The sequence below is a fragment of the Acidovorax soli genome (assembly GCF_014207955.1).
GTDB classification, from domain to species: Bacteria; Pseudomonadota; Gammaproteobacteria; order Burkholderiales; family Burkholderiaceae_C; genus Acidovorax; species Acidovorax soli_A.
Genome location: NZ_JACHLK010000020.1, coordinates 1 through 56,519 on the forward strand (window position 1 = coordinate 1; position 56,519 = coordinate 56,519).

At 67.1% G+C, this 56,519-nt stretch carries 50 protein-coding genes and 3 tRNA genes (1 of these 53 running past the window's edge); 27 read left to right on the forward strand and 26 right to left on the reverse strand.

Features of this window, described 5'->3' with window-relative positions; all coding sequences use genetic code 11:
- The 4 genes from HNP48_RS30800 to HNP48_RS30815 all read right to left on the reverse strand — a co-directional run.
- A partial coding sequence (locus HNP48_RS30800) for a GTP-binding protein (protein ID WP_005434227.1) occupies positions 1 to 92 on the reverse strand: 92 nt, incomplete at its 3' end.
- A gap of 80 nt (positions 93 to 172) precedes the next feature.
- Positions 173 to 247 (reverse strand) — tRNA-Thr (locus HNP48_RS30805).
- Between the two features lie 63 nt (positions 248 to 310).
- Positions 311 to 384: transfer RNA gene (locus HNP48_RS30810), tRNA-Gly, on the reverse strand.
- 73 nt (positions 385 to 457) lie between these two features.
- Positions 458 to 543, reverse strand: a tRNA-Tyr gene (locus tag HNP48_RS30815).
- A 500-nt stretch (positions 544 to 1,043) separates the two neighbouring features.
- On the opposite strand from HNP48_RS30815, the gene HNP48_RS30820 reads away from it, so the two are divergent.
- From HNP48_RS30820 to HNP48_RS30835, 4 genes are all read left to right on the forward strand, one after another.
- Positions 1,044 to 1,670: a nuclear transport factor 2 family protein gene (locus HNP48_RS30820; RefSeq protein WP_184864604.1), complete on the forward strand. Its 627-nt coding sequence runs from the start codon at positions 1,044 to 1,046 to the stop codon at positions 1,668 to 1,670.
- 5 nt (positions 1,671 to 1,675) lie between these two features.
- Positions 1,676 to 2,674 (forward strand): tripartite tricarboxylate transporter substrate binding protein, encoded by a 999-nt coding sequence (locus HNP48_RS30825; protein ID WP_184864606.1) that lies wholly within the window; start codon positions 1,676 to 1,678, stop codon positions 2,672 to 2,674.
- 70 nt (positions 2,675 to 2,744) lie between these two features.
- On the forward strand, positions 2,745 to 4,079 hold the full coding sequence (locus HNP48_RS30830) for an amidohydrolase family protein (RefSeq protein ID WP_184864615.1): 1,335 nt from the start codon (positions 2,745 to 2,747) through the stop codon (positions 4,077 to 4,079).
- Positions 4,080 to 4,128: 49 nt separating this feature from the next.
- Positions 4,129 to 4,623 (forward strand): RidA family protein, encoded by a 495-nt coding sequence (locus tag HNP48_RS30835; RefSeq protein ID WP_184864617.1) that lies wholly within the window; start codon positions 4,129 to 4,131, stop codon positions 4,621 to 4,623.
- 29 nt (positions 4,624 to 4,652) lie between these two features.
- Here the strand turns inward: HNP48_RS30835 and HNP48_RS30840 are convergent, their stop codons facing one another.
- Positions 4,653 to 5,555, reverse strand: coding sequence for a LysR family transcriptional regulator (locus tag HNP48_RS30840; protein ID WP_184864619.1), 903 nt, complete (start codon positions 5,553 to 5,555; stop codon positions 4,653 to 4,655).
- A gap of 77 nt (positions 5,556 to 5,632) precedes the next feature.
- On the opposite strand from HNP48_RS30840, the gene HNP48_RS30845 reads away from it, so the two are divergent.
- The 7 genes from HNP48_RS30845 to HNP48_RS30875 are packed head-to-tail and all read left to right on the forward strand — an operon-like array spanning position 5,633 to position 11,789.
- Positions 5,633 to 6,676: a porin gene (locus HNP48_RS30845; protein WP_184864621.1), complete on the forward strand. Its 1,044-nt coding sequence runs from the start codon at positions 5,633 to 5,635 to the stop codon at positions 6,674 to 6,676.
- A gap of 21 nt (positions 6,677 to 6,697) precedes the next feature.
- Positions 6,698 to 7,783 carry an amidohydrolase family protein gene (locus tag HNP48_RS30850; RefSeq protein ID WP_184864623.1) on the forward strand — a complete coding sequence of 362 codons (1,086 nt, stop codon included), beginning with the start codon at positions 6,698 to 6,700 and terminating at the stop codon, positions 7,781 to 7,783.
- Positions 7,780 to 8,694 (forward strand): dioxygenase, encoded by a 915-nt coding sequence (locus tag HNP48_RS30855; protein WP_184864625.1) that lies wholly within the window; start codon positions 7,780 to 7,782, stop codon positions 8,692 to 8,694. The genes HNP48_RS30850 and HNP48_RS30855 overlap by 4 nt, the downstream gene beginning before the upstream one ends.
- Before the next feature lie 11 nt (positions 8,695 to 8,705).
- Positions 8,706 to 9,485 carry an SDR family NAD(P)-dependent oxidoreductase gene (locus HNP48_RS30860; RefSeq protein ID WP_184864627.1) on the forward strand — a complete coding sequence of 260 codons (780 nt, stop codon included), beginning with the start codon at positions 8,706 to 8,708 and terminating at the stop codon, positions 9,483 to 9,485.
- Positions 9,486 to 9,493: 8 nt separating this feature from the next.
- The gene (locus HNP48_RS30865) at positions 9,494 to 10,387 is read left to right on the forward strand and encodes a 3-keto-5-aminohexanoate cleavage protein (RefSeq protein ID WP_184864629.1); all 894 of its coding nucleotides are present in this window, start codon (positions 9,494 to 9,496) and stop codon (positions 10,385 to 10,387) included.
- Positions 10,388 to 10,425: 38 nt separating this feature from the next.
- Positions 10,426 to 11,421, forward strand: coding sequence for a zinc-binding alcohol dehydrogenase family protein (locus HNP48_RS30870; protein ID WP_184864631.1), 996 nt, complete (start codon positions 10,426 to 10,428; stop codon positions 11,419 to 11,421).
- A 14-nt stretch (positions 11,422 to 11,435) separates the two neighbouring features.
- Entirely contained in the window at positions 11,436 to 11,789 is a 354-nt protein-coding gene (locus HNP48_RS30875) for a cupin domain-containing protein (RefSeq protein WP_184864633.1), read from the forward strand.
- Positions 11,790 to 11,838: 49 nt separating this feature from the next.
- Here HNP48_RS30875 and HNP48_RS30880 read toward each other — a convergent pair whose 3' ends face one another.
- The 15 genes from HNP48_RS30880 to HNP48_RS30950 all read right to left on the reverse strand — a co-directional run bounded on the left by HNP48_RS30880 (position 11,839) and on the right by HNP48_RS30950 (position 30,289).
- Positions 11,839 to 13,278, reverse strand: a complete 1,440-nt coding sequence (locus HNP48_RS30880; protein ID WP_184864635.1) for an aldehyde dehydrogenase family protein — start codon at positions 13,276 to 13,278, stop codon at positions 11,839 to 11,841.
- Between the two features lie 147 nt (positions 13,279 to 13,425).
- Positions 13,426 to 15,042, reverse strand: coding sequence for a methyl-accepting chemotaxis protein (locus tag HNP48_RS30885; protein ID WP_260420441.1), 1,617 nt, complete (start codon positions 15,040 to 15,042; stop codon positions 13,426 to 13,428).
- Between the two features lie 80 nt (positions 15,043 to 15,122).
- A complete protein-coding gene (locus tag HNP48_RS30890; protein WP_184864639.1) occupies positions 15,123 to 16,094 on the reverse strand; it encodes a tripartite tricarboxylate transporter substrate binding protein in 972 nt (323 codons plus the stop codon).
- A gap of 147 nt (positions 16,095 to 16,241) precedes the next feature.
- A complete protein-coding gene (locus HNP48_RS30895) occupies positions 16,242 to 18,155 on the reverse strand; it encodes a PD40 domain-containing protein (protein WP_184864641.1) in 1,914 nt (637 codons plus the stop codon).
- A gap of 52 nt (positions 18,156 to 18,207) precedes the next feature.
- Positions 18,208 to 19,365: a lactonase family protein gene (locus HNP48_RS30900; RefSeq protein WP_184864643.1), complete on the reverse strand. Its 1,158-nt coding sequence runs from the start codon at positions 19,363 to 19,365 to the stop codon at positions 18,208 to 18,210.
- A 329-nt stretch (positions 19,366 to 19,694) separates the two neighbouring features.
- On the reverse strand, positions 19,695 to 20,618 hold the full coding sequence (locus tag HNP48_RS30905; RefSeq protein ID WP_184864646.1) for a helix-turn-helix domain-containing protein: 924 nt from the start codon (positions 20,616 to 20,618) through the stop codon (positions 19,695 to 19,697).
- 231 nt (positions 20,619 to 20,849) lie between these two features.
- The gene (locus tag HNP48_RS30910; protein WP_184864648.1) at positions 20,850 to 21,986 is read right to left on the reverse strand and encodes an ABC transporter substrate-binding protein; all 1,137 of its coding nucleotides are present in this window, start codon (positions 21,984 to 21,986) and stop codon (positions 20,850 to 20,852) included.
- A 64-nt stretch (positions 21,987 to 22,050) separates the two neighbouring features.
- Positions 22,051 to 22,944 carry a phosphate ABC transporter substrate-binding protein gene (locus tag HNP48_RS30915; RefSeq protein ID WP_184864650.1) on the reverse strand — a complete coding sequence of 298 codons (894 nt, stop codon included), beginning with the start codon at positions 22,942 to 22,944 and terminating at the stop codon, positions 22,051 to 22,053.
- 26 nt (positions 22,945 to 22,970) lie between these two features.
- Entirely contained in the window at positions 22,971 to 24,515 is a 1,545-nt protein-coding gene (locus HNP48_RS30920; protein ID WP_184864652.1) for an acetolactate synthase large subunit, read from the reverse strand.
- Positions 24,516 to 24,519: 4 nt separating this feature from the next.
- Positions 24,520 to 25,377, reverse strand: coding sequence for an HpcH/HpaI aldolase/citrate lyase family protein (locus HNP48_RS30925; RefSeq protein WP_184864653.1), 858 nt, complete (start codon positions 25,375 to 25,377; stop codon positions 24,520 to 24,522).
- Positions 25,374 to 26,381: a protocatechuate 3,4-dioxygenase gene (locus tag HNP48_RS30930; protein WP_184864655.1), complete on the reverse strand. Its 1,008-nt coding sequence runs from the start codon at positions 26,379 to 26,381 to the stop codon at positions 25,374 to 25,376. Before HNP48_RS30930 ends, HNP48_RS30925 begins: the two co-directional genes overlap by 4 nt.
- A 39-nt stretch (positions 26,382 to 26,420) precedes the next feature.
- The gene (locus tag HNP48_RS30935) at positions 26,421 to 27,401 is read right to left on the reverse strand and encodes a tripartite tricarboxylate transporter substrate binding protein (RefSeq protein WP_184864657.1); all 981 of its coding nucleotides are present in this window, start codon (positions 27,399 to 27,401) and stop codon (positions 26,421 to 26,423) included.
- 20 nt (positions 27,402 to 27,421) lie between these two features.
- Complete coding sequence (locus HNP48_RS30940; RefSeq protein WP_184864659.1) at positions 27,422 to 28,267, reverse strand: amidohydrolase; 846 nt, start codon at positions 28,265 to 28,267, stop codon at positions 27,422 to 27,424.
- A 14-nt stretch (positions 28,268 to 28,281) separates the two neighbouring features.
- A complete protein-coding gene (locus HNP48_RS30945; protein WP_184864660.1) occupies positions 28,282 to 29,307 on the reverse strand; it encodes an amidohydrolase family protein in 1,026 nt (341 codons plus the stop codon).
- 13 nt (positions 29,308 to 29,320) lie between these two features.
- Positions 29,321 to 30,289 carry an ABC transporter substrate-binding protein gene (locus tag HNP48_RS30950; protein ID WP_184864662.1) on the reverse strand — a complete coding sequence of 323 codons (969 nt, stop codon included), beginning with the start codon at positions 30,287 to 30,289 and terminating at the stop codon, positions 29,321 to 29,323.
- Between the two features lie 214 nt (positions 30,290 to 30,503).
- On the opposite strand from HNP48_RS30950, the gene HNP48_RS30955 reads away from it, so the two are divergent.
- The gene (locus HNP48_RS30955; protein WP_184864664.1) at positions 30,504 to 31,793 is read left to right on the forward strand and encodes an MFS transporter; all 1,290 of its coding nucleotides are present in this window, start codon (positions 30,504 to 30,506) and stop codon (positions 31,791 to 31,793) included.
- 288 nt (positions 31,794 to 32,081) lie between these two features.
- Here HNP48_RS30955 and HNP48_RS30960 read toward each other — a convergent pair whose 3' ends face one another.
- From HNP48_RS30960 to HNP48_RS30980, 5 genes are all read right to left on the reverse strand, one after another.
- Positions 32,082 to 34,478, reverse strand: a complete 2,397-nt coding sequence (locus HNP48_RS30960) for an RND family transporter (RefSeq protein WP_184864666.1) — start codon at positions 34,476 to 34,478, stop codon at positions 32,082 to 32,084.
- Positions 34,475 to 35,635: a photosystem II stability/assembly factor-like protein gene (locus tag HNP48_RS35735; protein WP_311773876.1), complete on the reverse strand. Its 1,161-nt coding sequence runs from the start codon at positions 35,633 to 35,635 to the stop codon at positions 34,475 to 34,477. The genes HNP48_RS30960 and HNP48_RS35735 overlap by 4 nt, the downstream gene beginning before the upstream one ends.
- Before the next feature lie 128 nt (positions 35,636 to 35,763).
- Positions 35,764 to 37,119, reverse strand: coding sequence for a DUF1329 domain-containing protein (locus HNP48_RS30970; RefSeq protein ID WP_184864668.1), 1,356 nt, complete (start codon positions 37,117 to 37,119; stop codon positions 35,764 to 35,766).
- Between the two features lie 38 nt (positions 37,120 to 37,157).
- On the reverse strand, positions 37,158 to 38,828 hold the full coding sequence (locus HNP48_RS30975) for a DUF1302 family protein (protein ID WP_184864670.1): 1,671 nt from the start codon (positions 38,826 to 38,828) through the stop codon (positions 37,158 to 37,160).
- Positions 38,829 to 39,134: 306 nt separating this feature from the next.
- A complete protein-coding gene (locus tag HNP48_RS30980; RefSeq protein ID WP_184864672.1) occupies positions 39,135 to 40,040 on the reverse strand; it encodes a LysR family transcriptional regulator in 906 nt (301 codons plus the stop codon).
- Positions 40,041 to 40,212: 172 nt separating this feature from the next.
- Here HNP48_RS30980 and HNP48_RS30985 point away from each other — a divergent pair, with 172 nt between their 5' ends.
- The 6 genes from HNP48_RS30985 (at position 40,213) to HNP48_RS31010 (ending at position 47,500) form a co-directional block, all read left to right on the forward strand.
- Positions 40,213 to 40,752, forward strand: coding sequence for a TRAP transporter small permease (locus HNP48_RS30985; RefSeq protein WP_311773877.1), 540 nt, complete (start codon positions 40,213 to 40,215; stop codon positions 40,750 to 40,752).
- Complete coding sequence (locus HNP48_RS30990; RefSeq protein ID WP_184864674.1) at positions 40,749 to 42,071, forward strand: TRAP transporter large permease; 1,323 nt, start codon at positions 40,749 to 40,751, stop codon at positions 42,069 to 42,071. The genes HNP48_RS30985 and HNP48_RS30990 overlap by 4 nt, the downstream gene beginning before the upstream one ends.
- 112 nt (positions 42,072 to 42,183) lie before the next feature.
- On the forward strand, positions 42,184 to 43,233 hold the full coding sequence (locus HNP48_RS30995) for a TRAP transporter substrate-binding protein (RefSeq protein ID WP_184864676.1): 1,050 nt from the start codon (positions 42,184 to 42,186) through the stop codon (positions 43,231 to 43,233).
- Between the two features lie 60 nt (positions 43,234 to 43,293).
- The gene (locus HNP48_RS31000; protein ID WP_184864678.1) at positions 43,294 to 44,994 is read left to right on the forward strand and encodes a subtype B tannase; all 1,701 of its coding nucleotides are present in this window, start codon (positions 43,294 to 43,296) and stop codon (positions 44,992 to 44,994) included.
- A gap of 47 nt (positions 44,995 to 45,041) precedes the next feature.
- Complete coding sequence (locus tag HNP48_RS31005) at positions 45,042 to 46,346, forward strand: gallate dioxygenase (protein WP_184864680.1); 1,305 nt, start codon at positions 45,042 to 45,044, stop codon at positions 46,344 to 46,346.
- 53 nt (positions 46,347 to 46,399) lie between these two features.
- Positions 46,400 to 47,500: a porin gene (locus HNP48_RS31010; protein WP_184864682.1), complete on the forward strand. Its 1,101-nt coding sequence runs from the start codon at positions 46,400 to 46,402 to the stop codon at positions 47,498 to 47,500.
- A 116-nt stretch (positions 47,501 to 47,616) separates the two neighbouring features.
- On the opposite strand, the gene HNP48_RS31015 is transcribed toward HNP48_RS31010, so the two are convergent.
- Positions 47,617 to 48,267, reverse strand: a complete 651-nt coding sequence (locus HNP48_RS31015) for a GntR family transcriptional regulator (protein ID WP_184864684.1) — start codon at positions 48,265 to 48,267, stop codon at positions 47,617 to 47,619.
- A 167-nt stretch (positions 48,268 to 48,434) separates the two neighbouring features.
- Between HNP48_RS31015 and HNP48_RS31020 the strand changes: the two genes are divergently transcribed.
- The 9 genes from HNP48_RS31020 to HNP48_RS31060 all read left to right on the forward strand — a co-directional run.
- On the forward strand, positions 48,435 to 48,974 hold the full coding sequence (locus HNP48_RS31020; protein ID WP_184864686.1) for a TRAP transporter small permease: 540 nt from the start codon (positions 48,435 to 48,437) through the stop codon (positions 48,972 to 48,974).
- 32 nt (positions 48,975 to 49,006) lie between these two features.
- Positions 49,007 to 50,296: a TRAP transporter large permease gene (locus tag HNP48_RS31025; RefSeq protein ID WP_184864689.1), complete on the forward strand. Its 1,290-nt coding sequence runs from the start codon at positions 49,007 to 49,009 to the stop codon at positions 50,294 to 50,296.
- Between the two features lie 60 nt (positions 50,297 to 50,356).
- Positions 50,357 to 51,361 (forward strand): DctP family TRAP transporter solute-binding subunit, encoded by a 1,005-nt coding sequence (locus tag HNP48_RS31030; protein ID WP_184864691.1) that lies wholly within the window; start codon positions 50,357 to 50,359, stop codon positions 51,359 to 51,361.
- A complete protein-coding gene (locus tag HNP48_RS31035) occupies positions 51,361 to 52,347 on the forward strand; it encodes a C-terminal binding protein (RefSeq protein ID WP_260420442.1) in 987 nt (328 codons plus the stop codon). Before HNP48_RS31030 ends, HNP48_RS31035 begins: the two co-directional genes overlap by 1 nt.
- Before the next feature lie 67 nt (positions 52,348 to 52,414).
- Positions 52,415 to 53,062, forward strand: coding sequence for an RraA family protein (locus tag HNP48_RS31040; protein WP_184864693.1), 648 nt, complete (start codon positions 52,415 to 52,417; stop codon positions 53,060 to 53,062).
- Complete coding sequence (locus HNP48_RS31045) at positions 53,049 to 54,023, forward strand: sugar kinase (protein ID WP_184864695.1); 975 nt, start codon at positions 53,049 to 53,051, stop codon at positions 54,021 to 54,023. Before HNP48_RS31040 ends, HNP48_RS31045 begins: the two co-directional genes overlap by 14 nt.
- A gap of 39 nt (positions 54,024 to 54,062) precedes the next feature.
- A complete protein-coding gene (locus HNP48_RS31050) occupies positions 54,063 to 55,280 on the forward strand; it encodes a major royal jelly family protein (protein ID WP_260420443.1) in 1,218 nt (405 codons plus the stop codon).
- Between the two features lie 5 nt (positions 55,281 to 55,285).
- Entirely contained in the window at positions 55,286 to 56,032 is a 747-nt protein-coding gene (locus tag HNP48_RS31055; protein WP_184864697.1) for an SDR family NAD(P)-dependent oxidoreductase, read from the forward strand.
- 40 nt (positions 56,033 to 56,072) lie between these two features.
- A protein-coding gene (locus HNP48_RS31060) for a 2,4'-dihydroxyacetophenone dioxygenase family protein (RefSeq protein ID WP_184864699.1) crosses the window boundary here: on the forward strand, positions 56,073 to 56,519 show its 5' portion. 54 nt of this gene lie beyond the right edge of the window; the window shows 447 of its 501 coding nt (coding positions 1–447); its start codon is at positions 56,073 to 56,075; its stop codon lies off the right edge, out of view.

A 56,519-nucleotide genomic window follows, 5' to 3' on the forward strand; every position in this document is an offset into this window, starting at 1 on the left:
GCCGCCGTCAGCGTCGTCTTGCCGTGGTCCACGTGGCCGATCGTACCCACGTTCACGTGGGGCTTGGTACGTTCGAACTTACCTTTTGCCATTTTTCCGACTCCGAAAAAAATCTACAAACTACACAACGAAATTTCGGCGCACCCGAACGGATTTCGGGTGCGCCTGAAGGTGGTGCCCATGGCGGGAATCGGACCCGCGACCTCTCCCTTACCAAGGGAGTGCTCTACCACTGAGCCACATGGGCAATTGAAACCGCTTGCGCGACCTCAAAAAAACTTCTCTCTCAACCTGCCAGCAAACCGAACCATGGAGCGGGAGACGGGAATCGAACCCGCGTCATTAGCTTGGAAGGCTAGGGTTCTACCATTGAACTACTCCCGCACTGCCAACTCAACTGGCCCTGCGACCCCAGCCCTGCACGAGCCCGCCGCAACCTGCTTTCATCTTTTTTCACTGGTGGAGGGGACTGGATTCGAACCAGTGTAGGCGTAAGCCAACAGATTTACAGTCTGCCCCCTTTAGCCACTCGGGCACCCCTCCGGAGAGCCTCGAATTATAGCACTGAATTTTTACGATCCGCCGAAGCACACATCAAAAAAATTCCAGCACCACTCTTCGCCCCAGGCTTTGCGCGACACCGCTTGCGACAGCACCAGCGTTTTTGCCTGAGACCGCGATTCTATGCCAGCCGAAGGTGTCCTGGCACGACTGTCGGGCTCTTGGTGGGGAAATAAACGACATTGCCCGCCCGTCCCGGTGCCTGGCACGCCAAAGCCCAAGGCATCTGGCCCGCCTTTCCGGGTTCCGGGCCATGCCCATGGAATGCATGCTGCTACTGAACCGCGGCCTCCAGTGCCCGCCCCTTCTTCGACGGTCCGCCACCGCACGGCACAGGCTCCGCTTATCTATTTCAAAAGCTCATGAATCCATTGAATTTAATCGTTGGAAAGATGGCGGTGAACGCATTGAAATACGGTCCATGCCGGGTGCCATCCACCTGGACCAGGCTTGCACGACCACCCCCTATGGAGAGACCGCCCATGGACAGACCACGCCCACCTTCACGCCGCATGCTGCTGGCATCCCTGGCCACCGTGCTGGCCCTGAGCCTGGCAGTGCCGCTGCAGGCCCAGGCCCAGAGCGCCGCCGCCGCCGAGATCGACAAGCTGCTGGCCAAGCAGGCCATCACGGAGCTGATCTACAAGTACCCGCGCGCCCTGGACCGGGGTGACCGCGAGATGCTGATGTCGCTGGCCCACCCGGGCGCCAAGATGCGCTTCGGCACCCGCGACTTTCCCCACTGGGAGGCCTATGTGGACTGGCTCATCAAGGCCCACGATGAGATGGCGGGCAACAACCACCGCATCTCCAACATCCTGATCGAAGTCAACGGCGACCGTGCCGTGAGCGAATGCACGGGCACCGCCACCCTGCTGGTCCCCAAGGAGGGCAACCCCAATCTCTATGAAGAGCGCTGGATGCACTCGCGCTACCTGGACACCTGGTCGCGCCGCAACGGCAAATGGGCGCTGGACGGGCGCCACACGGTGAGCGACTACCGCCGCGTGCTGGATGTGCCTGCCGATCTGGTCAAGTCGCGCTACCAGGTCATCGGCCACACCGGTCGCAGCGACCCCTCCTACCGCCATTTCGAGAGCATCAAGTGAAGACGATGAGCCCCGCGCTGAAGAACCCCACCCGCCGACGCTTGCTGAGCGCACTGGGCCTGGGCATGGCCAGCCCCATGGCCTGGGCCCAAAGCCCAGTCTGGCCACCGCGCACCGTCAAGATCGTGGTGCCCTATGCACCGGGCGGGGGTGTGGACCTGGTGGCCCGCATGCTGGCAGAGCGCCTGCACCGGCAGTGGGGCCAGCCGGTGGTGGTGGACAACAAGCCCGGCGCCTCCACGCTGATCGGTGCGACGGCCGTCGCCAAGGCGGCGCCCGACGGCCTGGCGCTGCTCTTGACCAGCGAAGCCACCATCACCAGCAATCCCTTCCTGTTCGACAAACTGCCCTACGACCCGGTGCGCGAGCTGGCGCCCATCAGCCAGCTCGTGAGCCTGCCGCAAATGGTCATCGCCCACCCCTCGGTCCCGGCGAACACCATGGCCGAACTGATGGCATTGCTCAAATCGCGCAGCCATGCGCTGAGCTATGCCTCCTATGGCTCCGGCAGCCTGCCGCACCTGCTTTTCGAATCGCTGCGCGCCAAGCATGGCGGCAACCTCGTGCATGTGCCCTACCGGGGGATATCGCCCGCCGTGTCTGCGGTGCACGCGGGCGAAACCCAGCTCACGCTGGCCGGCGTATCGGGGGCCCTGGCACTGCTGCGCGCCGGCAAGCTCAAGGCCCTGGCCGTGGGTCGGCCGACCCGGCTGACCGAGATGCCCGATGTGCCCACCCTGCGGGAGCTGGGACTGGCCGACATCGACCCGGGGGAATCCTGGTTCGGCCTGTTCACCACCGGGGGCACGCCGGCCCCGGTCGTGCAGAAGATCCACCACGATGTCGCGGCCATCGGCAACGATCCGGCGTTCCGTGAGGCCGCGCTGCTCTCGCGTGGCTTTGAACCGGTGTTCTCGGCCCCTGCGGGGTTTGCCCGCTTCATCGAGGCCGACATGCGCCAGAAGGCGCAGCTGATACGCATCTCGGGCGCCAAGGCCGAGTAGCGCCCACCGCCCCCTCCCCCCTTTTTCCTTCAGCGACTGATGCACCCGTGCGTGGTGCAGGAGATTCTTCGTGCCTTCGAAACCTTCGCCCGACCGTTCCGGCCTCGACCAGGAGCTTGTCATCCGTGGCGGCCACCTGCTCACCATGGACCCCGCCCTGGGCGATTTGCCCTGCGCCGACGTGCATGTCCGTGGCGGTGCCATCGTGGCGGTCGGCCCCCAACTGCCCGCGCAGGGCGTGCCCGAGCTGGACGCGCGGGACATGGTCGTGCTCCCCGGCTTCGTGGACACCCATTGGCACCTGTGGAACAGCGCCCTGCGCGCCCTGGTGCGCGGCGACGACCCCGTGCACGGCTACTTTCCCGTCACCCTGGGGGCCGGGCCGTTGTTCACCCCCGAAGACAGTTACCGCTCCGTGCGCCTGGGGCTGGCCGAGGGCCTGCTCTCCGGCATCACCACGGTCCACAACTGGGCCCACAACACCCGCTCGCCCGAACACGCCGACGCGGAATTGAGCGCCATGGCCGACATGGGCGTGCGCGGCCGTTTTGCCTATGGCTGGGGGCAAGAGCAGCCGCTCGCCCAGCCCATGGACCTCTCTGGCCTGGAAGGCCTGCAGCAACGGGACCTGCCTTCGCACCTGCTCACGCTTGGCGCGGCAGTACGCACACCGGTGTCCAACCCGCGCGGCGCAGTGCCCATCGGCGTGGTCAGCGAAGAGTGTGCCCGCATCCGCGCCCTGGGTCTGCCGCTGACCATGCACGCCCGCCCCGGCGTGGTGTCGGTGCTCGCGGAGCACGGCCTGCTCGGCCCCGACCTGCAGCTGGTCCATCCCCAGGGCATGTCGCCGCAGGACTGCGCCCTGCTCGCGGCGGCGGGTACCACCATGACCTGCTCGCCCACCATCGAGATGCTCTACGCCCAGGCCACCCGCGGCGTGATCCAGTTCCACGAAATGGAAGAAGCCGGCGTGCACCAGAGCCTGTCGGTGGACAGCTCCGGCGCCTCCGCCAACGCGGACTTCTTCGCCTGCATGCGGGCGCTCCTGTGGTCGCACAAGCAGCGCTTCGGCAGCCGTGTGCCCCTCACTGCCCAGCGCCTGCTGCGCCTGGCCACGCTGGACGGTGCGCGCGACCTCGGACTCGACCACCTGGTCGGATCCCTCACGCCTGGCAAGCGCGCCGACATCCAGATCGTGCGTGCCACCGACCCCAACCTGGCCCCGGTGTTCGACCCCGCACACGCGCTCGTGTATTCGGCGCAGCCTGGCAACGTGGACACGGTGCTGGTCGACGGCCGGGTGCTGCTGCGCCGCAGCCAGCCCACCCGCTGGGACAGCGCCGACATCGTGCGCGAGGCCACCGAGTCCATGCGCGCGCTGGCACGCCGCCACCCCCTGCCCTGACACCGACTTTTTCACCCCCGGGGGCCCGCCCCCACCCAAGGAGAGCACGATGCAACACCGATCCCCCCGCGCACTGGCCGCCATGGCCCTGGCCAGCCTGCTCCTGTCGCCCGCGATGGCGGCCGACCACCTGGAGCATGGCGAAAGGACCCAGGGCCGGTCCTACTCGCCCGCCGTGGTCACCGAAGGCGGGCGCGTCATCTGGCTGGCGGGCGAGACCACCACCACCGACCTGAACGGCAAGGACATCAAGGGCGACTTCGAAGCCCAGGCGCGCACCGTCTTTGCGCTGCTGGAGCAGACCCTGAAGCGCGCCGGTGGAGGGCTGCAGGACATCGTGAGCATGACGGTCTACCTGACCGATGCACGCAACGGGGCGACCTTCTCCAAGGTGCGCACCGAGATGTTCCCTGACCGGAAATTCCCTGCCAGCGCCCAGATCACGGTGTCTAACCTCGCGGTGCCAGGCATGCAGATCGAGATCCAGGCCGTGGCAGTCATCGGCGACCAGTGCGGCAAGGCCAAGCCATGCATCGCGCGTTGACACCCCGGCCCGGCAGAGGCTGCCAGCGCTCAGGCCTGCAACTGCTTACAGCAGTCTTCCAGGCAGCTGCGAAAGGCACTGGCGCTGGGCGACAGCGAGCGCGAGGCGCGCCAGACCAGCTCGACATTGCGGTGGATCACCGGCTCGTTCAGTTCGCGAAAGCGCGCCCGGTTCGAGCGCACCAGGGCCCCCACGTAGGCAGGTACCACGGTGGCCCCCAGGCCGGCCTCCACCATGCCCACCGCCGTGCCCAGGTGGCCGACCTCGAAGCGCAACGCCGTGGTCTCGCCCCCGTGGGGCACCAGCGGATCGACCAGGGCGCGAAAACCCCCGGCCGGCCCCAGGCCGATCATGGGTTGGCCCTCCAGATCGGCCCAGACCATGCGCCGGCGGCGCTGTGCGAGCGGCCAGGCCGCCGGCAGCAGCACACCCAGGCTATGGCGCAGCAGGATCGCGCGCTCCATCGCGACATCCATCTGCGGAAACACGCCGAAGCCGATGTCGGCGTCGCCGCTGTCCACCGCCCGCACGAGCTGCTCGGTGGACAGGTCGGCAATGCGCACCGACACGGCGGGGTGCGAAACCTGGAACTGCGCAATCACCCCGGGCAGGAAATGGGCCGCCAGGAAGGGCGTGGTCGCCACCGTCACGCGGCCCCGGCGCTTGTGCAGCAGGTCCTGGGTGTTCGCCACCGCGTGCTCCACGTCCGCCAGGATGCGCTCGGCGCTCTCGAACAGCTCGCGGCCCGCGTCGGTCAGCGCGATCTGGCGCGTCGTGCGGTCCACCAGCGGCAGGCCCAGTTGCGACTCCAGTTCGCGCACCAGCAGGCTGGTGGCCGACTGCGTCAGGTGCAGCTTGCGCGCCCCGGCCGTGAAGCCCTCGCTTTTGATCACTTCCACAAAGGCACGCAGCTGCCGCAAGGTGATGTTCATCTGAATTTCATATCAATGCCAGGCATTCATTCTATTTACCCCTCGGCACCCACCACCCCCTCCACGGAAGCGCTCCCATGAAAAAAACCTGCTTCGCCCTGTCCTTCCTGGGCCTTGCCATCGGCAGCAGCGGCGGTGTCGCCGCGCAAACCCAGGTCACGCTGTTCGGCGTGGTCGACCTGGGCGTCGCCCATGTCTCGCACGGCCATTCCCGCCTGACCGCGCTGAGCTACAGCGGCAACAGCCATGCCCGCCTGGGCTTTCGCGGCACCGAAGACCTGGGCGGCGGCCTGTCGGCCGGCTTCTGGCTGGAAAGCGCGCTGGCCCCGGACACCGGAGGGACCGGACTGAATTTCCAGCGCCGCTCCACCGTCAGCCTGAGCGGCAACTTCGGCGAACTGCGCCTGGGCCGCGACATGGCGGCGACCAACCTCAACCCCTCCTGGTTCGACCCGTTCGGGGGCACCGGCATCGGCCAGCCCACGGTCTACAGCATGCTGGGCGCACCGATCCGCGTGAGCAACGCGCTGGCCTACTTGCTGCCCAGGCAGCTGGGCGGCTGGTACGGCCAGGTGCAGTACGCCTTTGGCGAAGAGCCGTCCAACAGTGCCAACCGCAGCAACAACAACTACGAAGGCGCACGCCTGGGCTTCGCCGACGAGGCCCTGAACGTCGCGGCGGCCGTGGGCCGGCGCCACAGCGGCACGGCCACTGCGGCGGCCCAGATCAAGGCCGCCAACGTGGCGGCGTCCTACCGCATCGGCCCCGCCACGCCCATGGCTTTCTGGGCGCGCGAAGAAGACAGCCGCGGGGCGCGCATCGATGCCTGGCTGATCGGCGCGTCGCTGCGCCATGGGGTCGGGGAATGGCGCGCCGCCTACAGCCACTACGACCGCCAGAACAGTGGCGACGACTGGAGCAAGCTGGCCCTGGGCTACGTGCACCACCTGTCCAAGCGGACGGCGCTCTACGGAACCTACGCGCACATCCGCAACCGCGGGGCCTCGGCCCAACTGGTCAGCGGCACGGGCGTGGCCGACTGGCCCAACACCCCGCCATTGCCGGCCCAGGCCGGTGCCCGCTCGCAGGGCGTCGAGTTCGGCATTCGCCACAACTTCTGAAACCGCACAGGAGGTTTGCACATGGACCATTCGTCCCCTTCCCCAGCCGGTAGCCCGTCCCGCGCGCCCTCGCGCCGCGGCTTTCTCGGCATGTTCGGCTCGCTCGGCACCCTGGGTGCCATCGGCGCAAGCACCTTCGTGCCGGAGGGCCGTCCGCTCGCCCAGACCCTGGCCGCCAAGGCCTCGCGCATCGACTTCCACCACCATTTCTTCTCGCCCGCATGGGTGCGGCTGGTGGAGCGCCAGCACCAGAAGCAGCCCGTGCTCGGCTTCGAGCAGTTCAAGACCTGGACGGTGGAGAAAGACCTGGAAGCCATGGACCGCGGCAGCGTGGAGAAGGCCTTTCTCTCGATCACGCAGCCCGGCGTCTGGTTCGGCGACGTAGCCGAAACGCGCGCGGCCGCCCGCGAGCTCAACGAGTACGCCGCGCGCATGAAGGCCGACCACCCCGGCCGCTACGGCCACTTCGCCGTGCTGCCCCTGCCCGATGTGGAGGGCAGCCTGCGCGAAATCGCCCATGCCTTCGACGTGCTCCAGGCCGATGGCGTGGGCCTGCTCTCCAGCTACGATGACAAGTGGCTGGGCGATCCCTCCTTCGCGCCGGTGTGGGCCGAGCTCAACCGCCGCAAGGCGGTGGTCTACATCCATGCCACCGCGCCCAACTGCTGCGCCTGGAACTTCCAGCCAGGCATCCTGCCCACCTTCGTGGAGCTGGGCTCGGACCTGGCACGAGCCATGGTGAGCCTGATCCACGGCGGCACGGCCAAGGCCACGCCCGATGTGCGCTACATCTGGTCGCACGGCGGCGGCAGCATCTGGGCGCAGCGCTTCCTGGTCGGCGAGACGGCCGAATCGCTGGCGCGCGTGGCCCCCCCCGATTCGCGCCTGCACCACCTGCGCCGCTTCTACTACGACACGGCCGCGGCAGCGGATGCGGTGCACATGGGCATCCTGAAGATGGTCGTGCCGACTTCGCAGATCGTCTTCGGCTCCGACTTCCCGTGGGTCGAGCCAGCCCGCATCGTCGAAGGGCTGGAGAAGGCCGGCCTGAGCGCCAGCGAGCTGCAGGCCATCTACCGCGACAACGCCAAGGCGGTGCTGCGATGACAGCGGGCGCTTCCACCGTGGAGCTGCTGGAGGCCCCACGCGGCCTCTCGGCCACCGACCCGGCGCAACTGCTGGCTGCCGTGCTGCGCGCCAATGCCGGCACGCGGGATGCGCGGCTGAAAAAGATCCTGGAAGCCCTCATCCGCCACGCCCATGCCTTTGCGCTGGAGGTGGACTTGACCTCTGCCGAGCTGGACCTGGGCATGGACTTTCTGGTCCGCGTGGGCCAGGCCAGCGGACCGCACAAGAACGAGGGCATCCTGCTGGCCGACATCCTGGGCCTGGCCACGCTGGCCCAGCTGCGCGGGGCGCGCGAGGCCCTGGCCCGGGGCGGCACCGAGCCGGCACTGGTCGGCCCGTTCTGGCGCGCCCGGCAGCCGGTGCGCGCCAGCGGCGAGAGCATTGCCACGGCCGACACCCCCGGCGCTCCGCTGCACGTGCGCGGCCGCGTGTGCTCGCTCGACGGCGCCCCCTTGGCCAACGCACGGGTGGAGACCTGGCAGGCCTCGCCCCAGGGCCTGTACGAGAACCAGGACCCCGAACAGGAGGAGATGAACCTGCGCGGCGTGTTCCTGACCGACGCCCAGGGCCGTTTCGACTTCCACAGCGTTCGCCCCGCGGGCTACCCCGTGCCGGTGGACGGCCCCTGCGGCGAACTGCTGGCCGCGCAGGGACGGGCCATCATGCGCCCGGCCCACCTGCATTTCATCGTGGTGGCCGACGGCCACAAGGTGCTGGCCACGCAGTACTTCGACATCGACGACCCGAACGCCCACGCGGACGTGGTGTTCGGCGCCGTGGGCTCGCTGCTGCGCCGCTTCGAACCCGATGGCCAGGGCGGCTTCTCCCTGGACATCGAGCTGCGGCTCGAACCCGGGGCCACGCAGTTGCCCCATTGCCCCCTCCCTTGACCTGAACCTCCATGCAAGACAACGACAACCGAAGTTTCGCGCCGCGCGAGCGGCTCGACGGCGACATCGCCGTCATCACCGGTGGCACCGGCGCCATCGGGCTGGCCACGGCCCGGCGCATGGCCGCACTCGGCGCCCGGGTGGTGCTGCTGCAGCGCAGCGCCCCCGAGGCAGCCGCGCCCGCGCTGGCGCAATTGCCCGGCAGCGGGCACCGCGCCCTGCAGGCCAGCGTGACCGACAGCGCCGCCCTGCGCGCCGCCGCGCAGGCGGTGGAACGGGAAATGGGCGCGGCCACGGTGCTGGTGAACAGCGCCGGCTTCACCCGCCCGGTGCCCGCGGCCGACCTGGAGGGCCTGGACGACGCGCTGATCGACGACATCTTCGCCACCAACTGGCGTGGCAGCTTCGCGGCCATCCGCGCCTTCGCGCCGCAGATGAAGGCAGCGGGCGACACGGTCGTGGTCAACGTCTCGTCCATCGCGGCCTTCACGGGCCTGGGCAGCAACCTGGCCTATGCCGCCGCCAAGGCCGGCACCGATGCGCTCACGCGCGCCCTGGCCAAGACCCTGGCGCCCCAGGTGCGCTGCCTGGCGGTGTCGCCCGGTGTCGTCGACACCGCCTTCGTGCCCGGGCGCGACGCGGCCTTCAACGAGCGCGTGGGCCCCACCATCCCCTTGCAGCGTGTGGGTGCGGCCGACGACGTGGCGGCCGCCATCGTTGCCTGCTGCACCGCGCTGCGCTATGCCACGGGCAGCGTGATCGTTGCCGACGGAGGCCGCCACCTCGGCTGAGCATCTTCATGGAAGCCACCACCATCCTCACCTGCGCCGTCACCGGCAACCTCACGCGGCCCGAGCAGACGCCGCACCTGCCGATCACGCCCGAACAGATCAGCGACGCCTGCCTGGAGGCCGCACACGCCGGCGCGGCCGCCGTGCACATCCACGTGCGCGATCCGCACACCGGGGCGCCGTCCATGGACGTCGAGCTCTACGCCCGCGTGGTCGAGGCGCTGCGCCGCGAGCGGCCCGAGCTCATCATCAACCTCACCACCGGGCCGGGCGGGCGCTTCGTGCCCAGCGCGGACGAGCCGCGCCTGGCCGCCCCGGGCACCTCGCTGCTGCGGCCCGAACTGCGCGTGGAGCACATCGCGGCCCTGCAGCCCGACATCTGTTCGCTGGACCTCAACACCATGAATTCGGGCGAGCAGGTGGTGATGAACACCCCCGCCAACGTGCGCCGCATGGCCGCCGTGATCCGCGCGAATGGCGTGGTGCCCGAACTCGAATGCTTCGACACCGGCGACCTGGTGCTCGCGCAGGCCCTGATGGCCGACGGCACCCTCGCCGGCCCGGGCCTGTACACCTTTGTCATGGGGGTGCGCTACGCGCTGCCGTTCACGCCTGCGGCCCTGATGCTGGCGCGCTCGCTGATCGCGCCGCAGGCCTCCTGGTCGGCGTTTGCCGTGGGGCGCCATGCCTTTCCCGCCGTGGCCCAGGCCCACCTGCTGGGCGGCAACGTGCGCATCGGCCTCGAAGACACCATCTACCTCGACAAGGGCGTGCTCGCGCGCAGCAACGCCGAGCTGGTGCACAAGGCGCGCCGCATTGTCGAGGACCTCGGCGGGCGCCTGGCCACCAGTGCCGAGGCCCGCACCACCTGGGGCCTGCGTGCCAGCAACGCCCTGCACTGAACCGACTTCACTCTCCATCCCATCCAAGGACTCTCACCATGACCATTGCCACCCCATCGCGCGCATTGCGCGTCCTCCAGAAGGCCGAAGCGCCCGACACGCTCGACCTGCAGCTGCAGCCCCAAAGCCCGCCCGCAGCGCCCCCGGGCCACGCGGTCGTCGAAGTGCTGGCCGCGGCCGTCAACCCCAGCGATGTCAAGGCAGCACTGGGCATGATGCCCCATGCCGTCTGGCCACGCACACCGGGCCGCGACTTTGCCGGCCGCGTGGTGGCCGGCCCCAAGGAGTGGCTGGGCGCCGAGGTCTGGGGCACGGGCGGCGACCTCGGCGTCACCCGCGACGGCAGCCACGCACGCTACCTGGTGCTGCCCGAAGCCGCCCTGGCGCGCAAGCCCGCTGCCGTGCCCGTGGCCGCAGCGGGCACCGTGGGCGTGCCCTTCATCACCGCATGGGAGGGCCTGCGCCGGGCCGGGCTGCGCGGGCCGGGCCAGACCGTGGTCGTCTTCGGCGCCAACGGCAAGGTGGGCCAGGCCGCCATCCAGTTGGCCACGCGCGCCGGCGCGGCGGTCTTCGGCGTGGAGCGCGGTGCCAGCCGCTACCAGGGCCACGCCAGCCAGCCGGTCCGTGTGCTGGATGGGACCGCCCCGGACCTGGGCGATGCCCTGCTCGAGGCCACGGGTGGGCGCGGGGCCGACATCGCCTACAACACGGTGGGCTCGCCCTACTTCGCACCCGCCCTGCACAGCCTGGCCGTGGGCGGCACGCAGGTCCTCATCTCCACCATCGAGCGCTCCGTGCCGTTCGACATCCTGATGTTCTACCGCCGCAACCTGCAGCTGCTGGGGGTGGACAGCCTCAAGCTCAGCGTGGTGGACTGCGCCGCCATCCTGAACCTGCTGGCGCCGGGATTCGGCGATGGGTCGCTGCGCGCCTTCCCCGTCGATCCGGCCGGCCTGGTGCCGCTCGAAGAAGCCGCCGACGCCTACCGGCGCGTGATCGCGGGGTCCTCTTCGCGCGTCGTGCTGGCGCCCTGAGAACGGAGCACCCCATGCACCTGGTACGGCATGCCGACGCGCCCGGCTACGACGCGCCCGGCCACGATGGCTTCACGATGGCGCGCCTGCAAGGCCGCGAGGCCGGCCCCGCAGAGACGTCCTGGATAGGGCTGTCGCTGGTGGCCCCGGGGGGCAGCACCACGCTGTCCGCTTCCGCGCTGGAAAAGTTCTATGTGGTGCTGGACGGCGAGCTGGAGATCACCAGCCAGCAGCCCGATGGCCCGCCGCAGCGTGAGGTGCTGCGCGCGCTTGACAGCTGCCGCATCGCGCCGGGCGAGGCGCGGCAACTGGCCAACCGCAGCGCGCACCCGGTGCGGGTGCTGCTGGTGATGGCGGAGCCCCGGTGAGACGGGCGACCACGCCACCGGGGGACCGAGCCAAGGGGCGTGCGACGCATCAGGCTTGGGTGTACGCCGTCTTCACGCTCGTGTAGAACTCGGCCGCATACCGGCCCTGCTCACGCGCTCCATAGCTGGAGCCCTTGCGCCCACCGAAAGGCACGTGGTAGTCCACTCCGGCGGTGGGCAGATTGACCATGGCCATGCCAGCCTGGACATGCCGTTTGAAATGTGCCGCGTGTTTGAGCGAGGTCGTCGCAATGCCGGCGGCCAGACCGAAGGGCGTATCGTTGGCCAAGGCCAGCGCCTCCCCGTAGTCGCGTGCCCGGAGCACGCTGACCACGGGCCCGAAGACTTCCTCCTGGTTGATGCGCATCCCGGGCGTGGTGTCGACAATCAGCGCAGGGTTCATGTAGAAGCCGGGGTTCCCCGCCAAGCCCCGGGCCAGCGCCTCGCCCCCATAGGCCAACCGTGCCCCCTCCGCGCGGGCAATGGCGACATATTCCAGATCCTGGTCGAGCTGCCTCTGGTCGACCACGGGCCCTATATCAGCCCCCGCAGCGCGCGCATCGTCCACCCTCAGGGATTTCAGGCGCTCGACCATCGCGGCAACGAACCGATCATGGATACCTTCGGTGACGATGAGGCGTGACGACGCCGTGCAGCGCTGACCGGTGGAGAAGTAACCGCTGTTGACTGCGCAGTTCACGGCGACGTCCAGGTCCGCGTCGTCCAGAACGACCATCGGGTTCTTGCCCCCCATCTCCAGCTGGAACTTGGCCATGCGCGCTACGCAGGCCGCCGCCACCTTGCGGCCCGTCGCGGCGGAGCCGGTGAAGGAGACCGCGCCAACGCGCCCATCTTCCAGCAGCGTGGCACCCACGTCAGCACCCCGGCCCATCACCAGATTGAATACGCCAGCCGGCAGGCCCGCACGCGACAGGATCTCGGCCAGCGCCCAAGCCGACCCCGGCACCAGTTCCGCGGGCTTGAACACCACGCAGTTGCCATAGGCCAGCGCGGGCGCGATCTTCCACGCCGGAATGGCCATCGGAAAATTCCAGGGCGTGATGATGCCCACCACGCCCAGGGGCTCGCGCGTGATTTCCACACCAACGCCAGGCCGCACCGAAGGCAAGGCTTCCCCGCCGGGCCGCAAGGCCTCGCCCGCGAAGAACTTGAAGATATTGCCGGCACGCACCACCTCGCCGGTGGCCTCGGGCAGGGTCTTGCCTTCCTCGCGCGCCAGCAGGTCGCCCAGCTCACTGCGGCGCCCCAGGATCTCGCTGCCCACCGCATCCAGCAGGTCAAAGCGCTGCTGCGGTGTCGAAAGGCTCCACCCCGCAAAGGCGGCCTCGGCGGCCGCGATGGCCAGCCGGGTCTGTGCGGCGTCGGCCTGCGCGTACTCGCCGACCAGGTCGCGGGTGTCGGAGGGGTTGATGTTGCGGGAGACCTGCGCCCCCGCCAGCCAGGTGCCGTCGATGAAGTTCTTGTGCATTGTCTTGGTTCTCGGTAAGAGTCGATAGCCGGGCCTCGCTTGCCGCGGGCTGCAGCCTCCCTTGAGGCTACGCAAGACGCCTTCCCGGGTCCCTGCACAGGCGGCAGATTCGTTGGCACTTTTGGCGTGCCAACGCATTGCCCGCGTTCAGCGCCCGGCAACTCTGTCGGCCAGTTGGAAGGCCGAGACCATGCGGGCCAGGCGCTGCGCCTGGGACTGCAGCGACTGCGCTGCCGCCGCACTCTGCTCCACGAGCGCGGCATTCTGCTGGGTGGACTGGTCCATGTCGTTCATGGCCTGTGCAACCTCGTCGATGCCCAGGCTTTGCGACGCCGCAGCGTGGGTGATCTCGTGGATGGCGGCCGTGACCTGGCGCACCCCGGCGACGATGCCCTCCATCTTCTGGCCCGCATCGTGCACCAGCGCACTGCCGCAGGCCACGCTGGCCACGGACGACTGGATCAGGAGCTTGATGTCCTTGGCCGCAGCGTCCGAACGGTGCGCGAGGCTGCGCACCTCGCCCGCCACCACCGCGAATCCGCGCCCTTGCTCCCCCGCCCGGGCCGCCTCCACAGCGGCATTGAGTGCCAGGATATTGGTCTGGAAAGCGATGCCTTCGATCAGGCCGATGATGTCGGCGATCTTGCGGGACTGCAGGGCAATGTCCTGCATGCTCTGCACGGCCTGCAGCACCACCTGGCCGCCCTGCTCTGCCGCCTGGGCTGCGTTGCGTGCCAGCCCGTCCGCCGTGCGGGCCGACTGGGCCGACTGGCGCACCGCGCCGGACAGCTGGTCCACGGATCCTGCCGTCCGCTGCAGTTGGCTGGCCGCATGCTCGGTGCGCTGCGACAGATCGTTGTTGCCTGAGGAGACATCGGTCGAGGCGTCCTGGATGGAGTGGGCGACATCGCGCACCTCGCGCACCAGTGCACCCAGGCTGGACTGCATGCGGGCCAGGGCTTCCAGCAAGGCCCCCGTCTCGTCACGGCCACCGCGCGGGATCACGAGCGAGAGATCGCCCTGCGCCACCCGCTCGGCGACGCGGACGGCCTCCCCAATGGGACGTGTCACGCCCCGTGCAATATTCCAGGCCGCCAGGGCACCGCCCAGTATCGCCAGCACCGATGCCAGCACCTGGACCGACTGGGCGAGCGCTGCCGCCGCCGATGCGTGGGCCTGGCGCTCGCGCCCGGCCGCCGTGGTCGCCTCCACGATCGGATCGACGGCCTTCACCCACTGCTCGACCCGGGCCCTCATGGTGCCGGCGAAGTGGTCGATCACGACCAGGTCGGGCTCCACATCGCCCTGGCCACGGACAGCATCCACCCGGCTGCGGATGCTGCGTTCCAGTTCCTGCAGCACGCCCTCGGCCTGCGCCAGCCCGCCCAGGGCTCCTGCCAGGCCCGGAATGTCCTGGCCCCCGTGGGTCAGCGACACCAGCCCGCTGCGGGCCCGCTGGTACAGGCCGCGCGACTGCTCGACCAGGCCCTGGTGGAAGTCGATGTCCTCGCGCTGGGTCGACAGCACCAGCAGCAAGGCGTTCAGGTAGATGTCGTCGATGCTGCTGCGCATGGCGCTGGCACGGGCAGCGATCTCGGCGTGGGCATGGACCGCAGACGCCATATTGCGTTCCATGGCCCTCATCTGCAGCACGGCATAGGCTGTGCTGCCGGCGAACAGGGCCAGCACCAGGCCAAAGCCCAGGGCCAGCCGCATGCCAATGCCCAGCCGGCCGCCTCCTTGGGGGACACTTGCAACGGCCATGGCATTGCGGAGGCGAAGTGACGGGAGCGGGAACGAGGGCATGGTGTCGCGCTGGTTGGAGGTTGTTGAATGCGTGGTGGCTACTGGCGGGGTATTGCGGCCCTGTCGATCACCGAGCGCCACTTCGCGATGTCGCTGCGCATGCGCTGGGCCATCTGCTCCGGCGTGCTGGCCTGGGCCTCGGCCCCCAGATCCAGCAGCGCCTTGCGTACCTGCGGTGATCCCACAGCCGTTGCGATTTCCCTGGCGAGCCGGGTCACCACAGCCTGCGGCGTAGCCGCGGGAACGGCAATGCCGTTCCAGGAGGAGACCTCGAACCCCGCCAGACCGCTTTCCGCCACCGTTGGCACATGGGAAAGGCCGGCGAAGCGGCGGGCCGAGGTCACTGCCAGGGGCTTGATCGCGCCGGCATGGATCTGGCTGAGCACGACCGGCAGCATGTCGATCGCCACGTGCACGTCCCTGGACCGGATCGCACTGACCAGGTCTGAGGTGGTCTTGTAAGGCACGATCAGCGCGTCGATGCCGGCCATGGAGCGGAACATCTCGGCAGCCAGGTTCTGCGTGCTGCCCACCCGGGCACTGCCGATATTGAGCTTGCCTGGATGGGTCTTCGCGAACGCGATCACATCGGCCACGGATCTCAGGTCCGACGCGGCCGCGCCCAGGAAGGCGAGATCGAACGAGGACAGCGTGGAGACATGCGTGAAGTCCCCCATCAGGTCGTAGGGCAGTTTGGTGAAGAGCGCCGACGTGAGCGCGGTTCCGCTGCCGGCCATCAGCAGGGTGTGGCCATCCGGCCGGGCATGCTTGACCAATGAAGCGGCCGCGACCGGAGCGGGCCGGTTCTCGACCACCACCGGCTGGCCCAGGCCTTCACCCAATTTTTGCGCCACCAGCCGTGCCACGATGTCCCCTGCGCCGCCCGGCGCGAACGCCACGACCCATTGCAGGGGCTTGCTGGGATAGGACTGCGCACGGATACCGCCCGTGGCAAAGGCCAGGGCGACAGCGCTGCCGTAGCGCACGAAGCTTCTTTTTGGGGTGTCCACGATACCTCCTCCCGCCGCAGCGGGACATCCGTGATGCACATGAATGGAACCGGCGCAAGCCGGTGGGGATGCAGGCGCCCGTGCCCCACCGCCACGCCCACCAGGATTCGTGGCGGCCGGGGAGCGGCGCTGCGCTGCCTGGGCCGATCAGCGCGCGCCGGGTGGCACGTACTGCGGCGTCGAGTCTTCCCAGATGCTGTCGGTGATCTGGCGCTTGCCACTGCCATCGGCGTTCATCACAAACACCTGGCCGTAGGGCTGGAAGGTCTGGTCATAGTGGCAGGCCTCGTCGCGGTAGCCGGCCTGGCCACTGTTGTAGAGAATCTGCTTGCCATCCGCGGTCCACACGGGGTGGCCATCGCTGGCCGGGTGGTCGGTCAGGCGGCGCAGGTCGCTGCCATCGGGGCGCACCGTGTACAGGTCGAAATTCGACCAGATGCTGTCAGGGTTGCGCACTCCGCGGTTGAACAGGATGCGGCTGCCATCGGGCGACCAGATCGGCATGTTGTCATAGCCCCGGGTGATGTGCCGGATCTTGCGCGTCTCGAGGTTCAACACGGCCAGCCCTCCCAGCGAAGCGCTGCTGGGATCCTGGTTGGCGATGCGAAAGACCACTTCATTCCCGTCGGCGGAATAGCTGGGGAAGCCCGCATTGAAGACGCTGTCGTCCGTCAACTGCTCCAGGCCGGAGCCATCGCGCTTGACGCGCATCAGCTTGGCGCGGCCCTTGCCACGCTGGGTGAACCACTCGCCGACGCCAAAGACGATCCACTCCCCGTCCGGCGACCACACGGGGAAGAAGGCTCCGGCCAGGCCCCGCTTGACCAGCGTCAGATCCAGGCCGCTCTGCTGGGTGACATCGTAGACACGGCGGCGCTCGCTGCCATCGGCACGCATCACATCCACCGAACCATCTTCATGCTTGGCCGTCAGCACCATCCAGCCATCCTTGGAGAAGGCGGGCCAGACGTCGGTGTAGCGGTACTCACGACCAGCCTCCCAGCTGTACAGCGCCTGGTTCTGCTTCCAGCCGCGCCATGTGAATTTCTCGTAGACCACCCGCTTGCCGTCAGGCGACCAGGCGGGCGTGCGCAGGCCGGCGATCTTGACCATCGCCTTGCCCGGTGCCGTGGAGTAGAGCCCATCCTCGGGACCGCCCTTGCGGCGGTAGACGATCTCGTCGCTGCCCAGGTACTGGGGGCTGATCTTGAAGCCCGGGCCGCTGGTGTGCTCGGTGCGTTCGCCGCTGGCCACGTCGACCGAGACGATCTGCGAGTCGATCTTCAGCAGCAGGTCCGGGCGCAGCACCCAGTAGGTGTACTCGGCCTGGGTTTCATAGAACACGATGCGCTTGCCATCGGCCGACCACTTGGGCGACCCCTGGCAGTAGTCCTTGCGGCTGCTGACCTTGCGAAATCCCGTGCCGTCGGCGCGAATCACGTAGATGCTGAGTTCCTGCGTGTGCTCCCAGCCCGCGCCGTTGTGGTGGCCCTTCCACTCGGTGTCCCGGTCCGAAGAGAAGGCCAGCCACTGGCCATCGGGTGACCAGCTGGGGCGGAAGAAGCCGTTGGGCGAATCGGCCCGTCCCTGGATGCCCTTCACGCCAGTGAGGTTCTTCAGCGTGCGGGTCTTGAGGTCCAGCAACCAGATGTTGGCAAGCATGCCGTCGCGCGTGCCGACGAAGGCGACCTTGCTTGCGTCGGGCGAGAGGGCTGCCGCATCTTCCACGGCGGAGCCATCCGTCAGGCGCTCCACCTGCGTGCCGTCGGTCCGTGCGCGGTAGAGATTGGAGTTGCCCAGGCCATCGCGCTCGGATGTGAAGACGATCCATTGGCCATCGGCCGAGAACGAGGCGTTGTAATCCAGGGTGCCGCTGTCGATCAGCTTGCGCTCGTCGGAGCCATCGGCGTTCGCGATGAAGATCTGCGATGCCGAAGGGCCAATGCGGTTGAGGAGCAGCGGCCCCTTGGCAGGCTCTGCCGCCACCGCGGCCCACGGTTGCTGCCCCAAGGCCAAGAGGCTGGCCGAAGCGGCGCCGCCCAGAAATTTTCTACGATCCACGGTTCTTTGTCTCCTGCCAGGCTAGGTTCGGGTGCACAGCGCGGGTGCGACCTCAATTCACAAACACGACGCTCACAGGCGCTGGCGATTCCAGCGCCACGCCGGTATCGGACAAGCGCCCCGAGGCCGCATCGATGCGCATCAGGCTCACGCGATTGCTGCGGTAGTTGGCCACCAGCATCCATTGGCCGGATGGATGGATATCGAAGGCCCATGGGGCTTCGCCCCCGCTGGGCAGGCGCTGCACGGGGGTGAGCTCGCCAGAGCCGGCATCCACCCGGTAGACAAGCAACTGGCTCTCGCCCCGGTTGCCCAGGTAGAGAAAACGGCCATCCGGGCCCAGTGCCAGTTCGGACGCGCTGCGCGTGCCGGCAAATTCCTCACTGGACAGGGCCAGGGTCTGTACGGGCGCCAAACGGCCGGACGAAGCATCCCAGCGCAGTACGCTGATTTCGGCCGTCAACTCGCTCAGCACGTAGACCATGCGCCCCGTTGTGCTGAAAACAGCCCGGCGCGGCCCGCTTCCGGCAGGCGCCTGGAAGGAGCGGGGAGCGGCCGCATCGTCAGGCGCCAACACCCGGGTCGAGCGCTCGAAGCCGTAGACGAACACGCGGTCCGCCCCCATGTCCGCGACCAGGGCGTGGCGGCCCGACGGGTCGATGGCTACGCCATGGGCATGGGGACTGGTCTGGCGACGGTGCGGCCCCGAACCCGTGGCCTTGATGGTGCTGACCAGGGCACCTGGCTTGCCATCGGGCAAAAGTGCGATGCTGGAAACCGTACCTGCTGCGAAGTTCGCGGCCAGAAGGGTCATGGACGGCGCATCCAGCCACAGGTGCGTGGTGCCGGCCCCGCCCGCTGTCCCCTCCCCCAGCAAGGAAAGCCCCCCGGTCCGGCCATCTATTGTGTAGGCAAGCACACGTCCGTCGCCCTCTGCCCCCTCTGCCGCGGCGTACAGCACGGGCAGGCGCGGGTGCTTGAGCAGCCACCGGGACTTACGGGTATCCGCCGGCTGCCCCAGCAGCGCGAGTGTCCCCGCACAGGCGTCAAACCGGACCGCCCGGATCCCCACGCCATCCGTCCCCAGGTAGGCCAGTTCGGACGCATTGCAGGGCACCGCTGCAGCGGCGTTGGTCGCGCCCCAGCACCACAGCAGCGCGAGGCCCAGGCCGCGCCAGGCCGATCCCGATCGTGTGAAATGCCCCAACATGGCCAGCAGGTCTCCTGTCATCTTTTGTGCCCGCCGCACCACATGGCTCCCGGCGGTATCTGATACGGATTCGCATTCGACCGTATAACTAGGCGGGAAGCCGCAGACAGTGCTTTAGCACGGCAAGGCGAACCAACGACGTTAGACGGTTGAAGGCGAATCCGTATGAAGGATAGGGGAGGAGCTGCCGGGGGTACCTACACGAAAGGCAGATTCGCTGGCACTTTTCATGCCCTCGGGCTTGACGCAGGTCAAGCATCGACCCCTTGCAGGCATGCCCCCGCGAGTGAAAGAAGGCCACGGCACCGAGGGGGTGGCCCTCAAGCCAGCTACATGGCGGGCTGGGTCTGTTCGCGTGCAGCGGTTCGGAACTGGCTGGGAGACTGCCCCACTTCCTTGCGGAAGAAGCGCGTGAAGTACGCCGTGTCCATGAAGCCCAGCCCATAGGCGATCTGCTCGATCGACATGTCGCCAAAAATCAGGTTGCGCTTGGCCTCGGTGATCAGGCGTGCATGGATCAGCTTGGTGGGACTCAGGCCGGTGGCGGCGACACAGGCCGCACGCAGCTGGGTGGGCGACACCGCCATCTTCGAGGCATAGGTCTGCAAGCGAAGGTTCTCCCGGTAGTGCTGGTGGACAAGCTCCCGGAAGCGGTTGGTCAGGCGGATCGCATTGCGCGTGGCGCCTTCCTTGTCGAGCTGGTCCAGCCGGGTGCTGCGTACCAGCATCAGCAGCAGCGAGGTCAGCAGGGCCTCGGTCCCCACGACATGCCCCAATGCCATAGAGCGAACTTCGTGTTCCAGCCGGCTGACCAGGCCATGGACGTCTTCTGGCGCTTCGGGATTGTGGGTGAGCGGAATCACGCGTGGCTCCGTCCACAGCTGGATGAACTCGGGCAGCTTGGCGTTGACCTGATTCAGGTAAGTTTCCTCGATGGTCACCACCCAGCGGTCCACATCGATCTCGTACTCCAGGCCGTGCACGCATTCGTTGGGCAGCAGCAGTGCGCACGGCCCTTCGAAGGGAACACTGCTCCCCTCAAGGTTCATGACGCCGCGCCCGATGCGGACAAAAATCACCTGACCGTAGGCGGGATGGGAATGCGGGGCCGTACGACGGCGCCCACCTTCCGTGACATGGCCGACGTTCACGAACCAGGACTGCGGCTTCTCCGGGCTTTCGACGTAGAGACGCACTTTCGGCACCGGCTCCGGCACGTTCGGTGGGTACCAATCACGTTGGGACTTGGTCATCGAGAGCTGCTCTATGGATGGAATGCACCGGGCCTTCGGCAACAAGACAAACCACTCAGGCCCTCAGGCCACGTGGCCCAGCACCGCAAGCGGGCTGCATGGCAGGGTGTTGGAGAAGAACGCAGAGGGTGCAGTGCATGGCAAGCATGCACGCGTTGCAACGATGCTGGGCCAGGGCCGCGCCCCTGGCAAGCGGGTAATCCCGGGCGATGGCCACCCGGGAGCTTCTTCTCAGTAACGCAGGCGGCCCTTGGCATCGATCACCGCAATGTTGACGAACTGGCTACCGGCATTGCCCTTGCCAAAGTTGAGCCGGTAGCCATCCACCGCGATTTCCCCCATGGTCTGCAAGGCCTTGGCCAGCGCACCGGGCGTGATGTCGCCACGGATGCGGCGCAGCCCCTCGACCGCCACGCGCGTCGAGACATAGCCTTCAAACTGGGCCGGCGTATACGCCTCCAGCTCAGGGAAGGTGGCCTTCATCGCCGCCTGAAATTCGCGCACGCCCGTTTTGCTGTTCGGATCGGGGTAGATCTGCACGATGCCGACGCCGCGGGCCGCCTCCTGCCCCGCGGTCCGGATCAGAAACTCCGGCGACATGTCGGCCGCCAGGAAGATGGTCTGACCCACACCGGCCTTGCGCAACTGCGCCACGGACGACGCGGCGAATGGCGGAGCACCCAGCACCAATACGCCGTCGGCGCCAAGTGCGACAACCTCCCGCGCTCCACTGGCCAGATTCTCCGAGGCCACGGCAACGCCTTGGACCTCGATACCGCCGATCCGTGCCGCTTCCCGGACAACGTCTTCCAGCCCGGCCGCCCCCACGGGGTTGTTCTGGTACAGCACTGCCAGTTTGCGCATGCTCAACGCCCGCGCATGCAAAACGATCTTGCTCAGCTTCTGCAAATCGCTTGCGCGCACATGGAACAGCCGGGCATGCCCGGGGTTGCGAAAGGCATCCGACCCAGGCACGGCATTCATCACCACAAGGTCGTACCTGTCGAGCAACTTGTCACCCAGCATCTTCTGAACCGCGCCCGACCCCCAGGGCGAGATCAGGGCCACGGGCTTGCGCTGCATGGCGGTGTCGAATTGCTCCGCAAACACCGCCGGAGACAGCGTGTCATCGAGTTCGAACCAGGCGATCCTGCGCCCAGCCACCCCACCAGAACGGTTGACATGGGCCACTGCGGCCCTTGCGCCCTGGCTGATCTGCCGGGCATCCGGCACGGGAACGCCCGTGAAAGGCCCGATCTGGCCCAACACGATGTCCTGGGCCAGGGCGGAGGTTCCCAGTACCACCCATGCCATCAGGCAACGTTCCAACCACCTGACAATGGGGCCAGGCCCCGCGGGATTGTTCATGGCATCTCCATGGCCTGGCGCCGCTGCTTATCGTGCAATCACAGTCTGAGCGAGCGGACTCGCATCAGCCCAGTGCGCCGGTGACGTCGTCGAACAGCTCGTCGACGCTCAGACGGTGCGGGATGATCTTCTGGTCCAGCGCCCAGTCGATCGCCAGCTGCAGGCCCTTGCGGTTGGCCTCGAGCCCGACCGGCGGGAACACCGCCGGCACGCCCTCGGCCAGTGCACGGCTTTCGACCACCATGCGGTAGAGCTCGCGCACGATGTCCGGCCGCTTCTTCGAGAGGTCTGCATGCACCACGAACATGTGGTTGATCGGCACGATCCCCATGCGCTCGTACCAGGTCTTGGCTGCAGCCTGCGCATCCGGCACCAGGGTGCGCACGCGGGGATCCTTGGGCATGTCCTCGCCGAGCAGCGCCGCCGTCAACTGGCCGGCCATCATCATGTCCGGGATCGAGGAGCCGGCAGGCAGGCGCTGGCAGTTCTCCGGGTCCTTGTACTCGGCCAGGTGCCCATCCCCCAGGGTCATCCAGGTCACCTTGTCGAGATCGACGCCGCATTCGTGCCGCAGGACCCCGCGGATCCACAGCGCGGTGGTCTGGGTGTAGGTACGCACACCGACCTTCTTGCCTTCGATGTCCTTGGGCCGCAGGTCACCGAACTCGATGTTGAAGCCAGCGCAGTGGTGCTGGAAGCGTCCCGAGATTGGCACCGGCAGCATCACATAGGGCTTGCCATAGGCCTTGGCCTGCAGGAACGTGACGATGGCGAGCTCGCCCGCATCGAACTTGCTTTCACGCACCATGGCCTTGAAGCCGTTGTGCGCTGGCGTCGGGCCGCAGTAGTCGAGGTGGACGATGTCGGACTTCACGCGTCCATCCTTCATCGCTTTGGTGACGGCGTAATCGGCCAGGTTGGTGCGCAGCGTTGGCACCAGGGTGTCGGTCGTGGTCATTTCTTGTCTCCTCCAGGGGAACGGGTCTACAGCCTGACTTCGATCAGGCAGGGGCCAGGCTCACGGGTCGAATTCACCATGGCCTGGTGGAAGCCTTCTGCGGTATCCACCGAGACGGCCGGCACGCCCATGCTCTTGGCCATGGCAAGCCAGTCGATGCGGGGCCGATCGATATCGATCATGGACAGCGCACGCGCCCCGGGCGTGCCCGCGCCCATGTTGGCGTACTCGGCCTTCAGGATCGCGTAGCTGTTGTTCGCGAAGATGATTGTGGTTACGTTCAAGCCTTCGCGCGCCTGCGTCCACAGCGACTGGATGGTGTACATCGCGCTGCCATCGCCGACCATGCAGAACACGCGCCGGTCCGGGCAGGCGAGGGCCGCCCCCGTGGCCACGGGTGTCGCATAGCCGATGGATCCGCCCATGTTGTTGATCAGATCGTGCGGGCGGGCGCCCATGGTCAGGCCCATGGACTCCCGGCCCGTGGTCAGCGACTCATCGACCAGGATGCAGTGCTCGGGCAGTGCCGCCGCCAGCGCATGCGCCACGCTGGTGGGGTTGAGCGCGCCCGAAGGCACCGGCGTCTCCACACGGGACTGCAGCAGCGCTTCGGAGCCCGTCGCGCCCAGGGCTTCGAGCAGCATCTCGAAGGCCAGCTCGCTGTCTTCATCGGCTTCGACCAAGGGATGGACCACCGTGCCCTCGGCCTTCAGCAGGCTGGGTTTGTCCGGGTAGGCAAAGAAGGCCACGGGCTCCCTCGTCTCGACCGTGATGAGGTGCTTGAAGCCCTTCAGGAAGGCCTGCGCCTGCGGCACGGCATAGGGGATGCGCTCGATCGGCACCCGCCCGGCCCCACGTTCGATGCGGGCCGTGAAGAACTGCGACCCCAGGCGTGCGCCGGTGGCGGCTGCCACCTGGCCGGCGCGCTGCAGCGCCGTCCCCCGCGTTGCCCGGTTGGCGAGGATGACCAGCGCCGGCTCGCCCGAGCGCAACACCTTGGCCACATGCGCGATGCGCGCCGCATCGGGCGCCTTGCGCATCGGCGCGACAGCCTCTGGCAGCACCGCGGTGCCTGCCTGCTGCCAGGAGGTGTCGCCCGGCAGGATCAGCGTGGCGATCTGGCCCGGATGCTCCGACGCCTTGGCCACCGCCTGTGCGGCATCCCAGGCGATGGCGCTGGCCGAATCGGCACGCCGCACCCAATGGCTCAACGGTCGGGCCAGGCCCTCGATGTCCGAGGTCAGCGGCGGGTCGTACTTCAGGTGCGAAGTGGAGTGCTCGCCGATGATGTTGACCATGCCCGACGAGGCACGCTTGGCGTTGTGGATGTTGGCCAGGCCATTGGCCAGGCCCGGCCCCAGGTGCAGCAGGGTCGACGCAGGCGTACCTTTCATCCGGTACCAGCCATCGGCCGCGCCTGTGGCAACGCCCTCGAACAGGCACAGCACACTGCGCATCCGCGGGTTCTCCAGCGCCGCGAGAAAATGCATCTCCGAGGTGCCGGGATTGGCGAAGCAGATGTCGACACCCTGACCGACCAGGGTGTCCACGAGGCTTTCGGCTCCGTTCATGGCGTCAGTACGAAGTGGCAGCCTGCTGGGCCAGGCCCACGACGCCGTAGCTCTTGGTCGGCGCGGCCATCAGGAAGCGGTAGCCCTCGTCCAGCAGCTTCTTGTGGTTCTTGGCCGTCACGTGGGGGTTACCGACGACCACCTTGTGCTTGTGGCAGGTTTCAGCGATGCGGCGCATCGCGTCCTGCACCTCGGGGTGCTCGTACTGGCGCGGGAAACCCAGGGCCTGGCTGAGGTCACCTTCTCCGATCAAGATGAAGCCGATGCCGGGCACGTTGGACAGGATGTCGTCGAGGTTCTCTACGGCCTCGGGGCTTTCGCACATCAGGCCCACGAGGATCTCGCCCTCTGGCGCCAGGGGCCAGACGTCGGCTTTCTGGTAGTAGTCGGCCATGGACAGGCCCCAGTAGCGCGACGCATTGGCCGGACCATCCCCCCGCACCCCCTTGGGCTCGTACAACGGCGCGCCTTTGGGACGGGCATAACGGCACGATGCCACGGCGTTGTAGGCCTGCTCGACAGTGGACACGTGCGGCCAGATGACGCCATAGCAACCGCGGTCCAGAACCTGCTTGGCAAAGCTCTGGTTCATTTCCACGCCGTTGGACGGTATGCGGGCCAACGGCGTCACCCTGGGAGCGACCGATCCGCTCTCGGCGATCTGCTTGCGGTTGAGCATGTACTGCAACGCGTCGCCCAGGGCCGAAACGTCGTAGGGGTTGTGCTCCATCTCGTAGACGACGCCGTCGTACGGAGAGTCGGCAAACTCGGCAGCGCTGAGCTTGTCGAGCTTGGAAAAGGCCGTGAAGGCCGGCTTGCCGGCCTCGAAGGCCTTGATGATGCTGTTCAGACGCTGTGTCATTTCTTTGCTTCCTCGGGGTTCCAGTACATGAAGCCCATGCCTTCGCCGGTACCGGCGGCGGTGCGCCAGCAGGGCACGTAATCGACCAGCGTCATCTGCGCGCCCGTGTGCTGCAGCGCTTTCATGACGGTCGAATAGATCTTGATTTCCGACGTGCCGGACTGGAACCAGCCGTCCGGTATGGCCGACAGGCCCTCGTAGTCGTAGCTCGCCAGCTTCTGCAGGATGTCCTGGTCGAACTCCTCGTCGTTGACAAAGTGCGAGAGCCCGCCGGACGCGATGACGGCCACGCGCACGTCTTGCGGCCAGGCCTCGATGGCATCGCGCAGCACATCGCCGAACTCGATGCAGCGCCCCATGGACGGCTGCGTAGGCGGGTAGAACAGATTCATCAGCACCGGTACATGCGGCGGCGGGTTGTCGCCCATGATCTGGTGGTAGACAAAGCTGTAGGCATGGGGCACGACGGGGTAGTCGGCCCTTTGCTTCATCTGCTTTTCCATCCAGACGTTCTCGGGCCAGTCCTCCAGGTCGCACATGTCGAAGCCCTGGGCCTGGAAGGCCTTGAGCAGGTAGGCCGCCAGCTCGGGGTGGCACTGGTGCACGACGTGGTGGTCGGGCGCGTACACCTTGCGCTGCGGCGGCCCGTTGTGCACTTCCTTGCCGCTGTAGATGGCGATGGAAGGCGAGAGCTGCGGAAAGATTTCCTTCTGGTCCTTGCCGAGAATGATGGCCACATCGATCCTGGCGCGCTGGTAGGCAGCGGCCATCACATCGAGGGCCGCGCGGCAGCGGCTGGCGCGGGCCGTGCGTTCCTCGATCGTGAGGTACTGCTCGAAGGCCTTGCCGCGGTGGGCCTCCAGCTCCGGATAGGTCCAGGTCCGATTGCGGAACCAAAGCTCGGGGTTGTTGAAGTCGCGCTCGGCGTTGTGAAGCCATTCCTCAGGCTTCTGGCCCAGCATGCCGCTGTGTGGAACCGCCATCCCGAAAACGATTTTTGCCATGGGTCTCTACCAGTTCTGTGTATTAAATGGAGGCGAGCATCAATTGACGACCACACCGGCCTTGGTGACGATCTGGCGCCAGACAGGGATCTCGCGCTTGATCTGCGCAGCAAACTCCTCGGGCGTGGAAGTGCCCGGCTCGATGCCCAGCTCGAGCATCCTCTTGGCGATCTCGGGGTCCTTGACGAGCTTGGCGACCTCGGCGTTGAGGCGCTGGACGATGTCCTTGGGCGTGCCCTTTGGCGCCAGCAAGCCGAACCACACGTCGACGCTGAAACCAGGCACGCCTTGTTCCGCCACGGTGCGCAGCTCGGGCAGGAACACAGAGCGCTTGCTGCCGGCATAGGCCAGCATCTGCAGGCGGCCCTGCTTGACCAGCGGCAGAACGGCGGTGGGGCCCGCAAAGGCCATGGAGACCTGGCCGCCGGCCACGTCGTTCAGCGCCGAAGGGCCGCCCTTGTAGGGGACATGCACGACATCCACACCGGCCAGCAGATTGAATTGCGACAGTGCCAGGTGGCCGGTGGACGCATTGCCGGAGCTGGCGGCGTTGAGCTCGCCCTTGCGGCTCTTCGCCAGGGCGATCAGTTCGGGCAGCGTCTTGGCCGGCAGCTTGGGACTCGTCACCAGCACCAGCGAGTTCTGGCCTATGTTGATGATGGGCTCGAAGTCGTTGACCGGGTCGTAGCGGACCTTGGACACCACCGGATTGATGGTGAAGGGGGCGTTGGACGCCAGCAGCAGCGTGTAGCCGTCCGGTTTGGCCCGGGAGACGGCTTCGGTGCCTATGCTCTGGCCCGCGCCGTTGCGATTCTCGATGACGATGGGTTGCCCCAGGGCGGCACTGAGCTTGGGCGAAATCAGCCGCATGAAGGCATCGTGCGTGGCCGCCGCCTGCACCGGCACGATCACCGTGATGGGACGCGCAGGGTAGGTCTGGGCCTGCGCCATCACGCTCCAGGCGAGCAGCCCGGTCACCAGAGCCCTGGCAGCGGTTCTTGACAGATGGATCAATTGCATGGTGTGGACGCTGTGAAGCTTCAGGCGAGGGCGGGATACAGATGTTGCGCCGTCTTGCCGAAGATCCAGTCGCGGTCATGCGCGCTCAGGCTGGCGAGGCCGGCCTGGGCCGTGGCCAGGATCTCTGCCAACGTGCCCGGCGAGGTCGGGAAGTTCGATCCCCAGGCCATGCGCTGCGCACCGAAGGCCTCGACCACGCGCGGAAAAAAGGTCTCGGCCGAGGCCTGGTCCTTCTTCACGTCGCCGAAGATGCGCGGCGTGAGCTTCATGTAGAGATTGGGCAGGTCGGCCAGGTCGAACAGGCTTTGCGCATTCCGGTAAGGCGGTCCGTCGAGCACGTCCGGTCGTCCCAGGTGGTCCAGGATGATGGCCACGTTCTGGAATTTCTCGGCCAGCATGCGCACCTGCGGCAGGCCAATGGGCCCCGTCTGGATGCACATCGGCAGACCCAGCTCGGCGCACGCTTCCCAGGCCTTGAAGCTCTTCGGGTTGTCCAGCTCACTGGGATCGAAGTCCTTGGTCGAGCCGCCGGTGAAGATGCGCAGGCCGGCCAGGCCCTTGTCGGCCCAGTCCTTGATCACGGCGGGCACGTCGTCGGCCAGCATGTCCACCGAACCCACGGCCACCAGCCGGTCCTTGTGCTGGTTGCAGCCATCGACGACATAGCTGTTGTCGAAGCCGTAAGTGGTCGAGGAGTGCACGACCGCCGCCTTGGCCACACCGGCCTCGTCCATGGCTGCGATCAGCGATTCAACGGTACTGGGCCGCTCCTGGGACCAGTCCGAGCGCTTGCCGAACAGGGGGGCTGGCGGGTAGCGCTTCTCGTCGTCCGAGATGATGTGGGGATGGATGTCGATGATGTTCATGGGTGCTCCGACGGTCACAGGCCCTTGGCCTTCAGGTGCTTGTCCAGACGCGGGTAGACGCGCCGCGCATTGCCTTCGAAGATGGCGTGGCGGTCCACTGCCGACAGCGCCTCGCACTGGTCGATGTAGCGCTTGGTGTCGTCGAAGTAGTTGCCGGTGTTGGGATCGCGGCCACGCACCGCACCGATCATCTCGGAGCCGAACAGCACGTTCCTGGTCGGAATCACCTTGGTCAGCAGTTCAACGCCTGGGTGGTGGTAGACACAGGTATCGAAGAAGACGTTGTCCAGCAGCCCTTCGAGCGGACGCTTGGCGATTTCCAGCGACATGCCGCGGTAGCGGCCCCAGTGGTAGGGCACGGCGCCACCACCGTGCGGGATCACCAGGCGCAGTTGCGGGAAGTCCTTGAACACATCGCCCTGCAGCAACTGCATGAACACCGAGGTATCGGCATTCAGGTAGTGCGCCCCGGTGCCGTGGTGGCAGGCGTTGCAGGAGGCAGCGACGTGGATCATCGCGGGCACGTCCAGTTCGCACAAGGCTTCGTACACCGGGTACCAGCTCTTGTCCGTCATCGGCAGACCGGTCCAGTGACCACCGCTCGGGTCGGGGTTGAGGTTCACGCCGACGAAGCCCAGTTCATTGACGATGCGCTTCAACTCGGGGACGGAGTTCTTCGGTGGTGCCAGCGGTGACTGCGGCAGCATGCCCACGGGCACGAAGTTGTCCGGGTAGATGTCACAGACACGCCGCACCAGGTCATTGGAGATGCGGGCCCACTCCAGGCTGGTGCGCTCATTGCCCAGGTGGTGGCTCATCAGGCCCGCGATGGGCGAGAACAGCGTGATGTCGCTGCCGCGTTCCTGCTGCAGCTTGAGCTGGCCATTGCCGACGCCCTCACGGATTTCATCGTCGGACACATGGGCGCCCGACGGTGGCGGCGCATTGGCAGGATCGTTGGCGGCGGCCACCTGGGCCGCACGCCAGTCGCGAAAGGAAGCGGGGACGGTCGTGAAGTGACCGTGGCAATCGATGATCATGGGAGATTCCGGTTCAGGCTTGGGGGTCCACGAACAGCTCGTGCATGGACATGCGGCGCGGGGTCAGGCCTTGCTTGAAAGCGGTTTGCTCCAGGGCCTCGATGGTCTTGCGGTTTTCCTCGATGCCATAGGGCAGCGGGTCGTGGCCGACGATCTTGCGCAACTCCAGGTACTTCTTGTCCGTCGCGCCGTTCGCCTCGCCGGTGTCCAGCCGGGCCAGGTAATCCTGCTTGGCCTTGTCGAAGGCGTCGTAGAGCGACTTGGCGACCCAGGGGTGCTCGGCCAGGACCGAATCCTTGACGACGATGGTGCCGTGCATCGGGTAGATGCCCGTGCGGGTGTAGTACTCGGCTTCCAGCTCGGCGGCATGGGGCAGCAGGTCGGGATAGTTCGCCTCGACCTCCTGCCAGCCTCCAGTGGGATTGCCCGTGCGGCCGATGCCGGCGGCCCCGTCGAAGCCCGCCACCAGTTCACCATCCGCCATCATGTCCGCCAGAGGGCGGGTGGCATGGACCACGTTGGACGGCAGCTGGAGTTGCGTCACGTGTTCTTCATCGTCCACCACCCAGGTAACCTTGTCGTTGTCCAGGCCGAATTCATCGATCAGGACTTGCCGTGTCCAGACACCCGTGGTGACCGAGTAGGCACGCACGCCCACCTTCTTGCCCTCGAGGTCCTTGGCCTTCTGGATGCCGGCATCCGGCCGCACCAGCAGGCCGGCATGGTGAAAGCGCCGGACCACGAAGATGGGCAGTGCGACAAAGGGGGCGCCGTAAGCGCGGGCGATGATGTAGGTGGTGGGCGCAATCTCGCAGACATCGAATTCCACGTCACGGACCATGCGGCGGAAGGCGCCGATCTGTGGCTTGACGGTGATGATTTCGGCATCCACCCCCTCGATGGGAATCGTGCCGTTGCGGATCGCCGAGGTGTGCGGATGCTCCGCAATGGCGATCTTGAGATGGACTTTTTTGCTGGACAACGTGCGTCTCCTTGAACTTTCCTGTTGGTGCCTGCGCAGCAGGCTCCACCGCCTTGTGGCATGTGGAACCATGCTCTGACAGACTGAAGGTTAGGGTTCGCTGTGCGTTGCGCACATCTACAAAAATCAGATTCGCTTGTACTTTCCGGTGAATCCATCGCCAACGCATCATGGCGCTGAAAAAAGTGCCGTGCGGGGTCCTAGACTGCGGCGCATGAACGCTTCCAAGACGCATCTCACGGGCAGCGCGCAACTGCGCGAACACCATGACTACCTGCGCCTTCTGGGCGCCCGCGTGACGGGCGGTGCGGCCAATCAGATGCTCATGGTGGCGCTGGGCTGGCAGATGTACGACCTGACTGGCAGCGCCTGGGACCTGGGCCTGGTCGGGCTCGCGCAGTTCCTTCCGGCGTTGCTGCTGACCCTGCCCGCCGGACATCTGGTGGACCAGCACGATCGCCGCCTGCTGCTCGCAGGCAGCCTGGGTCTGCAATGCGTAGTCGCACTGGGCCTGGCACTGGCCTGCGCCGAAGGCTGGATCGGCTCGCACATGATCCTGGTGCTGTCCATCGCGCTGGGCGCTGCAAGGGCGCTGCAAATGCCTTCGCAGCAAGCCTTGCTTCCATCCCTGGTGCCCCCTGCCCTGTTGCCGCGTGCGGTCGCTGCAGCCAGCTCGTCGATGCAGGCGGCCGTGATCGCCGGCCCCGCCCTGGGCGGGGTCCTCTATGCGCTGGGTCCCCGGGTCTCGCAGCTGCTGGGACAGCCGGCAGCTCAGGCCGGCGCCAACTGGGGTGCAGCCGTGGTCTATTCGACCTCGCTGGTCTTGCTGCTCGCTGCAGTGACCGCCGTGCTGGCCATCCGGCATCGACCGCTGGAGCGGGTACGCCGCGCCCCTGGATTGGCCCAACTGACCGCCGGCATCCGTTTCATCTGGCAACGCCCCGTGGTCCTGGGAGCCATCTCCCTGGACCTTTTCGCCGTGCTGTTGGGAGGCGCGACTGCACTCCTGCCGATCTTCGCGCGCGACATCCTGCACACCGGACCTGAAGGGCTCGGGATGTTGCGTTCCGCACCGGCGCTGGGTGCGGTGGTCGTGGGGCTGGGCCTCGCGCGCATGCCGATCAACCGGCGGGTGGGCCGCGCCTTGCTCGGAGCCGTGGCGTTGTTCGGAGGCTCGATGATCGCCTTTGCGCTGGCGACCTCGTTCTGGATGGCCTTTGCGGCACTGGCGGTCAGCGGCGCCGCCGACATGGTCAGCGTGGTGATCCGCCAGTCGCTGGTGCAACTGGAAACCCCGGACGAGATGCGCGGCCGCGTGGGTGCTGTGAACTCGGTGTTCATTGGTGCCAGCAATCAGCTGGGGGAGTTCGAGTCGGGAAGCACCGCAGCCCTCCTGGGCCCTGTCGGCTCCGTGCTGCTGGGGGGCATCGGTACCCTCGCAATCGTGTTGCTCTGGACCCGGCTGTTTCCCGCGCTGGCACAGCGCGATCGCTTGCATTCCTGAGGGCCGACAGGCAAAGAGCCTCACGGACCGGGCTGAGGACTGATGGAAGCGGCACAGCCCCATCAGCGATGGTGCACCGTCCGACACGAGAGATTCTGTGGCACGCAGCCAGGGCAACAAATACGCCTCATTCATCGACCCCACTTGGTTCACGGCCCTGACGCGGCCAGAAATACACCAGCAGGCTTTGCCAGACGCGCCCATGGGACAAGGTGGCAATGGAAGCTGCAACCGCGATGGGCGCACTCCAAATGAAGTGCGCCCATCGCGCGTACAAGCCCAGGGCTACTAGTGCCGCGTGCGCAGCGCGGCTGGTCGCTTCGGCCGGAGCAGAAAATGCGCCAGCGCCGGCAGCAGCACCAGGGCGCCCACCATGTTGACCACGAACATGAAGGCCAGCAGCACGCCCATATCCGCCTGGAACTTGATGGGCGAGAGCGCCCAGGTGGCCACCCCGATGGCCAAAGTGATGCCGGTCAGCATCACCACCCGGCCGGTGAAGAGCAGCGAGTGGAAATAAGCGGCACGCAGGCTGGCCCCTTCGCGCAGTTGCACCAGCATGAGGCTGAGCACATACAGCGCATAGTCCACGCCAATGCCCACACCCAGCGCCACCACGGGCAGCGTGGCCACCTTGAGGCCGATGCCCAGGTGCACCATCAGCGCTTCGGCCAGCACCGAGGTGACGGCGAGCGGAATGATGGCGCAGGCCACGGCCCGCCAGGAGCGGAAGGTCAGGTAACTCAGCAGCACGACCGCGGCGTACACCAGCACCAGCATCTGGCGGTTGGCCGTTTCGACGACGGCGTTGGTGGCGGCCTCGAAGCCCGCATTGCCTGCGGCCAGCAGAAAACGCGCGTCCTCGCTGTCGTTGCGCCGCGCGAAGTCCTCCACGGCGGCGGTCACCCGCTTGAGCGTATCGGCCTTGTGGTCGGCCAGGTAGACCTGCACCTGCAGCAGCGAAAAGCCGGCATCGACCAGCTGGCGGGGGGCGCGCGAACCTGCCGTGTTGAGTGCGCCCTGGTTGGGTTGCAGCTCGTACCAGCGGGGGTTGCCCTCGTTCATCGCCACGGCGGTCTGGCGCGCCAGGGAAGCGAGCGACTGCGTGCTCTCCACGCCAGCGACCTGGCGCAGTTCCCACTCCAGCTCATCCACGCGCTCCAGCACGGCATGCGCCATGGCGCCCTGCTCCTTGGTGCGCACCATCACGGTCAGCACATCGCTGCTGGTGGCGTAATGCGCCGTCAGGTAGGCATTGTCCCGGTTGTAGCGCGACTGGGGGCGCAACTCGGGGGCGCCGGCATCGAGGTCGCCAATCTGCAGCAGCCGGGCCTGGTACAGCCCCACCCCGGTCAGCACGATGGCCACGGCAATCGCCGCCTGCGCCCAGCGCCGGTCGGTGAAACGGCACAGCAGATTCCAGAGCCAGGCACTGGCGGTGTTCTCGCTGTGTTCGGCCTTGGCAGCGCGGCGCGCCGCCGCTGTGCTGACGCCCGTGTAGCTCAACAGCACCGGCAGCAGGATCAGGTTGGTGAACACCAGAAGCGCCACCCCCAGGCTGGCGACGATGGCCAGTTGGCGGATGGACTGGATGTCGATCAGCAGCAGCACGGCAAAGCCGACCGCGTCGCATGCCAGCGCAGTGAAGCCCGCTGTGAACAGTCGGCGGAAGGTGAAGCGTGCCGCGACCAGGCGGTGCATGCCCCGGCCGATGTCCTGCATGATGCCGTTCATCTTCTGCGCGCCATGGCTCATTCCGATGGCAAACACCAGGAAGGGCACCAGCACTGCATACGGATCCAGCGCAAAGCCCAGCAAGGGCAACAGGCCCAGCTGCCACACTACGGCGATGATGGAGCACAGCATCACCAGCAAAGTGCTGCGCAGGCAGCGTGTGTACCAGAGCACCACGGCCGTGGCGATGGCCGCGGCCAGGGCAAAGAACAGGAGCACCTGGGCCAGGCCCTCGATCAGGTCACCGGCCACCTTGGCAAAGCCGGTGATGCGCACCTGCAGCCGGTCATCGCCGTGCTTGGCACGCAAGGTTTCCAAGCGCTCGGACAACTGCGCATAGTCGAGCGCCAGGCCGGTCTCCGGGTCGCGCTCCGCCAGCGGCACCAGGACGGCGCTGGACTGGTAATCCTTGGCCACCAGTTGGCCGACCTCCCCCGAGCGCTCGATGTTCAGCCGCACCCGCGCCAGCGCTCCAGGCGATCCGTCGAAGCTGTCCGGCATCACGGTACCGCCCTCGAAGCCGCTTTCGGTCACCGCGGTCCAACGGGTGGACGGCGTCCACAGCGACTTCATCTGGCCGCGCACCACACCGGGAAGGGCGAACAGATCGTCGTTCAGCGCCCGCAGCCGGGCCAGGTAGTCCGCATCCAGGATGCTGCCCCCGTCCCGGCGTTCCAGCACCACGCGCAGGCTGTTGGCCTGGGAGACGATTTTCTTGCGCTCGGCCAGGTAGTTTTGCAGGTAGGGATGCGACAGCGGGAGCATGCCCTCGAAGCTGGCGTTGGAGGCCACGCGCGTGGCCTGCCAACCCAGCAGCAGGGTCAGGACCAGGCAGGCCAGCAGCACGAGTGCGCGGTGGTTGAAGACCGCACGCTCCAGCCGGCTGCCAGAGTCGGCATCGAAGCCCTCGGTCGAAGGAATGTCGGTCACGGTGTGCAACGCCACGCTCATACAGGGGACTTCCTGCTGGAAGGAGAAGGGGAAGAAGATGTAGCGGCCTTCAAGTCGGCCGGCGCCAATCGCAGCAGGCCTCGCATGCCGACGAGGAGCACGCTGCCATCGTCGGCCTCGGCCACACCCGTGAAAGGAAAGCGCTGCGGCAGCGAAAGGGGCTGAAAGCGCTGGCCGCCATCCCGGCTGTGCAAGGCCTGGCCTGCAGCGCCTGCCAGCAGCACACTGCCATCGGCCAATTGCGTACCCGCGACCAGGGACGCATCCACCGGCGTTTGCACGGCCATCCAGGCATCGCCCGGTTCGGCGCTGCGCCACAACCTGCCGCGCAGCCCCAGCACCAGCAACGGTCCTTCCCGCAATGCCAGCGCGCCGAACAGGCTGCCGTTCGAGGGCGATGTGAGGGCAGCGAAGTTTCCATTCGCGCCACCGGTGCTGCGCCCCAGCACCAGACCTTGTTCACCGAACAGCACCTGTTCTCCCTTGCGGTGGGCCAAGCCGTAGTAGCTCAGGCCATCGGGATTGGGCAAGCGGTGCATCTGCGACTGCCATTCGCTCCCGCCATCGGTGCTGGAAAAGGCCAGGCCATAGGCGCCCACGGCCCACAAAGCGCCATCGGCACCGAGGGCAATGTCCAGCAGCGGCTTGTCGGCCCCTTCGGCGACCAGGCGCTGCGCGTCTTCCACCAGCAGATTGCCCTGGGCCATGGCCTCACTGCCGGGTGGGCTGGCCTGCAGTTGGGCCTGCGCTGCCTGCAGGGCCAGCCTCGCCGCTGCCAGGCCATCCAGGCACTTGCGCCAACTGGCTCCGCCATCCTCGGTCGCCAGCACCACGCCCATGCTGCCAACGGCCCAGCCGCGCTGCGCATCGGCGAAGCACAGCGCGGTCAGCGTGCAGCTCACCGGTACGCGCGCCTGTGCCCAGCTCTGGCCCGCATCGTCCGAATAGATGACCAGGCCGCGCTCGCCCACCGCCACCAGCCGCTTGCCCGCGCGGGTCACCGCCTGAAGTACGGCCTGGGTCGGCCGCGCCACCTTCACCGCCGGCAGGCCCAAGGCCCGCGCCACACGCTCGTCCGCGGGGGCTGCCGTGGGCAGCAGAGCAGTGCCCAGCGTTCCCAGCAGCACCGCGCGGCGCCCCATTCCAACTGCATCCATCATCGGCCGCCTGTCTGTCTCGCTACGTCGGCGACTCGCCCCAGGAGGGGCCTGCGCCACTGCCTACCACCCCACCCGCGCACAGCCTGCACGCTCCGTCATCGGCGCGTGCAGCGTGCGGTGTTGGCTCACCTCACGCCGCCACTGGCAAGCGCCGAAGAGGTGAAGTTGTTCAACTGCTTGGCGTCGAACGGCCGGTAGCTCACACCGCCCGTTTCATTGACGGCTCCCGCGAACACCCAGCCACCTGACAGCAGGTCGAACCAGGCATAGCTCAGCGTGGTGGCAAGCGGCTGGTCACCCGCCACGAGCGTGAAGGCCTGGCCGGTCTTCCACAGCTTGCCCTGCGCATCCCAGCTGTCAGCCAGTACGGCCTGCCAGGTGTCCTCGTCCAGGTAGAAGCGGCGCTTGGCCGCCGTGTTGCGTTTGCCATCGCGCAACGTGGCCTCGACCACCCAGACCCGGTGCAGCTCCCAGCGCACGGCATCGGGATTGAGCGCCCCCTTGCCCACCACATCCTTGACCGGCTTGGCCATGAGGGCGTTGTTGTTGTAGGGCACGATGACCTCGCGCTTGCCCAGAAGCTTCATCTGGTAGCGGTCCTGCGAACCGATGAAGAGGTTCACGTCATCGAAGTTCGCCAGCCCGGCGGCAGAGCCATCCGGTGTGTCGTAGGCAATCGACGGCGACTTGCGCACGCGGCGCTGGCCCGGCAGGTACTGCCAGCCGTCCTTGGGCTTGCCGAAGTTGTCCACATAGTCGATGGTCATCAAAGCCTGGCCGGCGTTGGCCGGGGGTTCGGTGATGTCGATGCGTGCACGCGCCCACTCACCGCTGAACTGCTCCGGGTTGCCGGCAGGATCGTAGAAAGGGTAGATCAGGTTGGTGCGTTGGCGGCTGGTCAGGACCTGGTCACCTGCGGACGTCATCACGTACTTGTCGGCGACGAAACTGGTCACCTGCCCGCGGTAGCTGAGCATGTGGTTCCAGATGGCCTCGTGCCCGTTCTTGGGCACTGGAAAGGGAATGCCGCCGTAGGAGCCTTCGACCGTGAGACCGTCGTTGGCCAACTTGGAACGGCTGGCGTTCTTCAGGACCTGGTCGTAGATGGCCTGCGGGAACACGGCGCTGCGCCGGGTGGGATAGACATCGAGCTTGAAGCCGGGCACCTTGGCCAGCAGCGCCTTGGTACCGTCGGTCAGGGCCGCAGCGTGTTCACCGGCATTCGCAGCGGTGATGGTCAGGCGCGGCTTGTCCGCGGCAAACGGATCCGCCCGCTTGGTGGTGGCACTGCCGGAAGCTGGCGGCGCCTTGCCGTCCCACGCGGGGATGGTGCCGTCCTTGTTACCGGCGCGCTCGGCACCGTAGGGGGTGAGCGACCCGGATTTCAGCGCCGCGACATCTTCAGGCGCCGCCACAGCGGCCCCGGTGAAGACCAATGCGGCGGCCATGGTGGCAGCACGGTTCAGGGAAAGAAAATGCATGGGATGTCTCCGAAAGCTTTGTTCTCTAGGACAACCTGTCAGAAGGTCGTCTGCAGGCTGAAACGCAGGTAGTCGCGGTCCAGCACAGGCTGGCGGGCCGCATTGCCCAGGTAGTTGATCCAGGACAGGTTGGCCGTCCACTTGTTCAGATAGACCAGCGTCACGCCCAGGACCAGCTCACCGCTGCGCTCGGGGCTGCCACCGAAGGGGAAGGACGTGTCGATCATCGAATTGCCCCGGAAGGACCAGCCCAGGTTGATCGGCAGGCTCATGTCCAGGCCCGGCGCCACCTGGTACCAGGATGGGGTGAAGATCACGCGCATGCCGGCGCTGGTCTTGCGCTTCTCCAGATTGACCTTCTCGGTGCCGACGGGGTAGCGGCCCGCAACGCCGGTGCGTACATCGTCCACGCTCATCACGCGGTTGGCGGCCAGCTCACCCACCAGGCTGTAGCCATCCCAGGCAGCCGACTTGGCACCCAGCAGGGTCCATGACAGGTTCATGTGCGCGGTGCGACCTGTTACATAGCCGGGGTCGGCGGGACTGACCACGCCCTCCTTGACCGCCAGCGGCTGCTTGTCACGCACCGACAGCTCCAGGCCCATGTTGGCATCGCCTACCAGCTTGGCCATGCTCATGCCCACCGATCGCACCGGCTCGGTCGGAACGATGAGCCGGTAGGTGCCGCCGGCGGTGTTGGTCTGGATGATCTGCGAGGTGTCGCGGTAGCTGATGGCGTAGAAGCCCAGATCGGCGTTGAGCCATTCACTGCGCGTGTTCAGCGCCAGGCCGAAGTTCGGGCGCTTCTTGCCTTCGTCCATGCCCGCGTAGCCGAGGTAGCAGTTGTTGAAGCGCTGCGCGACCGGCACGCTGACGCTGCCGCAGCGGTTGGCCGTGGGGTTGCCGATGAACATGCGCTCGGCGCCATCGCCCAGCATGTCCGTCGTGCTCAGGAAGCTGCCCGACGGGTGCAGGCGGGTCGGCCGGTACTTGAACTGGACATAGCCTTCCAGGCTGGTGTCATCGGTCAGCTGCAGCGTGGAAGACAGCTGGGGCACGGGAATGGTGGTTTCCTTGGCCTGCGTACCGGGAATGTTGAGCTTGTAGACGTCGATCGGCGCCATGCCTTTGGCAATGCCGTTCATGCCGAAGAACATGCTGGTGCCCCAGATCAGCGAGTGCTGGCCGAGGCGGTAGGACAAGGTCTTGCCACCGATGTCGTTGCGCCCAAACACGAACCAGTCGAGCATCTCGGCCTTCTGTCCGGCCACCTTCTGTGTGCCCGGAGTGAACTCGTTGTAGGGAACGCTGGCGCGGTTGGCGGAGATCGGCGAATTGTGGTCGTTGAGGCTGTTGTAGGCCTGGTCGTACCAGGCCGCCGCGCTCAGGCGCAGGCCAAAGCCATTCTTCTGGACGTCGAACTCGCTGAGCAGGTCGGCCCGGTTGGAGATGGGGCCGCGGCCAAAGCTGCGATCGCCATCGTCGCTGTTGGCCCGCACCGATACGGGATCGATGAACACGGATGCCGGGGACTTGAGGCGGTAGCCCGCGCTGTACTTGACGGTGTTGTCCCAGCGGATCTGCCACTCGCCGTCGGGGTTAAGGTCCATCGCCATGGCCCCGCCGCCCAGCGTTGTCATGATCAGGGCAGCCAGGGGGTTGGCTGCCTTGCGGGCACGCTTGCGCGCACTGCACAGAGTGTTCTTCACAGTTGTCTCCTGTTTTGGTGTCGATGACCAGGCTCTCCCTCGGTATGGGGAGATCGTTTCCAGCTGTGGGAACTTTATTGATTGGCCTTGCCGGCGCCTCTATACAAAATGAAGATTCGCTGGCACTTTTTTTGAGCCGGCGGAGCCTTGGGCGGCGGGCGCAGAGCCCATGAAGACCTTGGGCCGGACGCGCACAAAAGTGCGCCGCGCTCGGCACAGCGCTGCGCGCCTTCCTGCTGCGGCTGTCAGACGGGTGGCATGGCTATCGGCTGAAGCTGGTGCGCTGTGCCGGTTGCGACACGTCGTTCACAGGTCGCCCTGGGCGAGATGGTGTGCTGCCCTGTGAAGGTGCGCCATGAAGTGCCGCACGCTGGGCTTCAGGTGCACCTCCGTGCGGGTCAATGCGCACAGGGTCAGGCGCAGGGGGCCTTCTTCCAGCGGGATCGTGTCGAGGTACTGGCAAGCGATCGGATGGGCGGCGATCTGCTGGGGCAGCAAGCCCACGCACTTGCCGCTGGCCACGATGGACAGCAGGCCGAGGGTGGAGTTGACCAGCGCACCGGCGGGCGGTGCCGCCATGCCGTGCAGCTCGAACAGCGTCCGCGCATACCCGGAGTCCGGCGCGGAGCCTGTGTAAACCCACGGGGCCTGTGCCAGCTCGCGCAGGCTTCTGGCGCGGGACAGCGGGTTGCCCTTGCGCACCACCGGCACCATCGTGATGGGCATCAAGGTCTCCACCACGAACTCGCCAGGTGGCAGCTCGGGGGGCAAGGGGCCCAGGGCGATGTCCACCTCGCCCTTGCGCAAGCGCGTGAGCTGGGCGATGTAGAGCTCTTCCGAAATGCGCAGCTGGATGCCCGGGAAGGCGCTGCCAAAGGTGCGCAGTGTCTCGGGCACGAGCAGCATCACGGCCAGGGGCACGGCGCCGATGGTGAGTGCGCCGGTCATGTCCCCATCGAGCTGGCGGATCTGCTCCACGGCCTGCGCCAGTTCGCGCTCGGCCGCCACGGCGCGTTCATACATCACCATGCCCTGCGCAGTCGCCACCACACCGGTGGTGGAGCGCACGAGCAAGGTGGTGGCCAGCTCGCGCTCCAGCTCACGGATCAGCTTGGTCAGGGCGGGCTGTGAAACCCCCAGCCGCTTGCCTGCGGCGCGCAGGCTGCCTTCCTCGATGGCCGCGACCAGGGCACGCAGGTTGGTGAGCTTCATCATGGTTTCCCATGATATCCGGCAGTTATCGCGGTCTGCCGCACGGCATCTTCCGTCACACCAGTCTAATTTTTAGACTCCCTCTCGACCTTGCAATGGATCAAGGAACCACAAGAGCCGGTGGCGATTTGAGACACCACGACGACAAGACAACGATGCAGGAGACCCCCCCGTGCAACAACCCGATCCGGCACCCAGCGTGCCGCCTGCCAATCCACCCACCCGCGCCATGCGGCGGCTCGAAGGCCTGTGCGATGCCAGCGCCGCCGTGGGCGCGCTCGTGCTCGTGGCGGTAGCGCTCATGACCACGGCCAGCGTCATCGGCCGGGCCTTCTTCGCCTCGCCCATCCTGGGCGATGTGGAGCTGGTGCAACTGGGCGGCGCCGTCGTCGTGGCCTCGTTCCTGCCCTACACACAGTTCCGTCGCGCCAACATCGTGGTGGACTTCTTCACCACCGGCGCCAGCCCCACAACCCAGCGCCGCATGGATGCGCTCGGCACGCTGCTGTACACCGCCACGCTCGCGCTCGTCACCTGGCGCGTGGCCGTGGGCGGCATGGGCATCTACGCCGCGCAGGAGCGCTCCATGCTCATGGACCTGCCGCTGTGGATCCCCTACGCGCTCATGCTGCCGGGCCTGGCGCTGTGCGTGCTGATCGGGGCCGTGCAATGGTGGGAATCACTGGGCCAGGCAACAGAGGTGGCCGCATGAGCGCCCTGTCCATCGGGCTGGCGATGTTCGCCGCCATGCTGGCCTTGATGGCTGTGCGGGTGCCCATTGCCATCGCCATGTTCGTGCCCGGGGCAGTCGGCTACGTCGCCCTGTCGGGCTGGCTGCCGCTGCTGGCCCACCTCAAGGGCGCGGTGTATGGCCGCGTGTCGGTGTACGACCTGTCGGTGATCCCCTTGTTCATGCTGATGGGTGCCATCGCCGTGCAGGGCGGCTTGGCCAAGGCCTTGTTCGACTTTGCCAATGCGCTGCTGGGCCGCTTTCGCGGCGGCATGGCCATGGCCGGCGTGCTGGCCTGCGCGGCCTTTGGCTCCATCTCGGGCTCCACCGTGGCGACCACGGCAACCATTGCCCAGGTGGCCTATCCGCAGATGCGCCGCATCGGCTACTCGGGCCGGCTGGCCACGGCGGCGCTGGCCACCGGCGGCACCATGGGCGTGCTGCTGCCGCCCTCGGTCACGCTCATGGTCTATGCGATCCTGACCGAGCAGAACATCACCAAGATGTTCCTCGCCGCCTACGTGCCGGCGCTGATTGCGGCCCTGGGCTACATCCTGGCCATCGCCCTGGTGGTGCGCGTCCACCCGCAGCAGGCGCCCGCTGCGCAAAGTGCACCAGCGGCCGAGGTGCTCTCCGCCGCACTGCGCGTGTGGCCCATCGTGGCGATCTTCGGTGTGGTGTTCGGCGGCATCTATGGCGGCCTGTTCACGGCCACCGAGGGCGCGGCCATCGGCAATGTGCTCACCTGCACCATCACCTTGCTGCGCCGCGAGATGGACCGGACCAAGTTCGTGGCCGCCGTGCGCACCACGGCGCAGACCAGCGGCATGATCTTTTTGATCTTCATCGGCGCCGACATGATCAATGCCTCGCTCGCGCTGTCGCAGCTGCCGGCACAGCTGGCCGACCTGGTCGGGCACCTGCAGATACCGCCTCTCCTGGTGATGGCCGGCGTGATGCTCTTTTACGTGCTGCTGGGTTGTGTGATGGATGAGATGAGCATGATTCTGCTCACCGTGCCGACCCTGTTCCCGGTGATCATGGGCATGGACTTCTTTGGCCTGGGCCCTGCCGACAAGGCACTGTGGTTCGGCATCCTGATCCTCACCGTGTGCGAGATCGGGATGATCTTTCCGCCCGTAGGGCTCAACGTCTACATCATGAACGGCCTGGCGCGCGATGTGCCGATGGTCGACACCTACAAGGGCGTTGTGCCCTTCCTCGTGACCGACGGTCTGCGTCTGGCGCTGCTGATCGCCTTTCCTGCCACTGCGCTGTGGCTGGTGCACCGGCTGACCTGAACTTCCCACGCTCTGCTCCTGGGCCACACCGTTTCGGGGTGTGGCAAGGACAGCTGCTGCCCATTCATCTGAAAACCTGCCCCCGAGGCACCCACAACGAAGGAGACACACCATGAAGAAATTGCGCCATCTGCTCGCCCTCGGCGGCCTGCTGGCGGCCGCGGCCGCTACGACGCTCCCCGCCGCTGCGCAGGAGCCCGTCACGCTCAAGGTGCATTACCACCTGCCGCCGACCTCGTTCGCGGGCACGCTGTTCATCCAGCCCTGGTGCGAGCGCATCGCGCGCGAGTCCCAGCAGCGCATGAAGTGCCAGATCTACCCCTCGATGCAGCTGGGCGGCACGCCGCCCCAGCTGTTCGACCAGGTGCGCGATGGCGTGGCCGACGTGGTCTGGACGCTGCCTGGCTACACGGCTGGGCGCTTTCCATCCATGGAGGCCTTCGAGCTGCCCTTCATGATGCAAAGCCCCGAAGCCACCAGCAAGGCCCTGTGGGACTATGCCCAACTGCACAGCCAGGGTGAGTTCAAGGACGTCAAGCCGCTGGCTTTCCACGTGCACGGCCCGGGCGTGTTCCACATGGCCGGCAAGCCGGTGCGCACCATGGCCGACCTGCGCGGCCTCAAGCTGCGTGCGCCCACGCGCCTGACCAACAAGTTCATCGCCTTGCTGGGCGCCACGCCAGTGAGCATGCCGGTGCCGCAGGTGGGCGATGCGTTGGCCAAGGGCGTGATCGATGGCGCCGTGGTGCCCTACGAGGTCGTGCCTTCCGTCAAGCTCGAAGAGCTGGCGAAGTACCACTCCGAAACCGACAGCCACGAGGCCGCGTTCTACACCTCCACCTTCATCTTCGCGATGAACAAGGCCAGGTACGAATCGCTGCCCGCCGACCTCAGGAAGGTCATCGACAACAACTCCGGCCAGGCCTTCTCGGGCCAGATCGGTAAAGCCTTCGTGCAGGCCGATGCCGAGGGCAAGAAGCTCACGGCGAAGAACACCACCAACGTGATCGCCGCCAGCGAACTGGCCACCTGGAAAAAGCTGGGCGACAGGCTCGCCACCGACTGGGTCAAGGAGATGGGCGGCAAGGGCCTCGACGGCGCCAAGCTGCTTGAAGACGCCCGGGCCCTGGTCAAGAAGCACCAGGACGCTGCTGCCCGTTGAGCCCGCAACGCATTCCCTGCCACCACCACAACCAAGCCGATGACGGCCAAGGAGACACGCATGCAAACCCCTTTCAAACGCCGCGCCCTGGTATCTGCGCTCGCCCTCGTGGCCAGCGCCGGCCTGCTCGCCGCCTGCGGCGGCAGCGACGATGCACCCACCGACGTGGAAGACACCGCGCTGCAGTTCGACCCCGCCAGCTACACCACGGTCAACGTCACCGTGGACGGTGTGGCCATGAAGGTGCGCCAGTACAAGGTGGTCTACGTGGCCAAGCCCATCCGCATGGCGGCCACGCAGGCCACGCTGGGCGGCGGCACCACCACGCTGGCTGACCCCTATGCCTACCAGAGCATGGTCATCTCGGTGCCCGAGGCGTCGGCCGCTGACCAGAAGAAGGCGGTCTACATGCTGGTCAACAACGGTGGCTGGTGGACCAGCGCGGTGGCCACCACCATCAACGAGGGCCAGGCCTTCGCCAGCACCAGTGACACCGACAACATCGGCGCGGCGCTCAAGGCCGGTTACGTCGTGGCCAACGTGGGCACGCGCAGCCGCGGCGCGCGCGCAGCCGATGGCAGCTGGGCCGGCAAGGCGCCCTCGCCCGTGGTCGACACCAAGGCCGCCATCCGCTACCTGCGTCTGAACGATGCGCGCATGCCCGGCTCGGCCGAGCGCATCGTGCTCACGGGCACCAGCGGCGGCGGCGGGCTCACGGCCGCCGTCTCGGCCAGCGGCAACAGCGCCGACTACCTGCCCTACCTGGCCGAGATCGGCGCCGCAGGCATCACGGGCGCAGGCACCACGGTGGCCAGCACGCTCAAGGACGATGTGTTCGCCGCCGTGGCCTACTGCCCCATCAACAACCTGGGCAATGCCGACGCCGGCTACGAGTGGGAGTACAGCGCCCTGCGCAGCGACGCCAACACCGGCGCGCTTGATGGCGTGGCTTACTCTGCGGGCCAGCAGCCGGCCGCCTCGCGGGCCATTGCCGCCGCCTTCCCGGCCTACCTCAACGGCCTGGGACTGGCGCGCGAGGATGGCAAGGCGCTTACCGACGCCAGCATGCGCGAAGCCACTACCGCCCAGCTCAGGGACGAGATCGAGCGCCAGATCGCCAAGGGTACAGCCGTGCCCCAGCTGGGCGGCAGCTTCACCGTCACGCAGCGCGGCACCACGGCCAGCTACCCCAACGACTGGCTCACGCTGACCGGCACGGGCACCAGCGCCAAGGTAGCAGCCATTGACTATGCGAAGTTCCTGAACTTCGTCACCACCATCACCAAGCTCAAGACCGTGGTGGCCTTCGACGCCGTGGGCGTCACCGGCAACCCGGCCATCAGCGGCGAAACCAACCTGTTCGGTTCCGCCGCCGCCGAGTATTCCAACTTCACCGAATGGAGCTGGAACAACAACACCAAGGCGAGGGATGCCTCGGGCCAGGACGATACCGGCCAGCCCTGGGCCAGCTACCTGGCCGCCACGTCCACCAACACGCTGGCCGCGCAGATCCGGCTCATCAACCCGATCGCCTACCTGAACACCAGCGCCGACAGCGCGCCCTACTGGTACGTGCGCCACGGAATGATCGACCGCGACACCGCCTTCTCGATGCAGACCCTGCTGTACCACGCGATCCGCAAGGACCCGTCCGTCAAGGAGGTCAGTTTCAAACTGCCCTACCTGGTGCCGCACAGCGGCAACTACGACGTGCAGGAGGCCTTCGCCTGGATCAAGGCCAAGCTCGATTCGAACCCCTGATCCCGCATTCCAACGACCTGGCGGCCCGCAGGGGCCGCCCCCATCCCATGGCAACCATCATCGGCGGCATTGCCGCCTCGCACACCCCGACCATCGGCTTCGCGTTCGACCGCGACAAGCGCGCGGATCCTGTCTGGGCACCCATCTTCGAGGCCTTCGCACCGGTGCAGGACTGGCTCGCCGCGCAGCGGCCCGACGTGCTGCTGCTCATCTACAACGACCACGTCACCTCGTTCTTCTTCGACCACTACAGCGCCTTTTCGCTCGGCGTGGGCGAGCGCTGGGCCGTGGCCGACGAGGGCGGCGGTGCGCGCGAGCTGCCGCCGATCGCCGGCCACCCGGGCCTGGCCGCGCACATCGGCCAGTCGCTGATGGCCGAGGAGTTCGACATGTCCTTCTTCCAGGACAAGGGCTTGGACCATGGCTGCTTCTCTCCCCTGTCGGTGATGTGCCCGCACGCGCCTGCCTGGCCCGTCCAGCTGGTGCCGCTGCAGATGGGGGTGCTGCAGTTCCCCATCCCCAGCGCGCGCCGCTGCTACAAGCTCGGGCAGGCCCTGCGCCGCGCCATCGAGAGCTACCCCGAGGACCTGCGCGTGGCGATCGTCGCCACCGGTGGCCTGTCGCACCAGGTGCATGGCGAGCGCGCGGGCTTCAACAACCCCGAGTGGGATGCGCGCTTTCTCGACCTGTTCGAGCGCGACCCCGAGCAGCTCGCCGACATGACCCATGCCGAATACGCCGCGCTGGGTGGCTTCGAGGGGGCCGAGGTCATCATGTGGCTGGTGATGCGCGGTGCGCTGGCTTCGCAGGTGCGCTGCCTGCACCGCAGCTACTACCTGCCCTCGATGACCGGCATTGCCGCCGCCATCTACGAGCCTGCCGACAGCGGCCTGCCCGCGCCCGTGCTGCAGCGCCACCGCGCGCACATGCAGCTGCAGCTCGCCGGTGCCGAGGCGCTCCAAGGAACGCACCCGTTCACGCTGGCGCGCAGCGTTAAGGCCTACCGGCTCAACCGCTTTCTGCATGCCCTCATCGCGCCTGCCGTGCGCGCTGCCTTCCTGGCCGACGAGGAGGGGGCCTATGAGCGCGCCGGTCTCACCGAGACCGAGCGCAGCCTGGTGCGCCGGCGCGACTGGCGCGGCCTCATCCACTACGGCGTGATCTTCTTCCTCCTGGAAAAGCTGGGCGCCGTGGTCGGCGTTTCCAACCTGCACATCTACGCCGCCATGCGCGGCGAATCGCTCGAAGCCTTCCAGCAGACGCGCAACACCCAGGCCCTGTACTCGGTGGCCGGCAAGGACGCCGGCGCGCTCGCCTGGGATGCGCCGCACGAGGCCACCACCGGCACCTGACGCACCCGACTGTTTTCACCACCACCACCCTGAAGAAAGAGGAGACCTCCAAGATGAAATCCCGTTCCCTGTTCACCCTGGGCCTGCTGGCCGCAGCCTGCGGCGCGGCCTGCGCCCAAAGCAGTGTCACGATCTATGGCCTGCTCGACGCCTCGGTTGAGCACCTTTCCAACGCCTCGGCCAACGGCGGCAGCCTCACCCGCATGCCGGGCCTGACCGGCAGCGCCCCCTCACGCCTGGGCTTTCGCGGCGTCGAAGACCTGGGCGGTGGCCTCAAGGCCGGCTTCACGCTGGAGTCGGGTTTCGGCGTGGACAGCGGCACCTACAACCAGGGCGGCCGGGCCTTCGGTCGCCAAGCCTTCGTGGGCCTGTCGGGCGATTGGGGCAGCCTGAACCTGGGGCGCCAGTATTCCATGCTGTTCTGGTCGCAGCTCGATGCCGACATCCTCGGCCCCAGCGCCTTCGGTTCCGGCTCGCTCGACAGCTATCTGCCCAATGCCCGCGTGGACAACGCCATCGCCTACCGCGGCACGTTCAGCGGCTTCACGGCCGGCGCCACCTACAGCCTGGGCCGCGATGCCGTCAATGCCGGCCCCAGCCCCTCGGGCACCAACTGCGCGGGCGAATCGGCCACCGACAAGTCGGCCTGCCGCCAATGGTCGCTGCTGGCCAAGTACGACACCGCGGCCTGGGGCGTGGCCCTGGCGATGGACGAGATCCGCGGTGGCGCGGGCGCCTTCGCGGGGCTGACGAGCAGCACCCTCAAGGACCGCCGCTCCACCGTGGCCGGCTGGGCGAAGTTCGATGCGCTCAAGCTCGGCGCCGGCCTCATCGCGCGTGACAACGACGCCGCCCCCGCCACGCGGCGCAGCAACCTCTGGTACCTGGGTGCTTCGTACAGCGCCACACCGGTGCTGGTGCTCGATGGCCAGGTGTTCAAGCTCGACTACAAGAACAGCGCCAACCAGGCCACGCTGCTGGCGCTGCGCGCCACCTTCCACCTGTCCAAGCGCACGGCGGTGTACGCCACGGCCGGGCACATCGCCAACGACGGCGCGCTGGCGATCTCCGTCAGCAATGCCGCAGCGGGTGGCGCACCTGCCGCAGGCGGCTCACAAAGCGGCGTGGCCGTGGGTGTGCGCCACGCGTTCTGAAGAATGAGTGCTCCAAGGTTGGCGCCGGGCAGGAGCCCGGCGCTTTTTTTTGAAGCATTCTGGCGACAGCATGCCTGCTTCACCCGCTTGATGTGAGCGCCGGCCCCAAGTCTTCCTCATTCAAGCCCGCAGGCCACTCGGTACCGGGGTTCATTCTCCTGGATGTGCTCACGCAGCAGGTTGGTCGCCGCGGCCGCATCTTCGCCGGCAATCGCCTCGACCAGGATCTGGTGGCTGGGGACGGCGTTGGAGATCGGCGAACGATGGCGCAACGCATTGAGCTGGTAACGCAGCAGCTCATAGCCGGCACGCAGGTAGTCGTTGTCGCACAGCTCCAGGAAGGCCCAGTGGAAGTCCATGTCCAGCCGCGCCAGGGCCGGCAGGTCCTGGGTCTGCTCTGCAGACTTCATCGCCTTCACGAACCCCGCCAGCCGCTTGACCAGTACCTTGGGCTGCGACTGCATGGCCTCGCGCAGGGCCTCGGTCTCCACCATCGCACGGAACTGGCACAGGTGCGCCACCTCGGCCGGTGACAGGCGGAAAACGAAGGTGCCGCGCTGCGGGTGGATCTCCACCAGCCCTTCGGCTTTCAGGCGCAACAGCGCCTCGCGCACGGGCGTCTTGCTCACGTTCATCAACTGCGCGAGCTGCGCCTCGGAGACCTGCTCGCCGAGCTTGAGATCGCCCGTGACGATGGCTTCGCGCAGGCGTTCGCCCACCACGTCGGTCAGCAGGCGGGGGCGTTGGAGTTCTAGGACTTTGCTCATGGATGGGCGCAGCTTGCTGCTTTTTGGACAGTGCCGAGTATAGGGTTTACGACAGTTCTTCAACATCTGAGATATCAGATACGATGCGCCTCGTTCGCACTTTGGTCAATAAGACAAACACGGAGACGAGACCCTTGACTGCTGCATTGCCTCACGAGGCGCCCACGATGGCGCCCGATTCCCCCGTCGCACCGGCCCGCCCGCCCCATGTGCTGGAGCGCGCCTTCGTGGGCGCCAACCGCTGGGCGCTGATCGCCCTGCTGGCGGTGATGGCGGTGCTGGTCATCGGCAACGTGATCTCGCGCTACGTGTTCAGCCACTCCTTCACGTGGGTGGAAGAGGCCACCCGCTACATGATGATCTGGGCCGCTTTCCTGGGCGCCGGCCCGGCCCTGCGCGTGGGCGGCCACATCGCCATCGACACGTTGCCGGCCGCGCTGCCCACGGGCGGTGCCCGTGCGCTGCGCGCGCTGGTGGCGCTGATCATGGCCGCCACGCTGGCCACCCTGGTGTGGCTGGGCATCGAGTACGCCGAGTTCGCCTGGTACCAGGAATCGCCGGTGCTCGGCTGGTCACTCGGACTGGTCTACCTGGCGCTGCCGGTGGGTGCGGCCCTCACGCTGGTGCACCTGGCACTGGTGGCGCGCGCCTGGGTGATGGGCGGCGAGTGGGAGCGGGTCGAAGGCTTCGACCCGCAGGCCCTGTAGTCCACCCCCCATTTCACCGGAAGCAAACCACCATGAGTGCCATCCTCGCAAGCGTGTTCATCGGCCTGATGGCCCTGGGCGCCCCCATCGCATTCGCCATGCTCATCGCCGGCCTCGCCGCCGTCTGGATGAAACCCGGCATGCCCGCCCTGGTGGTCATGCAGAACCTCTTCAGCGGGCTGGACAGCTTTCCGCTGCTGGCCATCCCGTTCTTCATCCTGGCGGCCGAGCTGATGTCCGGCGGTGCGCTGACGGACGTTCTGCTCAAGTTCGCCGCGCGCCTGGTCGGCATGCGCCGCGGCGGTCTCGGGCATGCCAACATCCTCACGCTGACCTTCTTCTCGGGCATCAGCGGCTCGGCCCTGGCGGACGCCGCCGGCCCCGGCGCCATGCTGATCAAGATGATGCGCAAGGCCGGCTACAACGACGCCTATGCGGCGGCCCTCACGGCCAGCACGGCCATCGTGGGGCCCATCATCCCGCCCTCGATCATCATGATCGTCTATGCGCTGACGGACAACAGCGTCACGGTCACCGGCCTGTTCCTGGCGGGCGTGCTGCCGGGGCTGCTGATCGCGGTGGCACTCGCCCTGGTCAACCACTGGGTGAGCGTGCGGCGCGACTACCGCTCGGCCCCCGAGTTGCTGGACCCCGCGCCCCTGCTGCTGCTGTTCTGGCGCGCACTGCCCGCACTGATGCTGCCAGCCATCATCCTGGGCGGCATCCACCTGGGCATCTTCACGCCCACCGAGGCTTCTGCCGCCGCCGTGCTGTACGCACTGATCGTGGGGCGCTTCGTCTACGGCACGCTGCATTTCCACATGCTGCCGGCCATCCTGTTCCGCACGGCGCTGATGACGGCGTCCATCCTGTTCATCGTGGCCACCTCGGCGGTGTTCGCCTGGGTGCTCACCGTGGGGCAGATCCCGCAGCAGGCCGCGAGCTGGATCGCCAGCATGGAACTGAGCCAGGCCGCGCTGCTGGTGGCGGTGAACGTGCTGCTGCTGCTCGTGGGCATCTTCATCGAGCCGCTGCCGGGCGTGATGATCATGGTGCCCATCCTCGCGCCGCTGGCCGACGCGGCCGGGCTCAACCCGCTGCACTTCGCCATCGTGGTCATCGTCAACCTGACGCTGGGCATGGTGACCCCGCCCGTGGGCGGCCTGCTGTTCGTCACCTCCGCCGTATCGGGCGTGAAGATGGGCCCCATGGTGCGCGAGATGGCGCCCATGCTTGCGGCGCTCTTCGTGGTGCTGGTGCTGCTCACCTTTTTTCCCGCCATTTCCACCTGGCTGCCGGGCCTGCTCGGCTACCGCAACTAGGCCAGGGCGGCACGTCCCGGCATTCCCTTTCGCACGACAACAACCAAGGAGACAAGCACCATGCACATCACCCGCAAGCACTTCTTCACCGCAGCGGCCGCCGCCGCGCTGGCCCTGGGCGCACTGCCCGCCATGGCGCAGAAGGTCATCAAGTACACCCACTACCAGCCGGCCAAGAACGACCAGCCCAAGCACATGGCGGCGCTGGCCTTCAAGGAGCATGTGGAGAAGGCCACAAACGGGTCGGTCAAGGTCCAGCTCTACCCCGCGGGCCAGCTCGGTCCCGCCCAGCAGGTGATGGAAGGCCTGCGCCTGGGCACGATGGAGGTGGCGGTGGTGCACGACGGCGGCATCCCCGGCGTGTACAAGACCTTCAACATCTTCGGCCTGCCCTTCATCTTCAACGACCACGCGCACGCCTACGCCGTGCTGGACGGCAAGTTCGGCCAGGAGCTGGCCGAGGACATGCGCAAGCGCACCGGCATCCGCCTCATGGGCTATGCCGACAACGGCATCCGCCACTTCACCAACAGCAAGCGCGCCATCCGCACGCCCGAGGACATGAAGGGCCTGAAGATGCGCGTGCAGCCCAGCCCGGTCTTCGTGAAGCTGGTCGAATCCCTGGGCGCGAGCCCCACTGCCATCGACTGGGGTGAGCTGCCTGCCGCACTGGCGCAGGGCACGGCCGACGGCCAGGAGAACGGCGTGACCAACATCATGGCCGCCAGCCTGTACCAGCACCAGAAGCACGTCACGCTGGACGGCCACGTCTACAGCCTGCATGCCTACCTGGTCAGCGACCGCTTCTACAACAGCCTGACCGACGTGGAGAAGAAAGCCGTCACCGAGGGCATCGACAAGGCCAAGAAGATCCACCGTGACATGACGCGCGAGCAGGACCTCTCGGCCAAGAAGGTGCTGGCCGAAAAAGGCATGACCGTGACCGAGCTCACCCCGGCCGAGATCGACCGCTTCCGCAAGGTGGCCCAGCCCGTGGTGCAGGCCTACCTGGAGGCCGAGGTCAGCAAGGAGTGGACCCAGAAGCTGCTGGCCGCCACCAAGTGATGGCGAACCCCATGCTGAATGCCGTGACATCGCAAGAGCAGCGTCTGGTGGTCGCACTGGACGATGGTTACGCTGCCTACGACCAGGAGGAGGCGCTGCTGGCCGAGGCCGGCGCGCGCTTTGCCCTTCGGCCCTGCCGGCGCAGCGAGGACAGCGCGATACAGGCGGTGGGCGATGCCGACGTGGTGCTGGTGCGCGAGTCGCCCATCAGCCGGCGCGTCATCGATGCGATGACACGCTGCCAGGCCATCATCCGCTACGGCATCGGGGTGGACAACATCGACCAGGTGAGCGCACGCGAACGCGGCATCAAGGTCGTCAATGTGCCCGACTATGGCACCGACGAGGTCAGCTCGCAGGCTGTGGCGCTGGCGATGGCCGTCTCGCGCCGCATCGGCCTGCACGATGCCGAGGTGCGCGCGGGCCGCTGGTCCACAGGCGTGCTGCAGCCCATGTACCGGCTGCGCGGGCGCACGCTGGGCCTGGTGGGCTTTGGCCGCATCGCGCGCATGACGCTGGACAAGCTCTCGGGCTTCGGCTTTGCCCGCGTGCTGGTGCACGACCCCTCGGCCGAGCTGCCGCCCGGCGTGGAGCACGCGCCGCTGGACGAACTGTGCGCCCAGGCTGACCTGGTCTCGCTGCACGCCCCGCTCAATGCGCAGACGCACCACCTCATCGACGCGCGGCGCCTGGCGCTGATGCAGCCCACGGCCATCCTGGTGAACACCGCCCGCGGCGGTTTGATCGACACGGACGCACTCTACGAGGCATTGAGAGAGCGCCGCATCCTCGGTGCGGGCTTGGATGTCTTTGAGCAAGAGCCTCCCGGGGCCCATCCGCTTCTATCGCTGGACAACGTGGTCGTGACCAACCACATGGGCTGGTACAGCGAGGAAGCCATGCGCGAGCTGCAGCGCAAGACCGCGCTGGAGGCTGTGCGCGTACTGCGCGGCGAGGAACCGCTGCACTGGCTCAACCGCTGGTGAGCCGGGGCGGCCCTGGCCGATCCCCACTGATTGATTTCTTCTCTTCCAAACCCTGAAAGACATTGCCATGAAAGAACTGATCGAAGGATTCAACCGCGTTGCCGTGGCGTCGGTGGCCGATGCCGTGGACAAAGTCTGCGGGCACCGCGGCTACATGGACAGCCCCATCAAGCCGCGCATCAACGACAAGCGCATCTGCGGACCCGCCGCCACCGTGCTGGAAGCCGCCACCGACGAGTTCGTGCCACCGCAGCACGCGCTGGACCTGATCGACGAGGTCGAGCCCGGCAGCGTGATCGTGATCTCCATCGTAGGCGGCGAGCCCGACGTGGCCGTCTGGGGCGGCCTGATGACGGCCGGCGCCGTGGCCAACGGCCACGTGGGTGCGGTGCTGGACGGCGGCGTGCGCGACCTCACCGAGATCCGCCGCGACTACGACTTCCCGGTGTATGCGCGCGACGTCAGCCCGGGCACCACGCTGGGCCGCTACCGCACTGTGTCCTCGCAGGTACCGGTGAAGGTGGCGGGCGTGGTGGTGCACCCCGGCGACATCGTGGTGGGCGACGTGGACGGCGTGGTGGTGGTGCCGCGCGGCCAAGCCGAAGAGGTGCTCAAGATGGCGTTGGAGATCGACGTGCGCGAGCTTGAGCAGGCCAAGCTCATCATCGAGGAGCGTTCGCTGCGCAAAGGGCTGGCCAAGTATGGTCGCATCTGAGGCCCCGGGCGGCCCGGCTGCCGTGGGCACCGGCCCGGTCGACATCATCGCCCTGGGCGAGCCCATGGTCGAGTTCAACCAGACCGGCGAGGGCGGCGGGCGCCTGTACCTGCAGGGCTTTGGAGGGGACACCTCCAACTTCGCCATTGCCGCCGCACGCCAGGGCGCGCGCGTGGCCTATGCCAGCGCCCTGGGCGATGACCCCTACGGCGTGCTGCTGCGCCGCCTGTGGGACGAGGAGGGCGTGTGCCACGCCAGCGTGGCCACCAACCCGCAGGCCTTCACCGCCATTTACTTCGTCACCCATGACGTAGAGGGGCACCAATTCAGCTTTTTCCGCAGCGGCTCGGCCGCCAGCCGCATGCGGCCGGCCGACCTCCCGCTGGCGCGCATCCGCGCAGCGCAGGTGCTGCACCTGTCGGGCATTTCGCTGGCCATTTCGGACAGTGCGGCCGACACCTGCTTTGCCGCCATCGACGAAGCCCGCGCCGCGGGCGTGCGCGTGTCTTTCGACACCAACCTGCGGCTCAAGCTGTGGCCGGTGCAGCGCGCCCGCGCCGTGATGGGCGAAGCCATGGCGCTGTGCGACATCTGCCTGCCCAGCTACGAGGACATCGTGGCCATCACCGGCCTGACGGAGCCCGACGCACTGGTGGACCACTGCCTGCGGCGCGGCGCCAAGACCGTGGCCCTCAAGCTCGGAGAGCGCGGCGCCCTGGTGGCCAATGCGCACGAGCGCCATGCCATCGCGCCCGCGCCCTGCACGCCGGTGGACGCCACGGGCGCGGGGGACACCTTCGGCGGAGCCTTCGTGGCCCGGCTGATCGCCGGCGATGGCCTGGCCGATGCGGGCCGCTATGCAGCCGCTGCAGCCGCCCTGTCGACACAAGGCTATGGCGCCGTCGCGCCCATTCCCCGCGCCGAGGCCGTGCGCGCGGTGCTGCAGGCAGACCCATCCTGAGTTCTGGCAAGAAGCAACACAACATCCAAGGAGACAGACATGAGCAATCGCGTGTTCAGTGTGGCAATGGCTTTCGCGGCCAGCGTTGTAGCGAGTTCGGTTGCCTTTGCGGCGCCACCCCAACTGGAGGTGGTGGCGCAGTGGAACCGGATTTCGTACGACCTCGGCGATCCGGCAGCGGAAAAAGCCTATGAAGATGGGCAGGTCTGGAAGAAGGTGCTGATGCAGGGCGCCAAGGTCGATTCCCAGGGCACCATCTACGTAAGCACCGCGCGCTGGGGCGGCAAGGAGGTGCCAGCCACGCTCTCCAAACTGGTGAAGAACGGCACCGAGTGGAAGCTGCAGCCCTTTCCGAGCAAGACCCTGAACGACGTGGCCAACCCGGCCGGACTCAAGGCGGTGCTGGGCTTCGAGATCGACCGCAACGACGTGATGTGGATCCTGGACCAGGGCCATATCGCGGGCGCCCCCTCGGGCCCCGGCGATGAGAAGCTCATCGGCTGGGACCTGAAGGCGGGCAAGGAGGTGGCACGCTACGAGTTCAGCGATGCCGATACGGACAAGAAGTGCTCTTTCCTCAACGACGTGGCGGTGGACAACGACGCAGGCGTGGTCTACATCTCGGATTCGGGCATCTTCTGCAGTCCGCTCAAGGGCGGCATCCTGGTGTATGACATCAAGGCCAACAAGGCCAAGCGCGTGCTTTCGGCCCCGGAGTGGGTGAACGACGAGAACTACACCTTCAAGATCCATGGCCGCGATGTGCTCAAGCCCAAGGACGGCAAGGCCAACGGCATGAAGACCGGCGCCGACGGCATCGCACTGTCGGGTGACAAGAAGACGCTGTACTGGACCAACCTCACCGGCAACCGCCTGCTTTCGCTGCCCACCAGCGTGGTGCGCGACTTCTCGAAAACGGAAGACCAGGTGAAAAAGGCTGCGAAGGTAGTAGCCACCCTGCCCTCCAACACCGACGGCATGACAGCCGACCGCAACGGCAACCTGTACATGACCGCCCTGGGCCTGAACGGCGTGATGAAGCGCGATGCGAAGTCCGGCAAGGTCACGACCCTGGTCTCCAGCGACGAGATTTCCTGGCCCGACACGCTCGCCTGGGGCCCGGGCGGCGACCTGTACCTGGTGAGCAACCACCTGCACCTGTGGGTGGACGAAGACATGGACTTCAACACCCCCAAGGTGCCCAACTTCCGCATCTACCGCATGAAGCTGGGCGCGCGGCCCTACCACGCGAAGTAAGCAACATGACCACAGAGCAGAACCATCCATCCTTCAGCGGGCAGCGTGTGCTGGTGGTGGGCGCCACCAGCGGCATCGGCCACGGCATCGCCCAGGCCTTTGCCCAGGCTGGCGCACAGGTGACTGCCACCGGCGCCACCGCGGCCGAGGTGGCCGCGGCACAGGCCCAGCCAGGACACCCGGGCATGGCCTTCGCGCCGCTGGACGTGCGCGACGACGCCTTGGTGGCCAGCTTCTTCGGTGCACTGGAGCGGCTCGATGTGCTGGTCAATTGCGCCGGCATCATCCAGCGCGGACAGGAGCACGACCCCGTGGCGTTCGCGCGCGTCATTGATATCAACCTCACGGGCAGCATGCGCACCTGCGCCGCGGCGCGCGGGCTGCTCAAGGCATCGGGCGGCTGCATCGTCAATACCGCCTCCATGCTCAGTTTTTTCGGTGGCGGCCTGGTGCCGGGCTATAGCGCCAGCAAGGGCGGCGTGGCGCAACTGACGAAGTCGCTGGCCATCGCTTACGCGGCCGACGGCATCCGCGTGAATGCCGTGGCGCCGGGTTGGATTGCCACGCCGCTGACCCAGGCGCTGCAGGACGACCCGGCCCGCTCGGCCCCCATCCTCGCGCGCACCCCCATGGGCCGCTGGGGCACGCCGCAGGACGTGGCTGGCCCGGTGCTCTTTCTGGCCAACAAGGCGCAGGCGGCCTTCGTCACCGGCGTGGTGCTGCCGGTCGACGGGGGCTACCTGATCACCTGAGCGTGTGCCACACGCCACCACCCCGCGGAGAACCTGTTCCATGATGCAACCCATCCTTCAACTGCCGGGCATACAGCCCGAGATCGCTGTCACCGCCATCCCCGACGACGAGCGCGTCTGGGTGCCGCAGGCCGAGAACGTGTGGTTCCGCCCGCTGCTGCTCAATACGGTGACCGGCGGCTGGTGCAACCTGCTGCGTGTGCGCAAGTCGGGTGTGCTGTCGCGGCACATCCATCCGTCCATCGTGGTCGGCTATGTGATCCGCGGATCGTGGCGCTACCTGGAGCACGACTGGGTGGCGCGCGAGGGCTCCTTCGTTTTCGAACCGCCCGGTGAGATCCACACCCTGGTGGTGGACGAGGCCTCGGGCGGAGCCACTGAGATGATCACCTTCTTCAACATCTCGGGCGCCATGGTCTACGTGGACGCCCAGGGCCAGCCCACGGGCTACGAAGACGTGTTCACCAAGATCGAGATGTGCCGGCGC

What these genes read in the sequence shown, in the direction of transcription:
- HNP48_RS30820 (WP_184864604.1), top strand. Translation starts at nt 1,044, where the DNA reads ATGGACAGACCACGCCCACCTTCACGCCGCATGCTGCTGGCATCCCTG.
- HNP48_RS30825 (WP_184864606.1), top strand. Translation starts at nt 1,676, where the DNA reads ATGAGCCCCGCGCTGAAGAACCCCACCCGCCGACGCTTGCTGAGCGCA.
- HNP48_RS30835 (WP_184864617.1), top strand. Translation starts at nt 4,129, where the DNA reads ATGCAACACCGATCCCCCCGCGCACTGGCCGCCATGGCCCTGGCCAGC.
- HNP48_RS30840 (WP_184864619.1), bottom strand. Translation starts at nt 5,555, where the DNA reads ATGAACATCACCTTGCGGCAGCTGCGTGCCTTTGTGGAAGTGATCAAA.
- HNP48_RS30845 (WP_184864621.1), top strand. Translation starts at nt 5,633, where the DNA reads ATGAAAAAAACCTGCTTCGCCCTGTCCTTCCTGGGCCTTGCCATCGGC.
- HNP48_RS30850 (WP_184864623.1), top strand. Translation starts at nt 6,698, where the DNA reads ATGGACCATTCGTCCCCTTCCCCAGCCGGTAGCCCGTCCCGCGCGCCC.
- HNP48_RS30855 (WP_184864625.1), top strand. Translation starts at nt 7,780, where the DNA reads ATGACAGCGGGCGCTTCCACCGTGGAGCTGCTGGAGGCCCCACGCGGC.
- HNP48_RS30860 (WP_184864627.1), top strand. Translation starts at nt 8,706, where the DNA reads ATGCAAGACAACGACAACCGAAGTTTCGCGCCGCGCGAGCGGCTCGAC.
- HNP48_RS30865 (WP_184864629.1), top strand. Translation starts at nt 9,494, where the DNA reads ATGGAAGCCACCACCATCCTCACCTGCGCCGTCACCGGCAACCTCACG.
- HNP48_RS30870 (WP_184864631.1), top strand. Translation starts at nt 10,426, where the DNA reads ATGACCATTGCCACCCCATCGCGCGCATTGCGCGTCCTCCAGAAGGCC.
- HNP48_RS30875 (WP_184864633.1), top strand. Translation starts at nt 11,436, where the DNA reads ATGCACCTGGTACGGCATGCCGACGCGCCCGGCTACGACGCGCCCGGC.
- HNP48_RS30880 (WP_184864635.1), bottom strand. Translation starts at nt 13,278, where the DNA reads ATGCACAAGAACTTCATCGACGGCACCTGGCTGGCGGGGGCGCAGGTC.
- HNP48_RS30885 (WP_260420441.1), bottom strand. Translation starts at nt 15,042, where the DNA reads ATGGCCGTTGCAAGTGTCCCCCAAGGAGGCGGCCGGCTGGGCATTGGC.
- HNP48_RS30900 (WP_184864643.1), bottom strand. Translation starts at nt 19,365, where the DNA reads ATGTTGGGGCATTTCACACGATCGGGATCGGCCTGGCGCGGCCTGGGC.
- HNP48_RS30905 (WP_184864646.1), bottom strand. Translation starts at nt 20,618, where the DNA reads ATGACCAAGTCCCAACGTGATTGGTACCCACCGAACGTGCCGGAGCCG.
- HNP48_RS30910 (WP_184864648.1), bottom strand. Translation starts at nt 21,986, where the DNA reads ATGAACAATCCCGCGGGGCCTGGCCCCATTGTCAGGTGGTTGGAACGT.
- HNP48_RS30915 (WP_184864650.1), bottom strand. Translation starts at nt 22,944, where the DNA reads ATGACCACGACCGACACCCTGGTGCCAACGCTGCGCACCAACCTGGCC.
- HNP48_RS30920 (WP_184864652.1), bottom strand. Translation starts at nt 24,515, where the DNA reads ATGAACGGAGCCGAAAGCCTCGTGGACACCCTGGTCGGTCAGGGTGTC.
- HNP48_RS30925 (WP_184864653.1), bottom strand. Translation starts at nt 25,377, where the DNA reads ATGACACAGCGTCTGAACAGCATCATCAAGGCCTTCGAGGCCGGCAAG.
- HNP48_RS30930 (WP_184864655.1), bottom strand. Translation starts at nt 26,381, where the DNA reads ATGGCAAAAATCGTTTTCGGGATGGCGGTTCCACACAGCGGCATGCTG.
- HNP48_RS30935 (WP_184864657.1), bottom strand. Translation starts at nt 27,401, where the DNA reads ATGCAATTGATCCATCTGTCAAGAACCGCTGCCAGGGCTCTGGTGACC.
- HNP48_RS30940 (WP_184864659.1), bottom strand. Translation starts at nt 28,267, where the DNA reads ATGAACATCATCGACATCCATCCCCACATCATCTCGGACGACGAGAAG.
- HNP48_RS30945 (WP_184864660.1), bottom strand. Translation starts at nt 29,307, where the DNA reads ATGATCATCGATTGCCACGGTCACTTCACGACCGTCCCCGCTTCCTTT.
- HNP48_RS30955 (WP_184864664.1), top strand. Translation starts at nt 30,504, where the DNA reads ATGAACGCTTCCAAGACGCATCTCACGGGCAGCGCGCAACTGCGCGAA.
- HNP48_RS30960 (WP_184864666.1), bottom strand. Translation starts at nt 34,478, where the DNA reads ATGAGCGTGGCGTTGCACACCGTGACCGACATTCCTTCGACCGAGGGC.
- HNP48_RS35735 (WP_311773876.1), bottom strand. Translation starts at nt 35,635, where the DNA reads ATGGATGCAGTTGGAATGGGGCGCCGCGCGGTGCTGCTGGGAACGCTG.
- HNP48_RS30970 (WP_184864668.1), bottom strand. Translation starts at nt 37,119, where the DNA reads ATGCATTTTCTTTCCCTGAACCGTGCTGCCACCATGGCCGCCGCATTG.
- HNP48_RS30980 (WP_184864672.1), bottom strand. Translation starts at nt 40,040, where the DNA reads ATGAAGCTCACCAACCTGCGTGCCCTGGTCGCGGCCATCGAGGAAGGC.
- HNP48_RS30990 (WP_184864674.1), top strand. Translation starts at nt 40,749, where the DNA reads ATGAGCGCCCTGTCCATCGGGCTGGCGATGTTCGCCGCCATGCTGGCC.
- HNP48_RS30995 (WP_184864676.1), top strand. Translation starts at nt 42,184, where the DNA reads ATGAAGAAATTGCGCCATCTGCTCGCCCTCGGCGGCCTGCTGGCGGCC.
- HNP48_RS31000 (WP_184864678.1), top strand. Translation starts at nt 43,294, where the DNA reads ATGCAAACCCCTTTCAAACGCCGCGCCCTGGTATCTGCGCTCGCCCTC.
- HNP48_RS31005 (WP_184864680.1), top strand. Translation starts at nt 45,042, where the DNA reads ATGGCAACCATCATCGGCGGCATTGCCGCCTCGCACACCCCGACCATC.
- HNP48_RS31010 (WP_184864682.1), top strand. Translation starts at nt 46,400, where the DNA reads ATGAAATCCCGTTCCCTGTTCACCCTGGGCCTGCTGGCCGCAGCCTGC.
- HNP48_RS31015 (WP_184864684.1), bottom strand. Translation starts at nt 48,267, where the DNA reads ATGAGCAAAGTCCTAGAACTCCAACGCCCCCGCCTGCTGACCGACGTG.
- HNP48_RS31020 (WP_184864686.1), top strand. Translation starts at nt 48,435, where the DNA reads ATGGCGCCCGATTCCCCCGTCGCACCGGCCCGCCCGCCCCATGTGCTG.
- HNP48_RS31025 (WP_184864689.1), top strand. Translation starts at nt 49,007, where the DNA reads ATGAGTGCCATCCTCGCAAGCGTGTTCATCGGCCTGATGGCCCTGGGC.
- HNP48_RS31030 (WP_184864691.1), top strand. Translation starts at nt 50,357, where the DNA reads ATGCACATCACCCGCAAGCACTTCTTCACCGCAGCGGCCGCCGCCGCG.
- HNP48_RS31035 (WP_260420442.1), top strand. Translation starts at nt 51,361, where the DNA reads ATGGCGAACCCCATGCTGAATGCCGTGACATCGCAAGAGCAGCGTCTG.
- HNP48_RS31040 (WP_184864693.1), top strand. Translation starts at nt 52,415, where the DNA reads ATGAAAGAACTGATCGAAGGATTCAACCGCGTTGCCGTGGCGTCGGTG.
- HNP48_RS31045 (WP_184864695.1), top strand. Translation starts at nt 53,049, where the DNA reads ATGGTCGCATCTGAGGCCCCGGGCGGCCCGGCTGCCGTGGGCACCGGC.
- HNP48_RS31050 (WP_260420443.1), top strand. Translation starts at nt 54,063, where the DNA reads ATGAGCAATCGCGTGTTCAGTGTGGCAATGGCTTTCGCGGCCAGCGTT.
- HNP48_RS31055 (WP_184864697.1), top strand. Translation starts at nt 55,286, where the DNA reads ATGACCACAGAGCAGAACCATCCATCCTTCAGCGGGCAGCGTGTGCTG.